The sequence below is a fragment of the Corynebacterium sp. HMSC034H07 genome, assembly GCF_001815175.1.
Classification (GTDB): Bacteria; Actinomycetota; Actinomycetes; order Mycobacteriales; family Mycobacteriaceae; genus Corynebacterium; species Corynebacterium hiratae.
In genome coordinates this window covers 1-56,205 of the sequence record NZ_KV819545.1, presented here as the reverse complement: position 1 = coordinate 56,205, position 56,205 = coordinate 1, and the positions used below count along the sequence as shown (strand labels likewise).

The 56,205-nt window shown below is 62.9% G+C and carries 53 protein-coding genes (1 of these 53 only partly in view); 17 read left to right on the top strand and 36 right to left on the bottom strand.

Annotated features, from left to right (window positions below; genetic code table 11):
- The 13 genes from HMPREF3009_RS12330 to glf form a co-directional block, all read right to left on the bottom strand.
- A protein-coding gene (locus tag HMPREF3009_RS12330) for a type I polyketide synthase (RefSeq protein ID WP_070682261.1) crosses the window boundary here: on the bottom strand, positions 1-1,141 show its 5' portion. Its footprint begins 3,659 nt before the window's first position; 1,141 of the gene's 4,800 nt are visible here — the first part of the coding sequence; its start codon is at positions 1,139-1,141; its stop codon lies beyond the left edge, outside the window.
- A 213-nt stretch (positions 1,142-1,354) separates the two neighbouring features.
- Entirely contained in the window at positions 1,355-3,214 is a 1,860-nt protein-coding gene (locus HMPREF3009_RS12325) for a FadD32-like long-chain-fatty-acid--AMP ligase (protein ID WP_070682258.1), read from the bottom strand.
- Positions 3,215-3,339: 125 nt separating this feature from the next.
- A complete protein-coding gene (locus HMPREF3009_RS12320) occupies positions 3,340-4,272 on the bottom strand; it encodes a cutinase family protein (RefSeq protein ID WP_049156975.1) in 933 nt (310 codons plus the stop codon).
- A 66-nt stretch (positions 4,273-4,338) separates the two neighbouring features.
- Positions 4,339-4,857 (bottom strand): hypothetical protein, encoded by a 519-nt coding sequence (locus HMPREF3009_RS12315; protein ID WP_070682255.1) that lies wholly within the window; start codon positions 4,855-4,857, stop codon positions 4,339-4,341.
- A gap of 8 nt (positions 4,858-4,865) precedes the next feature.
- Positions 4,866-6,779, bottom strand: coding sequence for an alpha/beta hydrolase-fold protein (locus HMPREF3009_RS12310; RefSeq protein ID WP_369816124.1), 1,914 nt, complete (start codon positions 6,777-6,779; stop codon positions 4,866-4,868).
- A 295-nt stretch (positions 6,780-7,074) separates the two neighbouring features.
- Positions 7,075-8,106, bottom strand: a complete 1,032-nt coding sequence (locus tag HMPREF3009_RS12305; protein WP_175973789.1) for an alpha/beta hydrolase — start codon at positions 8,104-8,106, stop codon at positions 7,075-7,077.
- A gap of 144 nt (positions 8,107-8,250) precedes the next feature.
- Positions 8,251-9,996, bottom strand: coding sequence for an arabinofuranosyltransferase AftB family protein (locus HMPREF3009_RS12300; protein ID WP_070682249.1), 1,746 nt, complete (start codon positions 9,994-9,996; stop codon positions 8,251-8,253).
- Positions 9,997-10,007: 11 nt separating this feature from the next.
- Positions 10,008-11,015 carry a decaprenyl-phosphate phosphoribosyltransferase gene (locus HMPREF3009_RS12295; protein WP_070682247.1) on the bottom strand — a complete coding sequence of 336 codons (1,008 nt, stop codon included), beginning with the start codon at positions 11,013-11,015 and terminating at the stop codon, positions 10,008-10,010.
- Positions 11,012-11,539, bottom strand: a complete 528-nt coding sequence (locus tag HMPREF3009_RS12290; protein ID WP_046647596.1) for a phosphatase PAP2 family protein — start codon at positions 11,537-11,539, stop codon at positions 11,012-11,014. The genes HMPREF3009_RS12295 and HMPREF3009_RS12290 overlap by 4 nt, the downstream gene beginning before the upstream one ends.
- Positions 11,529-13,481 (bottom strand): glycosyltransferase, encoded by a 1,953-nt coding sequence (locus HMPREF3009_RS12285; RefSeq protein WP_070682244.1) that lies wholly within the window; start codon positions 13,479-13,481, stop codon positions 11,529-11,531. The genes HMPREF3009_RS12290 and HMPREF3009_RS12285 overlap by 11 nt, the downstream gene beginning before the upstream one ends.
- Before the next feature lie 94 nt (positions 13,482-13,575).
- Complete coding sequence (locus HMPREF3009_RS12280; protein WP_070682241.1) at positions 13,576-14,184, bottom strand: three-helix bundle dimerization domain-containing protein; 609 nt, start codon at positions 14,182-14,184, stop codon at positions 13,576-13,578.
- An 89-nt stretch (positions 14,185-14,273) separates the two neighbouring features.
- A complete protein-coding gene (locus HMPREF3009_RS12275; RefSeq protein ID WP_070682238.1) occupies positions 14,274-14,471 on the bottom strand; it encodes a hypothetical protein in 198 nt (65 codons plus the stop codon).
- Between the two features lie 81 nt (positions 14,472-14,552).
- Complete coding sequence (glf, locus tag HMPREF3009_RS12270; RefSeq protein ID WP_070682235.1) at positions 14,553-15,749, bottom strand: UDP-galactopyranose mutase; 1,197 nt, start codon at positions 15,747-15,749, stop codon at positions 14,553-14,555.
- Between the two features lie 170 nt (positions 15,750-15,919).
- Between glf and HMPREF3009_RS12265 the strand changes: the two genes are divergently transcribed.
- On the top strand, positions 15,920-17,860 hold the full coding sequence (locus HMPREF3009_RS12265; protein ID WP_070682231.1) for an N-acetylmuramoyl-L-alanine amidase: 1,941 nt from the start codon (positions 15,920-15,922) through the stop codon (positions 17,858-17,860).
- A gap of 109 nt (positions 17,861-17,969) precedes the next feature.
- Here HMPREF3009_RS12265 and HMPREF3009_RS12260 read toward each other — a convergent pair whose 3' ends face one another.
- From HMPREF3009_RS12260 to serS, 7 genes are all read right to left on the bottom strand, one after another.
- Positions 17,970-19,070, bottom strand: a complete 1,101-nt coding sequence (locus tag HMPREF3009_RS12260) for an HNH endonuclease signature motif containing protein (RefSeq protein WP_070682228.1) — start codon at positions 19,068-19,070, stop codon at positions 17,970-17,972.
- Positions 19,071-19,193: 123 nt separating this feature from the next.
- Entirely contained in the window at positions 19,194-20,039 is an 846-nt protein-coding gene (locus HMPREF3009_RS12255) for a Cof-type HAD-IIB family hydrolase (protein ID WP_070510901.1), read from the bottom strand.
- A gap of 189 nt (positions 20,040-20,228) precedes the next feature.
- Positions 20,229-21,776: a glycerol kinase GlpK gene (gene glpK, locus HMPREF3009_RS12250; RefSeq protein WP_070510899.1), complete on the bottom strand. Its 1,548-nt coding sequence runs from the start codon at positions 21,774-21,776 to the stop codon at positions 20,229-20,231.
- Positions 21,777-21,812: 36 nt separating this feature from the next.
- Positions 21,813-22,550: an MIP/aquaporin family protein gene (locus HMPREF3009_RS12245; protein ID WP_070510896.1), complete on the bottom strand. Its 738-nt coding sequence runs from the start codon at positions 22,548-22,550 to the stop codon at positions 21,813-21,815.
- A 74-nt stretch (positions 22,551-22,624) separates the two neighbouring features.
- Positions 22,625-24,349 (bottom strand): glycerol-3-phosphate dehydrogenase/oxidase, encoded by a 1,725-nt coding sequence (locus tag HMPREF3009_RS12240; protein ID WP_070510894.1) that lies wholly within the window; start codon positions 24,347-24,349, stop codon positions 22,625-22,627.
- Positions 24,350-24,680: 331 nt separating this feature from the next.
- Entirely contained in the window at positions 24,681-26,375 is a 1,695-nt protein-coding gene (locus HMPREF3009_RS12235; protein ID WP_070682225.1) for a lysophospholipid acyltransferase family protein, read from the bottom strand.
- Between the two features lie 82 nt (positions 26,376-26,457).
- Positions 26,458-27,720, bottom strand: coding sequence for a serine--tRNA ligase (gene serS / locus HMPREF3009_RS12230; RefSeq protein ID WP_070682222.1), 1,263 nt, complete (start codon positions 27,718-27,720; stop codon positions 26,458-26,460).
- 66 nt (positions 27,721-27,786) lie between these two features.
- On the opposite strand from serS, the gene HMPREF3009_RS12225 reads away from it, so the two are divergent.
- From HMPREF3009_RS12225 to HMPREF3009_RS12215, 3 genes are all read left to right on the top strand, one after another.
- Entirely contained in the window at positions 27,787-28,518 is a 732-nt protein-coding gene (locus tag HMPREF3009_RS12225; RefSeq protein ID WP_118783649.1) for a GntR family transcriptional regulator, read from the top strand.
- A 73-nt stretch (positions 28,519-28,591) separates the two neighbouring features.
- A complete protein-coding gene (locus HMPREF3009_RS12220) occupies positions 28,592-29,701 on the top strand; it encodes a septum formation family protein (RefSeq protein WP_070682216.1) in 1,110 nt (369 codons plus the stop codon).
- Positions 29,702-29,730: 29 nt separating this feature from the next.
- A complete protein-coding gene (locus HMPREF3009_RS12215; protein WP_070682213.1) occupies positions 29,731-30,078 on the top strand; it encodes a metallopeptidase family protein in 348 nt (115 codons plus the stop codon).
- Between the two features lie 68 nt (positions 30,079-30,146).
- Here the strand turns inward: HMPREF3009_RS12215 and HMPREF3009_RS12210 are convergent, their stop codons facing one another.
- Together HMPREF3009_RS12210 and pheA are read right to left on the bottom strand one after the other, a co-directional pair.
- A complete protein-coding gene (locus HMPREF3009_RS12210) occupies positions 30,147-30,794 on the bottom strand; it encodes a histidine phosphatase family protein (RefSeq protein ID WP_070682210.1) in 648 nt (215 codons plus the stop codon).
- A gap of 11 nt (positions 30,795-30,805) precedes the next feature.
- A complete protein-coding gene (pheA, locus tag HMPREF3009_RS12205) occupies positions 30,806-31,717 on the bottom strand; it encodes a prephenate dehydratase (protein WP_049156889.1) in 912 nt (303 codons plus the stop codon).
- Positions 31,718-31,758: 41 nt separating this feature from the next.
- Between pheA and HMPREF3009_RS12200 the strand changes: the two genes are divergently transcribed.
- From HMPREF3009_RS12200 to HMPREF3009_RS12190, 3 genes are all read left to right on the top strand, one after another.
- Positions 31,759-32,904, top strand: a complete 1,146-nt coding sequence (locus HMPREF3009_RS12200) for an amidase (protein ID WP_070682208.1) — start codon at positions 31,759-31,761, stop codon at positions 32,902-32,904.
- Positions 32,901-33,599 carry a CPBP family intramembrane glutamic endopeptidase gene (locus HMPREF3009_RS12195; protein WP_046647622.1) on the top strand — a complete coding sequence of 233 codons (699 nt, stop codon included), beginning with the start codon at positions 32,901-32,903 and terminating at the stop codon, positions 33,597-33,599. The genes HMPREF3009_RS12200 and HMPREF3009_RS12195 overlap by 4 nt, the downstream gene beginning before the upstream one ends.
- A 92-nt stretch (positions 33,600-33,691) precedes the next feature.
- Positions 33,692-35,086, top strand: a complete 1,395-nt coding sequence (locus HMPREF3009_RS12190; RefSeq protein ID WP_082254424.1) for an LCP family protein — start codon at positions 33,692-33,694, stop codon at positions 35,084-35,086.
- A 105-nt stretch (positions 35,087-35,191) separates the two neighbouring features.
- Here HMPREF3009_RS12190 and HMPREF3009_RS12185 read toward each other — a convergent pair whose 3' ends face one another.
- Genes HMPREF3009_RS12185 through HMPREF3009_RS12175 form a run of 3 tightly spaced genes read right to left on the bottom strand, consistent with a single transcriptional unit; the run spans position 35,192 to position 37,794 of the window.
- Positions 35,192-36,121: a DUF5926 family protein gene (locus tag HMPREF3009_RS12185; protein WP_070682204.1), complete on the bottom strand. Its 930-nt coding sequence runs from the start codon at positions 36,119-36,121 to the stop codon at positions 35,192-35,194.
- Positions 36,122-36,142: 21 nt separating this feature from the next.
- Positions 36,143-36,847 (bottom strand): glycerophosphodiester phosphodiesterase family protein, encoded by a 705-nt coding sequence (locus HMPREF3009_RS12180; RefSeq protein ID WP_070682201.1) that lies wholly within the window; start codon positions 36,845-36,847, stop codon positions 36,143-36,145.
- Positions 36,847-37,794, bottom strand: a complete 948-nt coding sequence (locus HMPREF3009_RS12175; RefSeq protein WP_070517759.1) for an L-lactate dehydrogenase — start codon at positions 37,792-37,794, stop codon at positions 36,847-36,849. Before HMPREF3009_RS12175 ends, HMPREF3009_RS12180 begins: the two co-directional genes overlap by 1 nt.
- A 140-nt stretch (positions 37,795-37,934) precedes the next feature.
- Here HMPREF3009_RS12175 and HMPREF3009_RS12170 point away from each other — a divergent pair, with 140 nt between their 5' ends.
- Complete coding sequence (locus tag HMPREF3009_RS12170) at positions 37,935-39,776, top strand: alpha/beta-hydrolase family protein (RefSeq protein WP_070682198.1); 1,842 nt, start codon at positions 37,935-37,937, stop codon at positions 39,774-39,776.
- A 24-nt stretch (positions 39,777-39,800) separates the two neighbouring features.
- Here HMPREF3009_RS12170 and msrA read toward each other — a convergent pair whose 3' ends face one another.
- Positions 39,801-40,451 (bottom strand): peptide-methionine (S)-S-oxide reductase MsrA, encoded by a 651-nt coding sequence (gene msrA, locus HMPREF3009_RS12165; protein ID WP_070682194.1) that lies wholly within the window; start codon positions 40,449-40,451, stop codon positions 39,801-39,803.
- A 163-nt stretch (positions 40,452-40,614) separates the two neighbouring features.
- On the opposite strand from msrA, the gene HMPREF3009_RS12160 reads away from it, so the two are divergent.
- Positions 40,615-41,217, top strand: a complete 603-nt coding sequence (locus HMPREF3009_RS12160; protein WP_046647628.1) for a superoxide dismutase — start codon at positions 40,615-40,617, stop codon at positions 41,215-41,217.
- A 318-nt stretch (positions 41,218-41,535) separates the two neighbouring features.
- Here HMPREF3009_RS12160 and HMPREF3009_RS12155 read toward each other — a convergent pair whose 3' ends face one another.
- Positions 41,536-42,432 (bottom strand): LysR family transcriptional regulator, encoded by an 897-nt coding sequence (locus tag HMPREF3009_RS12155; RefSeq protein ID WP_070682191.1) that lies wholly within the window; start codon positions 42,430-42,432, stop codon positions 41,536-41,538.
- Between the two features lie 70 nt (positions 42,433-42,502).
- Between HMPREF3009_RS12155 and HMPREF3009_RS12150 the strand changes: the two genes are divergently transcribed.
- Both HMPREF3009_RS12150 and HMPREF3009_RS12145 read left to right on the top strand, forming a co-directional pair.
- On the top strand, positions 42,503-43,654 hold the full coding sequence (locus tag HMPREF3009_RS12150; protein ID WP_070682188.1) for an MFS transporter: 1,152 nt from the start codon (positions 42,503-42,505) through the stop codon (positions 43,652-43,654).
- An 11-nt stretch (positions 43,655-43,665) separates the two neighbouring features.
- A complete protein-coding gene (locus HMPREF3009_RS12145; RefSeq protein WP_070682184.1) occupies positions 43,666-44,958 on the top strand; it encodes a copper oxidase in 1,293 nt (430 codons plus the stop codon).
- A 124-nt stretch (positions 44,959-45,082) separates the two neighbouring features.
- Here the strand turns inward: HMPREF3009_RS12145 and HMPREF3009_RS12140 are convergent, their stop codons facing one another.
- Entirely contained in the window at positions 45,083-46,519 is a 1,437-nt protein-coding gene (locus HMPREF3009_RS12140) for a TM0106 family RecB-like putative nuclease (RefSeq protein ID WP_198531142.1), read from the bottom strand.
- Positions 46,520-46,594: 75 nt separating this feature from the next.
- On the opposite strand from HMPREF3009_RS12140, the gene HMPREF3009_RS12135 reads away from it, so the two are divergent.
- Together HMPREF3009_RS12135 and HMPREF3009_RS12130 are read left to right on the top strand one after the other, a co-directional pair.
- Entirely contained in the window at positions 46,595-47,227 is a 633-nt protein-coding gene (locus HMPREF3009_RS12135; protein WP_070682181.1) for a DUF6474 family protein, read from the top strand.
- Between the two features lie 315 nt (positions 47,228-47,542).
- Positions 47,543-47,860, top strand: coding sequence for a histone-like nucleoid-structuring protein Lsr2 (locus HMPREF3009_RS12130; protein ID WP_070517764.1), 318 nt, complete (start codon positions 47,543-47,545; stop codon positions 47,858-47,860).
- Here the strand turns inward: HMPREF3009_RS12130 and HMPREF3009_RS12125 are convergent.
- Positions 47,857-48,495 carry a LuxR C-terminal-related transcriptional regulator gene (locus HMPREF3009_RS12125; protein ID WP_046647640.1) on the bottom strand — a complete coding sequence of 213 codons (639 nt, stop codon included), beginning with the start codon at positions 48,493-48,495 and terminating at the stop codon, positions 47,857-47,859. The genes HMPREF3009_RS12130 and HMPREF3009_RS12125 overlap by 4 nt on opposite strands.
- A 36-nt stretch (positions 48,496-48,531) precedes the next feature.
- A complete protein-coding gene (locus tag HMPREF3009_RS12120; protein ID WP_070510858.1) occupies positions 48,532-49,704 on the bottom strand; it encodes a sensor histidine kinase in 1,173 nt (390 codons plus the stop codon).
- On the opposite strand from HMPREF3009_RS12120, the gene HMPREF3009_RS12115 reads away from it, so the two are divergent.
- The gene (locus HMPREF3009_RS12115; protein WP_070682179.1) at positions 49,703-50,257 is read left to right on the top strand and encodes a DUF2020 domain-containing protein; all 555 of its coding nucleotides are present in this window, start codon (positions 49,703-49,705) and stop codon (positions 50,255-50,257) included. The two genes, HMPREF3009_RS12120 and HMPREF3009_RS12115, sit on opposite strands and share 2 nt — an antisense overlap.
- Positions 50,258-50,276: 19 nt before the next feature.
- Here HMPREF3009_RS12115 and HMPREF3009_RS13600 read toward each other — a convergent pair whose 3' ends face one another.
- Both HMPREF3009_RS13600 and HMPREF3009_RS12110 read right to left on the bottom strand, forming a co-directional pair.
- A complete protein-coding gene (locus HMPREF3009_RS13600; protein WP_168166775.1) occupies positions 50,277-50,429 on the bottom strand; it encodes a hypothetical protein in 153 nt (50 codons plus the stop codon).
- Complete coding sequence (locus tag HMPREF3009_RS12110; protein WP_070682176.1) at positions 50,429-51,187, bottom strand: class E sortase; 759 nt, start codon at positions 51,185-51,187, stop codon at positions 50,429-50,431. Before HMPREF3009_RS12110 ends, HMPREF3009_RS13600 begins: the two co-directional genes overlap by 1 nt.
- 66 nt (positions 51,188-51,253) lie before the next feature.
- On the opposite strand from HMPREF3009_RS12110, the gene yidC reads away from it, so the two are divergent.
- A complete protein-coding gene (gene yidC, locus HMPREF3009_RS12105) occupies positions 51,254-52,240 on the top strand; it encodes a membrane protein insertase YidC (RefSeq protein WP_049154627.1) in 987 nt (328 codons plus the stop codon).
- On the opposite strand, the gene HMPREF3009_RS12100 is transcribed toward yidC, so the two are convergent.
- The 4 genes from HMPREF3009_RS12100 to HMPREF3009_RS13595 form a co-directional block, all read right to left on the bottom strand.
- On the bottom strand, positions 52,197-52,805 hold the full coding sequence (locus HMPREF3009_RS12100) for a TetR/AcrR family transcriptional regulator (protein WP_049154626.1): 609 nt from the start codon (positions 52,803-52,805) through the stop codon (positions 52,197-52,199). The genes yidC and HMPREF3009_RS12100 overlap by 44 nt on opposite strands.
- A gap of 68 nt (positions 52,806-52,873) precedes the next feature.
- The gene (locus tag HMPREF3009_RS12095; protein ID WP_010188457.1) at positions 52,874-53,134 is read right to left on the bottom strand and encodes a GlsB/YeaQ/YmgE family stress response membrane protein; all 261 of its coding nucleotides are present in this window, start codon (positions 53,132-53,134) and stop codon (positions 52,874-52,876) included.
- Between the two features lie 139 nt (positions 53,135-53,273).
- Positions 53,274-54,170 carry a universal stress protein gene (locus HMPREF3009_RS12090; RefSeq protein ID WP_046647652.1) on the bottom strand — a complete coding sequence of 299 codons (897 nt, stop codon included), beginning with the start codon at positions 54,168-54,170 and terminating at the stop codon, positions 53,274-53,276.
- Between the two features lie 46 nt (positions 54,171-54,216).
- The gene (locus tag HMPREF3009_RS13595; protein WP_175973861.1) at positions 54,217-54,357 is read right to left on the bottom strand and encodes a hypothetical protein; all 141 of its coding nucleotides are present in this window, start codon (positions 54,355-54,357) and stop codon (positions 54,217-54,219) included.
- Between HMPREF3009_RS13595 and HMPREF3009_RS12085 the strand changes: the two genes are divergently transcribed.
- Both HMPREF3009_RS12085 and HMPREF3009_RS13870 read left to right on the top strand, forming a co-directional pair.
- Positions 54,293-55,345, top strand: a complete 1,053-nt coding sequence (locus HMPREF3009_RS12085) for a pseudouridine synthase (RefSeq protein WP_083312749.1) — start codon at positions 54,293-54,295, stop codon at positions 55,343-55,345. The two genes, HMPREF3009_RS13595 and HMPREF3009_RS12085, sit on opposite strands and share 65 nt — an antisense overlap.
- A gap of 271 nt (positions 55,346-55,616) precedes the next feature.
- Entirely contained in the window at positions 55,617-55,766 is a 150-nt protein-coding gene (locus tag HMPREF3009_RS13870) for a hypothetical protein (protein ID WP_232761136.1), read from the top strand.
- The last annotated feature ends 439 nt before the right edge of the window (positions 55,767-56,205 follow it).

The window sequence follows — 56,205 nt, the reverse complement described above, 5'->3', positions numbered from 1 at the left end:
CCTGCGCGTCTGGGTTGGGGGCGGCCAGGCCGTTGGAGTGGCCGTCGGAGTTGACTGCGGAGCCCTTGATGACGGCGTGGATGGTGTCGCCGTCGCGTTCAGCGTCTTCGAGGCGCTTGAGCACGAGCACACCGGCAGCGTCCGCGCGGACGATACCGTCGGCGTCGTCGGAGAAGGCGTGGATGGCGCTGGTGGGCGAGGTGACACCCAGCTCGCTGAAACCGATGGAGGCGTGCGGCGAAGCGAGGATGTTCACGCCGCCGGCCAGAGCCGTATCAGCTGCACCTACGCGCAGGTCCTTGACCGCCTGGTTGACCGCCACGAGGGAGGCGGAGCAGGCGGTGTCCACGTTGAGGGAAGGCCCGCGCAGATCGAAGGCATAGGACAGGCGGTTGGCAACGATCGCCGAGGACGTGCCCGTCATGGCATAAGGGTGCATCTCGGCGGGGGCGGCGGTAATCAGCATGCCGTAGTCATTGTTGGTGGAGCCCATGTAGACACCGGTGGCGGTGCCGCGCAGCTGGTTGGCGGGCAGGCCGGCGTCTTCGAGGGCCTCCCACGCCACCTCCAGGAGAATGCGCTGCTGCGGGTCCATGTTGGCCGCCTCCAGCGGGGAGAGGCCGAAAAACTCGGCGTCGAAGGAAGCGATGTCCTCGATGTAGCCGCCGTCGGTGTTCTGCTGCTCCATCTTCTCGCTGGTAATCGGGTCAGAGGAGTACTCCGACCAGCGGCCAACGGGCAGCGGGCCGGTGCCGGCGCGGCCCTCGACGAGCATGTTCCAGAACTCGTCGACATTCTTGGCGCCCGGGAAGCGGCCGGCATAGCCGATGACGGCGATGTCCCCGCCCGCGATGGCGGCCGAGCGTGGTGCCGCCGCTCCCGGCGCGCTGTCTGCCGGGGCGCCGGCGGCGCCGTTGACGAGACGCTCGGCCAGCTGCGCGATGGTGGGGTACTCGTAGGCCACGGTGGGCTCGAGCTTAATACCGAGGAGGTTTTCTAATTCGCCGGAGAGGACTACTGCGTCACGCGAGGACAGCCCGAAATTCTCCAGTGGCTTGGTGTCCGTGATTTCCTCTGCCGACAGGCCGGTGGTCTGCGCAACCCAGGTGCGCAGCCAGCCACGAAGCTCTTCAACGGTCATAAATCTCTAGCTTTCTTACGCGGACTAAAATTTTCTATCTATGCGGTCGATTTTGCGCAGCACAAAAGCGCGCACATCGATGCGTCTATAGGGGTTATCGGACGATTATCTCACTTTGTTAACTTAGGTCTCATAACCGACATACCCACAGGCAGCGGCAACCCCCGCCCCCACGGCTCACGCGGGGAACGGGGGTTGAATGGTGCGGGGCCTTTAAGAGGCGAGGTAGCTCTTCTTGGCCACGCGGCGGGCAATCTTGCCCGAGGAGGTGCGCTTGATCTCGTTAGCGCCGAACCACTGGATGACGGCCGGGGTCACGCCGTGGTTCGCGGAGACCGCGGAGCGGATGACCTCGGATGCGGCGGCGTCATCGGCCGGGTTGGCGTCGTCGGCGCGCTCGATGAGCAGCACGAGCTCCTCGGTGCTGCCGCCTTCCACGGAGAAGGCCGCGATGGAGTCCGCGCGCACGTGGTCCGAGGCCTCCTGCACGGTGCCTTCGATGTCCTGTGGGTAGTGGTTGCGGCCAGCCACCACGATGAGGTCCTTGAGACGACCGGTGATGTACACCTGGTTATCCACGATGGCCGCCAGGTCCCCCGTGGCCAGCCAGTTGTTGTCCTCCGGCGCGTTCGGCACGCGGGTGCCCTCCGCCAGGCGCTCCCCCAGCGTGTTGTGGAAGGTAGAGGCAGTTTCTTCCGCGCGGTCCAAGTAGCCGGCGGCACGGTTCTCTCCATGCAGCCAGATCTCGCCCACACGGCCATCCGGCAGCTCGACCTTGGTCTCCGGGTCCACGATGGTCAGGTGCTGGGCCACGACGCTCTGACCACAGGAGGCGTAGGCCACGGAGTCCGCGGACTTCTCCACGATGACTGCTTCGCCCTCGGCCAGACGCTCGCGGTCGAAGTGGGAAATGATCGGGCGCTCCAGAGTCTGCGGGGTGGTGACGATCAGCGAGGCCTCCGCCATGCCGTAGGAGGGGCGCAGGGTCTCACGGCGCAGGCCGTACTCCTCCTTGCCAAAGACCTCCCAGAAGGAATTCACCGCGGACTCCGTGACCGGCTCCGAGCCGATCACGATGCCATCGACGTTGCTGAAGTCCAGCGTCTCCCCCGCCGCCGGAGCACCGTAGCGCGCGGCAAGCTCGAGGGCGAAGTTGGGAACCACGGCGTAGGTTCCCTGCAGCTGCTCATCGATGGGCTGACGCTTGAGCTGGTCAATCCAGCGCTTAGGTTGCTGGACGAAGTCACGCGGCGTCATGATCTCCAGGTTGACGCCCAGGATGGTCACGAAAACCGCCAGGATGATGCCCATGTCGTGGTGCATCGGCAGCCAAGAAACCACGCGGGCCGGCAGCTTAATCTGTACCGCGGTGAAGATCTGCAGCACGTTGGTCATGATGTTGCGGTTGGTCAGCAGCACGCCGGCCGGGGTGCGGGTGGAACCGGAGGTGTACTGCAGGAAGGCCGGCTGGTCCAGCGGCGCGGTCTGTAGCGCGGCAAGCGCGGCCTTGCCTTCCTCCGTCTCCAGCGGGTTGACCCAGCTCTGTGCCAGCGAATCCGGCAGGGAGTCGATGGAGATGATGCGCGGGCGCTCGGCTGCTGGGCGGTCCGAGAAGTACGCGCGGTTGGCGGCAGCGGACGTGTTGTTGGTCAGCACGATCGACGGGTTGGCATCGCCGAAGACCGCCCGCAGGTGATCGGTGTGGCCGGGCTCGTTCGGATCATAGAGCGGGATCGGGGTCATACCGGCGTACATCGCGCCCAGGAAGCCGAAGATGTACTCGGGGGAGTTGCCCGCCAGGATGGCCACGCGATCCCCCATCTTGCCCACCTGCTGCAGGCGCGCTGCTACCGCCTTGATGCGGGTATTGACCTGGGAGCGGGTGATATCGCGCGGGGTGCCCTCCGGATTATCGGTATAGACCCACTGGCGCATGACCGGGCGATCCGGGATTCCCGCCTGCTGCTCCGCGGCATAGACGTGTTCGGCGAGCCCCGCCAACGTGAGGTGAGGCGGCAGGGCGATGTTGCCCTTGTCGTCGAAGAACTGGCCGATCAAGGCTTTCAGGTCCATGTGGGAAAGCTCCTTCGTAGGGTAGAGAGGGGCGCGCACCCCTGCTTCACGTACTTTTGACATTGAAAATATCAGAAGGAGTGTGCCGAACGTTACATGGCGCGCGGGCGGGACGTCGTCAAGCGCTACTGCGCGTCGATGGTGTCCTTAGCCCACTGCGTGACCCACTGGTTGGTGGTGACCCCTTCGATAACGTCCGGATTGTAGGCATACAGTGCATGAACGCCGTTGGCGTCGATGAGGTCACGCGCTCGTTCGAGCCCGTTGCTCACGTCCAGGGGCGCATCACAAATAGAGTCATTCGGCGCACAGATTTGGAAAGTGCGGTCCGCCAACTCCCCAAAGCCATTGGCGCGCGCACCGCGCATGGTGGCGCCCGGGACGATGCCCTGAATCAAGGTCGACACCGGCTGCAGGGCAATCTCCGCGCCCACGCCGCCGACGTGCGCACCCGGGTTAATGCCCACGCCGTCCTGGCGCCGGCCGTCCGCAATGAGGGCCACACCCGCCACGCTCTCCGCGGGGATGGGTCCATTGCCGCCGCCGATGCGGTCCGCCACATCACCCGCGATGACCGCTCCCTGCGAAAATCCGCTCAGGATGAACTTCGTGTCCGGGCAGGTCTCGTGCATGTAGGTCAGCTCGCCCTCGAGGCGCGAGGTGCCTTCGTTGCGGGAATCGTCGTAGCTCATCTCGTGCTGCGCGTTGATGTTCTTAAACTGCGCGGTGTACGGCAGCGTCCACACCTTAACGTCCTCGGGGACGTAGGCCTCCTTCAGGGGATTCGTGATCGAGAGCATGAAGGAGTTCGGGTTCGCGCCCGGGTTGATCGGATCATCGTCCGCGGCGGATTCCCACGTTCCCGGCGCGGAGATGAATTCCACGCGCGGGCACCAGTCCGGCTGCTCGGGGGCCGTGTTGTCCTCCTCCTGGGAAGGGGCAGGCTCCGCAAGGTTTCCTTGTTCCCCTTCCTCACGGGTGTTGAGGAAGTGAACCGCTCCCCCGCCAATCAGGGCGAGGAGGACGACCACGGCAAGGACGGTCAGTGTGTTACGCATGGTTTTACGCATGAAGAAATTTCTACCTTGGAAAGGTGCGGGATTCCCTGGGGAATCCCTGCCACATTACTGAGCGCAGAGCGCGCGGCCCTGCTCGGTGATGAGCTGGACGAGTTCTTCGTGGCTGAGCTCGCTGCGGCCCTGCTCGATGAGCTGCCCGGCCACCGCGGGCACGGTGACGGTATCGCCCTGGCAGGAGGCTTGCGCGGCACCCACCAGCTGGTCCTCCACACCGTCAATGTTCACGCCCTTCTCAGCCACTGTGGCCAGGAAGTCCTGGTCCGGGCCCTGTTCAGGCGCGGGCGCGGGAATTTCGGAGATCTCGCGCGCGCCGCGGTCCTCCGGCTCGTCGCCTTGCGCTCGCTCACTCTGCTCGGAGGGCGACGCCGACGCTGAGCTGGCTGACGCTGAGCTTGACGACGATTCACCGCTCGCCCCCGAGGAGCGCTCCAGCGGCGCCACCGACGTTTCGGTGGCCTCACCTTCCTCGACGGTGGCGGAACCGCAGCCGGTCAACAGCGCGCCGGCGGCCAGCAAGACGGCCGCGCCGGCTGCCGCAGCGGGACGGGCGGAGAAAAATCGCATGGCCGTCCCTACTTCTTATCCGCCTGGATCTGGCCCATGACCTTGCGGATAACACCGTGCTGGAAGGTCTGGGTCAGCCCGCCGGCCGGGATCGTCGCATAATCCTCGGTGGGCCAGCCGAACTCGCCCTGCTCGTAGCCGTGCTTGCCCCACTCATCAAAGATCTCGCCCTTGAGGATGTAGTGCGCGCCGGAGTCCATGGACCAGTAGATGTTGCCGTGCTCGAACTCCTGGAAGAAGCCGCCGTTGACGGCCTTCTCCTCACCCACCGGGAAGCCCAGCTCGGAGTCAGCAGCCTTCAGCTCCTTGTACTTCGCGCCGATAGCACCGTGCACGATGTGGAAGGAACCGTCCGGGTTGCGGGTCAGTACGCCGTCCTCGAACTCCTGGACCTCGCCGTCGCCGACCTTGTTCGGCTCGGCTACCGGGTACTTGAGGTCGCCGCCCTCGAAGCCGTTCTTGCCCCAGGCGTCGAAGAAGTCCTTCGAGATAGGCCAGGCGCCGGTCTCCGGGGTCCAGTAGATGGAGCCATGCTCGAAGTGGACGTAGCGTCCGCGACCGTCGGGGGTCTTCTCCTCACCGGTCTTCGGGAAGCCCAACCAGGAGGTCGGGCCACCGAGCTCGGAGTAGCGTGCGCCGATGCGGCCGATAACGGCGTGCGCACCGGTCTCCGGGGACCAGTAGGCGGTACCGGCCTGGAAGTCCTGGGCCTTGCCGCGCTCGGCGACGTCATACTCGTTGTTCACGCAGGAGCCGATGATGCCGGACTTGGTGGCCTCAGCGATGGCGCCAACCGGGGTGCAGTCCGCGCCACGGTCGCTCTTGTCCAAGCCGAGAGAATCGGCGATGTAGGGCCATGCCTCGGTCATCTCGAACTGCCAGTATTCCCAGCTGTGAACGCCGGTCGGGCGGAACTTGACGACCGGCTCAACGCCGGCGCGCTTGGCGTAGTCAACGAAGGTCTGGGTGGACATGCGCGAGATTGCTTCCAGGCCCACGCCGGCCATGTTGGCCTGGCCCTTCGCCACGGAGCCGAGTTGGCCGTAGTCGTCCTTGCCGTTGCCGGCGGAGACATAGACCTTCATGTCCTTGAGGTTTTCAATACCCAGCTTCGGATCGTGGTCGATCCAGTCCTGGGAGTAGAGATCGCCCCACATGTTGGTGGAGGTGAATCCGCCGGCATCGGCCTGCGCGGCGGTAATGGCCTCCGGCATACCGGTGGTGGTGGTGTCGAGGTAACCCGAGAAAGAGCCAACATACTTGAAGGCCCAGGGGTTGCGCTCGGCCAGGTTCATGGCGGCGGTACCACCCATGGAGATACCGGTCACGGCGCGCTTGCCGTTGGAGCGGTAGCCCTTCTCCAAGATCGGGATGAGCTCCTTCATCAGGAAGGTCTCCCACATGTAGTGGGTGCCGTTGTCTTCCTTCTGCCAGTCGGAGTAGAAAGAGGACTCGCCGCCCACCGGCATGATGAGGTTGACGTTGCGGTCGGCGTACTGGGACAGGATGTTGGTCTCGATGGTCCAACCGGACTCATCGTCACGCGCGCGCAGGCCGTCGAGTGCCCAGACCTCCGGGAAGGTCTTGTCCGGGCTGGAGTACCAATCGCGCGCGAGCTGAATCTGCACGACCTGCTCCTTGTCCGGCATCGCAGCGGACTTGATGTAGACCTTGAGGTGGCGGTTGGTCAGATATTCCACGCGGGAGACGGACACGCCCTCCGGCAGGCCCTCAATCTTCGGGTACTCCGTCTCCACCGGAGTACGCTGCGGCGGGTTGGACGGCGCGAAGGAATCGGAGAAGTTAGAGCTTCCCAGCAGGTCGGTAATGCCCTCGCTCGAGGAGCTTGAGGACTGCGCGTTTGCGATAGGCAGCAACGCAAAGCCCACTGCCACGGCGGTGGGCAGCGCAGCGATGGTCAGGCCCTTGCGGGCTGCGGACGGGGAACGCAGGCCGGAATCCTTAGCGGACCGGCGAGGCTGAGATGACGCAGTGTTCGGCATTGAAGAGTCCTTTTAAGGGGTATATCGAGATAAGGGCACGCGGTACCGCGAGCGAGCTCCGCAGGTTCCCCTCCTGCGGAACTCGCCGCCGCACGCGTGGTGAGCGGTCTAGTGTGTTCTCAAGTTTAAGTTTAACTTGAGACTTTCGGTAGGGGGACACGCCCAGCGGTGGGATGAAAAAGCCGCCACACCCAAGGGCACGGCGGCTAGCTAGTTACCAGGCGTTCATAACGTTGAGCACCTGCGGCTTGGAGCGTTCCAGCTGGTAACCGAACTGCTCCCAGTTGTGCAGGCCCTGGGCCGGGTAATCCGTCTGCAGGCGAACACCCATCGCCCGAGCCTTGAGCTCCCACAGGCGGGTGGTGCCGTTGGCGAAAGCTTCCAACGCCATGCCGGACGCGATGTGCTGCGGCAGGTAGCGTTGCTGATCCAGCGGCCCCGGGACACCCGAGGCAGCAGACACGTAAACATCCGTTCCGTTTGCAGCCAGATCCGGGATCAGGTTGAAGGGATCATTGCTGAAGCGCTTCGGGTTGATGACGGAGCCGTACATGGCGTTGATGTTGAAGCCGCCGGCGTCGAGAAGCGCCAGGCGCATAAAGGTCTGGGCTCCCGGCAACGTCGTGGTGAGGTAGCCGGAGTAGGACAGCGCCTGACGGAACTGCTCGGGGTGCTTGCCAGCGAGGGTAATCGCTGCGGTAGCGCCCATGGACAGACCAGCAATGGAGTTATTGTTGCGGGCCACGCCGAAGTTGCCCTCAAGGTAAGCCGGCAACTCCTGCGTCAGGAAGGTCTCCCACTGGTAGTTGACCGGCTTGACCAGATCGTACGTAGCCGGACCGTTCCAGTCTGCATAGAAGGAGCCAGCGCCGCCCACCGGCATCACCAGGGTGATGTTGTGATCCACGTAGGTGCGCGCGGCGTTGACGTCATGGATCCACGCGTTGGTGGAATCGGTCGCGCGCAGACCATCGAGCAGGTAGAGGCCCGCGTTGCCGCCGTTCTTGGCAGGCTGGATCTGCACCGGGATGTTTCGGCCCATCGCCTGGGACCACACATCGCAGCGCTGCACCCAGAAGCCAACGCGATCCCACTCGCAGGTGCCGGTGGCGTCCGCGCGCAGCCAGTCACGGTGAGCCGCGGATGCTTCCTGGGTGCCGGCGGTCACGACCAGGCCCAAGGCCACGGCGATAGCGGCCACCACTGAGAGGACCCGAGTCCGCAGGCCAGAGCTTAGTGAACTCATGTTTCTCCTTAACATTTTTACTGCCATTACTACATCGCCAACACGCCAGCGATAGTTACGGATTAATAACGAGAATCTTTTGTAGCGTAACGCACCCTGGCAATTTTTGCCTCCCCGTGGGGGTATTTGCCAGCCCGCCCCAAGCTAGTGGGCAGGGTAATCGGCCGGATCGGCAGAAAACATGAGGGTGCGCCCCGTGGTCAAAGAGAAGGCCAGGTTCGCGCGGAAGCGCTCCCACGTCAGGGGCTCGCTGTAGGAAGCAACAAGCTCCTGCACCTCTGGCGTCGCCAGCGCCGCCCGCGCCTGCCGAGTCTTGTCCTTGTCATACCACGGCGGGAGGTACTCAATGTCCGCGCCGGTCAGCGCCGCCTGCCACTCCAGTTCGAGGTGCTTGTCGTGGCCCACGCGTCCGCCTTCCTCGCGGGGCATCCGTGCGGCCAGCGGCGTGGCCAGACCAATGGTGTCGAGCACCCGCACGTTGAGCGGCGCGTTCATTGAGGTCATTCCCAGGTTGACCAGGTAGACCGTCGGCGGCTCCTCCGCGCCCGGCTCGCGCGGGACGGTGAGCCAATTGAGCTGGTCCTTCTCCTTGTCCTCTACGTAGATGACACCCAGCGCATCGCCGTGCGCCAACTTTTCGGTGGCTTCCCCGTATCCGCGCATGAACTTCATCGTCATGTAGTCCCGTGCCGAACGCGGCGGGTAACCCGCCTCGCGGTTCGTAGCGTAGGTCCAGAAGTCGCGCTCATCCACGATGGACAGCGGCTGCTCGTAGGCCTCCCAGTCCGTCGGGTGCCCGCGCAGCACGACCACCACGGCCCACACCGCGCAGAAGGCCGCCGCGAGCACAGACACCAGGCCTCTCAGCGGCAGCACGAAGACCGGCAGGAGGGCGGCAAACAGCGGCAGCAGCAGCATGCGGCCGTGCATGAAGTCACCGCCGACGCGCAGCACGTACACCACATGCACCACCGCTGCACCGACCAGCAGGTAAGTGACGGTCGTGGAGCTTCGCAGGGCCGCCGGGCGCAGATGGGCACGGAAGGTCCACAGCGCAGCACCCGCCAACACGAGAACGGGCAGGTACAGGGCATACGGCCCAACGAAGTCACCGGCATAGTCCAGGCCGCTGCCCCACGCGCTTGACGACGCCGACTTGGCCACCGCCGTGTGCGGCGTCAACAGGCCGTAATATCCCATGCGGAAGAATTGGTAACCCGCCGGGATGGGCAGGGCCGCGCCGAGGATACCGAGCCAGACTTTCCAGTTGCGGTGTGCCGCCAAGAGGAGCAGGCCAGCCAGCCCGCCGTAGAGCGCGAATTCCGGACGTACGAGCCAGGACAACCCCGCCCACAGTGCCAGCCAGTAGGCGCTGGCGTTATCGCGAGATTGCGCCCAGTGCTGGAGCAACGCCCACAGGGCGGCGAGGTAAAAGATGGACAGGCCCCACTCGAGTCCGGAGGTAAAGAAATCACGGGCAGGCGGCAGCGCGAGGTAGACCAGCGCGCCCGCGGGCGCCAGAAGCGGAGTGGCGAGTTGGCCCGAGCGGAAGAAGGCCCGGGCTGTGGCCCACGCCCCCAACATCATGGCCGCGACCGCCAGAAGCAATCCCAGGTTGACGGCGATGGACTCCAGCGGGGCGTTGGTGACCCAACGGGCAAGCAGGATGAGGTACTGCCACAGCGTCGAGGTATTGGCCTCCACGCGCTCGCCCGCGTTGAAAACGGGGCCGTTGCCCTCCTCCAGGTTGCGCACGGTGCGCAGGACGATGAGGCCGTCGTCGGAAATCCAGCGGCGCGCGAAGCCGCCCCAAAACGAGAAAACTCCGATCACGATGACCGAGGCCAGCGCGCTGAGCGCCGCCGCGGTACGTGATTCGGATTTTCGCATGAGGAGAGAGTCTAGCCCATCATGACCGGCATGATGTACACCGCCATGGCAATACAGGCCAGCCACAGCAGGGCCAGGATCTGCAGGACGCGGTCCTCCAGGGCAATCTCATCCGGGGCACCGCCGTTGCCACGGTCCACGTCGGCGGCATAGCGCAGGATGGCGATGGTAAACGGCACCATGGACACCTGGTACCACACGCTGGCCGGGCCATCAGACTCGTTGGAGAGCTGGAAACCCCACAGGGAGTAGGACATGACCACGGCGGTGGCGGCCAGGGTCCACACGAAGCGCAGGTAGGTAGGCGTATAGCCCTCCAGGGATTTACGGATCTTGGCGCCCGTGCGCTCCGCCAGAAGGATCTCCGAGTAGCGCTTGCCCGAGGCCATGAACAGGGAGCCAAACGCGGCCACCAGCAGGAACCATTGGGAGAGCACGATGCCCGCGGCCACACCGCCAGCCATGGTGCGCAGCATGAATCCGGAGGACACCAGGGCGATATCGATCACCGGCATGTGCTTCCATCCGAAGCAATAGCCCAGCTGCAGGCCGATGTAGATGGCCATGACGATGGCGAGCTGCAGACCAGCCGTGGCCAAGAAAGACAGACCAATCGAACCGATGATGAGCACCGCCGCCATGGCATAAGCCAAGTTCACTGGAAGCACGCCCGCCGCGATGGGGCGGAAGCGCTTCGTCGGGTGCGCGCGGTCAGCCTCCACGTCGCGGGCATCATTGATGAGGTAGATGGAGGACGCGCCCATGCAGAAGACGATGAAGGCGAGGAGGACGTCGAGAAGCACGCGCGTGTGGAACAGCGAATCCGCGCCCGCGGCCGCAGGGGCGGCGAGAACGAGGACGTTCTTGACCCACTGCTTGGGGCGCAGGGCCTTCACCATGCCGTCGGCGAGGTTCTTCGGCGGCTTGCGCTTGCGGCCGGTATCGATACCGGAGGGGTGCGGCTCAGAGTGGAAGACTCTCTGCTCACCGTCGTCGACGCGGTTAGGACGTTCGCTCATGCGGTCTTCCTTTCATAGCGATGGCATGCTTCCGCGGTGGCGGCTCCCAGCAGGGCGCCGATCGCCGTATCGGATGGGTAATGTACCCCGAGCACCATACGCGAGGCCATCATGACCGGCACACCAACGAGCGGTGCCGGGGTTCCCAGAACGTGCGCAGCACCCACGAGGAACGCGCTTGTCGACGTCGCGTGCGAAGAAGGAAAGGACAGCTTAGAAGGGGTTTTCACACCGACTTTGACGTAGTCATAGTCCGGGCGCTTGCGCCGCACAATGCGCTTGATCACAACGCTGGCCGCGTGCGCCGTGAAAGCACCCGCACCGACGGCTACCCACTGGCGGCGGCGCGCCGGCTTCTGGTAATTCACGGCGGCGCCTAAGCCGGAGAGCGCCAGCCAGCCCAGAGCGTGCTCGCCGAAGTGGCTTAAACCCCGCGCGGTGGGCAGAACGCCGGGCGCATCGAAGGCCGCATTCTGGATCTTCTCGAGGACACGGGATTCGGCGACAGAAAGCTTATTGGGCATCGAAGACCTTTCGCCAGGACTCGCGGGAGGTCAGCTCCGGCAGAGCCGCGCGGTACTCGGCGCGCAGGTCATCGAAGTTATCCTCAATTTCCTTGAGCAGCTCGCGGGTGGACTTCACCAGCTCGAGGGCCAGCTCGCGGTCGCGCTTGCGGAAGGCCACGCCGGTGCCGCCCGCGGTGGAGACGGTGGCGGAATCGACGCGAGAGAGCGTGAACCAGCGGGCCTCCTCCGGGGTGAGGTTGAGCTGCGGTGCCTCGTGATGGGCCGGGTCTTCCTTGGTAACCAGGTGCTTGGCGGACTTGATGAGCCACGGAATTTTCTTGATCTTGCCCAGGCGGCCACCGACATTGCGGGTGGGCACGCCCGGCGCGCCGGTGGGCGCGGGCAGCTGATCCGCCGAATCGATGATGACGGCGTCCGGGAACTCCTTGCGGATTGCGGCGATGCGCGGCAGCGAGGACTCCAGGATGTCGAAGAGCTGGTCCGGTCCGGCCAGGAAGTCCTTCATGGCTTCCAGCTGGATGGCAATGGTGGAGTACTCCATGCACATGGTGTGCTTGAGGGTGGACTTGAAGATGGACTTGGTAATCCCGCGCGCATCGCCCTCGTGGTAGAGGGCCGCCACGATGAGGCGGTTGCGCAGGTGGAAGTAGGCCTGCCAGTCGATGGCATCGTCCTTATCCGCCCACGCCATGTGCCAGATGGCAGCGCCCGGCCAAGTCACCGTGGGGAAGCCGTGGGCGGCGGCGCGCAGGGAGTATTCGGTGTCATCCCACTTGATGAACAGCGGCAGCGGCTGCCCGATGCTTTCCGCCACGACGCGCGGGAAGAGGCACATCCACCAGCCGTTGTATTCCACGTCGACGCGGCGGTGCAGCGCGCGGGAGTCGTACTTCTTCGGGTCAAGGTGGGACTGCGCGTCACCGATGGCGCGCAGCGGGTACTTGGCAAAGTCGTGGTCATAGACGGCGTGCTCGGCCGCACCCCACATGAAGTCAGCGCGGTTCACACGCTCGCCAGTCGTGCGCAGCTGGGAGCGCTCCTGCAGGTTGAGCATCTGGCCGCCGACGATGAAGGGCTTGGCGGCGTAACGCGCTGCTTGGACCGCACGAAGGATGGAATCCGGCTCGATGGCGATGTCATCATCCATGTAGAGGATGTAGGGCGAGTCGGTATTCTCCAGCGCCTCGAACATGATGCGGGAGTAGCCGCCCGAGCCGCCCAGGTTGCCCTGGCGGAACTCGCGGAAGCGCTCACCAAAGTGGGCCACGGCCTCGTCATAGCCCGGCTCGTCCGCCGGGTGCTGGTTGCCCTGGTCCGGCATGAGAACGTAGTCGATGATGCCGTCCACCACCGGGTCCTCCGCCAGTGCCTGCAGCGCCGCGACGGCGTCGGTGGGGCGGTTGAAGGTCGGAATACCCACGGCGACGCGCTTCTCCTGCGCCGGGTACTCGCTGCCGTCCGGCAGGAGCTGCGGGTTCGGGGCGTGCGGGGCGCACCAGGCGGCGTCGCTAAGCACGGTGTCTTCAACGGCTGAGGCATCGAACCACAGCAGGCCGCCGTCCTCGAAGTTCTTCAACGGCAGTTCAAACTCGTGGTGGCCGGTGGTCACCACGTGGTTGGCCACGGCGATGCGCTGGCCGTCCTGCTTGGAGCGGTACAGGGAGATGTTGGCCTCGCCCTCGACGTCCATCGCCAGCACGATGGACTTCAGCTGGGACCAACGGCGCCAGTAGGCGGCCGGGAAGGCGTTGAAGTAGGTCTCGAAGGAGGCCTCCTCGCCGGCCGGGATGGTCACGGAGGTGCGGCCGCTCCAGCTGAGTCGCTCGCGGTTCTGCTCGGACTCGATGAGGTAGAGCATGCGGACGTCGACCGGCTCGCCACGCTTGGGCAGCAGGATGCGCTGTACGGGTTCGTACGCAGCAGAATTGTTGGCAGTCACGATATCTTCGGTTCTCCACACAGATTTCGACAGTATTCAGAACCCCAGATTAGTGGTTAAGTACTGCTGCGCTGAGTTCCCACGCGGCTGAGGGCTAAGCCGTGACGGCCGCATCCTCCGAGATGGGCTCGATGCCCAGGCGGTTGAGCATGTAGAGCACGCGGGCGCCGAGGTCATCGGCCAGCTCGCGGGTCTCCTCTACGGTTTCAGCCGTCGCAATGTCCCAAATCTTGACGTCCTTGCCGGCCTCATCGCGCGGGACCTCGCGGCCCAGGTACACGATGTAATCCGGGATCGTCACCAAGCGCAGGTCCTCGACGTAGCGGTCCGGGTGCTCCGCCATGCCGCGCTCCTGCAGCACGTGGGCCATGTGGGAGTCCGGGTCGTTTTCGGGGTGGGCTACGGCGGCGTCGACAAGCAGGGCGTCGCCGGCGTACTTCTTCGTCAGCGCCACGGCAGCCTGCGCCAGGGCGTGGTCGGTGCCCGCGGAGAAACGCACGTGGATGCGGTGGGTGCCGAAGTGCTCGCGCACCTCACGCTCCACCATCACGGGAACGAATTCATCTAAGGTCGCACCAGCTTCGTGACGCTCAATGGTGGCATCGAGGAAGGAGTCAATCTCCTGCGCGGTGTACTCGTGGCCGTAATTTGCGTGTAAATCCTGGCGCAACGTATCGAAACGGCGGGCGTTAGGGGAAGTCATCTCTAAACTCACTTTCTGTTCGCCTATTGTTAACCTACTGTTAACCTTAAGCGATTGTTGGACAGGCCACAAGTTTTATTTTCTTTGGTCTAGTTCCATACGCTGGCACAACCTCCCCATAAACGGCCAAAGGCCCGCCGGGTGTTCCGGCAGGCCTTCTTGGATTGCTCCTTCTTCTTATCGGGAATGCGCGTTGCGCGACTGCGCAGCTTGAGGTGTTCCTCGAGCCGCTCCGGGGACATCTTCCACATGCTGCGGTCCGCACGCTTCTTCTTGCGCTGGGCCATGCCGTCACCTCCTTCCATCGAGGTGTTTCAGCATAGCGCGCCACGCTACGCTACCGGGAGCGGCCGGGCCAGCGCCGTGGCCTAGTGGCCGCGCTCCTGCGTGATGGCTTGGCCATCACGGAAATAGGGAGCCAGCTTGTTATCGAACATGCTCAGCGCGGAGGCAATAGCCATGTGCATGTCCAGATACTGGTAGGTGCCCAGGCGGCCGCCGAAGAGGACCTGGTTCTCGCGGGCCTCAGCGGCAGCGAGCTTGCGGTAAGCCTCCAGCTTGGAGCGGTCCTCCGGGGTGTTAATCGGGTAGTACGGCTCATCGCCCTTCTCGGCAAAGCGCGAGTACTCCTTCATGATCACCGTCTTGTCCTTGGGGTACTTATCGGCGCGCTCCGGGTGGAAGTGGCGGAACTCGTGGATGCGGGTGTAGTCCACGTCCGCATCGTTGTAGTTCATCACCGGGGTGCCCTGGAAGTCACCGGTTTCGAGCACCTCCAGGTCGAAGTCCAACGTGCGCCAGCCCAGCTCACCCTCGGCGAAATCGAAGTAGCGATCCAGTGGGCCGGTGTAGACCACCGGCGCGCTTGGCGACGCCCCCCGCACCTCCTCGCGCACGTCAAACCAGTCGGTGTTGAGACGGACGTCGATAAGCTCGTGCTCCGCCATCTTCTCTAGCCAGGCCGCGTAGCCGTCAACGGGTAGGCCCTCGTAGGTGTCGTTGAAGTAGCGGTTGTTGAAGGTGTAGCGCACCGGAAGGCGCGTGATGTTGCCGGCCGGTAGCTCCTTCGGGTCGGTCTGCCACTGCTTGGCGGTGTAGTCGCGAATGAAGGCCTCGTAGAGCGGGCGGCCAATGAGCGCGATGGCCTTTTCCTCTAGGTTCTTCGCCTCATCCACGGCGAACTCGCCGGCCTGCTCCTTGATGAGCTGGCGCGCCTCATCCGGCGAGTAGTAGCGGCCAAAGAACTGGTTAATTAGACCCAAGCCCATCGGGAACTGGTAGGCCGTGCCATCGTGCATGGCGAAGACGCGGTGCTGGTAGTCGGTGAACTCCGTGAACTGGTTGCAGTACTCCCACACGCGCTTATTCGAGGTGTGGAAGAGGTGCGCGCCGTACTTGTGGACCTCGATGCCGGTCTCCGGCTCGGCCTCCGAGTAGGCGTTTCCGCCCAGGTGCTCGCGGCGCTCGACGATGAGCACCTTCTTGCCCAGCTGGGAGGCCGCGCGTTCGGCCACGGTCAGGCCAAAGAATCCGGATCCAACAACGATGAGGTCATATGCAGTCATGGCCATCAGCTTAAAGCAGTAACACGCACAGAACGGCTGGTGACACCCAAGCGAGAAAACTCGCGTGTCACACCTTCTTTCACTCCAACACCTGGCGTAACATTTGTCCCGTTAGTTAACTTTTTGCGCTCCTCTTAACCTCGTGGCGCACACCATCCTAGGGAGTAATAGTGCACCTCAAACGTCGTCTTGTTCCCGCGAAATCGACGTGGTCGACGCCGGTTATCGCTACGGTCACCTCGATCGCTGTGGTCGCTGCCGCAGCCGTGGGCGGCCAAACCCTTATCCAAACGCAGGAAGCGGGCAGCGGCCCCATCGAAGTGAGCTCGGCCTCCGAATCCTTCGGATCTGGCGAAACGGTCGTGGTGGATGACCCGGCCATCGCCGCCCAAGGCGAGGGCGAAGGCCCGCGCGCCGTCAAGCAATTCCACCGCGATGAGACCTTCTCCTCTTTTGCCGTGACTTGGAAGGGCGCGCGCGATGTCGCTGCCTTCGTCCGCGCCAAGCAGCCAGACGGGTCCTGGTCCGAGTGGTACGACATGGACTCAATGTCCTACAACAACGATGATCCGAACGCCACGAACGGCACCGAGCTCATCTTCGTGGGCGATACCAACGACGTGCAGGTCTCCATCAACAATGTGGATCTGGTAACCGGGTCGAATCTGGACGAAGAGTTCACCGAAACCCCCGTTGAGGACACCGCGCTTGACGACGCCTCCTTCAACGTCGGCGACATCGCCCCCGTCGCCGAGACCGAAGAACTTCCCGCCAATAGCGACGTGGAAGGCCTGGAGGCTGTCTTCATGGACGGCAACGCCCAGGAGGGCGAGGTCATTGAGCCGACCGCCGAGACCGACGGTATGCCGCGCGTGGTCTCGCGCGCAGGTTGGGGCGCGGATGAGAGCATCCGCTGCTCGAGTCCCACCTATGACGATGGTGTGGAGGCCATTGCGCTGCACCACACCGCGGGCTCCAATAACTACACCCGCGCGCAGGCGGCCGCGCAGGTGCGCGCCGCGTACAAGTACCACGCCCAGAACCTGGGATGGTGCGATATTGGATACAACGCGCTGGTGGATAAGTACGGCACTATCTATGAGGGCCGCTACGGCGGGCTCGCTAAAGCTGTGCAAGGCGCCCACATCGGTGGCTTCAACCGGAACACGTGGGGCATTTCCATGATTGGTAACTACGAGACTGCGCAGCCGACGGAAGCCCTCTTGGAATCTGTCACCGACCTCGCCGGCTGGAAGGGCGCCATTTCCGGTGTCGATCCGACCTCCCGCGTCTCCCTTCGCTCGGAAGGCTTCGGTGGTTCGCGCTACCCAGCAGGCGCCTCTGCCCCGGTTTATGGCCTTTTCGGTCACAGCGACGTTCACTTCACTGCCTGCCCGGGTAAATACACCATTGCCCAGTGGCCGACTATCCGCCAGGCAGCGCACAAGAAGTACCTCGCCATTAAGTCGGGCGCGTCTGGTTCGACGTCGACAGACTGGGGCAGCGGAAATACCTCTACCCCAGACTCCTCTGGCTCCACGCCGAACGGAAACGCGCCGTCTGCTCCCGCACCGGCTGCCCCGGCACAGGAGGCAACGTCCTCGCTGGGCGATACTGAAATCCCGATGAGCACCATCACCGCGCTAGTCGGTCTGGCTGGCACCCTCTTCGCCATCATGTATGCCCGCTCGGACCAGCAGATTGACACGGACCAAACCGTCAATGGGCTGCCGGTGGAGCAGATCCCGGGCATCGTGACCAAGGTGTTGGCCCTGAGCAAGAACGAGGGCCTGAAGCAAACGTGGACGGCAGTTCTCAATGCCTTCGGCCCAGCACTTGGCCTGGCAGTTGGCGGTCCGGATGAGTCGGCAGGCATCATCTACCAGCTCTTCCAAAACGGCATCGTGCTCAGTTCCGAAGACACCGGTACGCACGCGCTGGTGGGACGCATCGCAAAGGAATGGGCCTCCGGCAACAACTCGGCAACGCTCGGCTTGCCGACGTCCGACGAAGTCCCCACCGGCCTCGGCAAGGAAGTCCGCGTGCAGTTCCAGGGCGGTTCCATTGTCTACAACCCGGAGACTGAGCAGATTCAGGTCTTCACGAACTAATCCCAGCCGCACCGCGTGTGCGCAAAACTCACGCGCACAGCCCTGTGGGATCGCCGATATTGCGGGAGCCACCTCGGTGGCTTCCGCTTCGGCATGTTATCTATTGGATTTAGGTATCCGGCGGGGATCCGCCCACTAAGCCCCCGTTGGCCTGCTGCTTCAACGCTGCTTGTGCTGCCTGGTACGCCGCCTGGGAAGTAATCGGCTCCGCCCAGGGTGGCACATAATCCACCCCGCCCCGCAACCGGAAGACATAGCCAGCACCAGTCGGCTTATCCGGATCATCATCATTAATGCCATTGTGATAAGCACACAACATCGTCAAATTCGGCGGATCCGTCGCCCCACCAGCTTTCCACGGCACCAAATGATGCACCTGACAATAATCAGCCGGCTTATTACACCCTTCACGCGCGCACGTCGGATGCTCCGCACTGGCCATTAACCGCTGCTCAAACCCAGCTAAACGCCGCACCCGATGCAACCACACCGGCCCAATCGTCGGATGCACCAACGTCACATACCCAACCTCGGCAAACTTATAGGTGACAAACTCCCGCCCTGTCATCCGCCCACCATTAGTCAGCACAAGCTCAATATCATCGCCCTCACCGCGCACAATCTGGTCCAACTCATCCAAGGTGACCACCACATTGGTCGCCACCGCAGGCTTAGAACCCCCATGCGCTTGGTTGAAAAACACCTGACCTGCCGCATCCAATAAATCAGCCGAATTAATCGACTCCAAGGTTCCGCGCATCTCACTAATGCGCAAGGCTGAATCAGTAATCGTCAGCGAATGCGGACCCACCTTCCGATACGTCAAGCGCACCCCCGGTTCAGGCACTCGCCGCGGCCGCAACTGCTTCAACCGTTCCTTCGCCACTTTCGGGATACGGTGTGCCGGAGTCGCCGCAAGCCGAACGCGCAGATTCCACGCATCCAACTCCTTTTTCACCCTGCCGGTATACGACTCAATCAAGCTCAACGTCGCCAGATCATGCCTTTGAGAAACCGCGGCCGCACGCGCCTGGCGCTGCTTGCCGCTAAAACGCGTCGGCCCGAAATACACCGCATGCAGCCCAGTCAACTCCGCAGCATCAGCCACAGAAGCACCACGCGCGCGTAAATCATCCACACTGCCTACCGCAAGCCCCACAAGATCCAACCCCGAACTGCGATAGGAGAAATAAGTCTCCAAATCCCCCATGCCCACGAGACTAAAACACCACCACACACCCCGCAACCGGAGGCAGAAAACTCTCAGAATCTGCTAGAAAAAGGGCAGGTAGCGCTGGGCTTCACGGCTACAGCGCGGCGGGGTACAGCAGCACTAGAACCATCGCTCAAGCACCTTTGCCACACCTGCCTGGTGATGCGCTACCGTCACCGCATCTGCCGCCTCCATGACCTCTGGGTGAGCGTTCTCCATGGCAACCCCGCAACCTGCCCACTCGAGCATCTCGATATCGTTGGGCATATCGCCAAAGGCGATTATGTCTTCGCGGGCGATACCGTGATGCTCGGCCAGCCACTTAATTCCGCGCCGCTTCGTCACGTTGGGGGCCGCCACCTCGAGGATCCCCTCGGACATTGAGTAGGTCACGTGGGCCAGCTCGGAATCGATGTGCGGAGCAATAAGCTCGTAGAGTTCCGGTGCGGAGAACGCGGTGTTGCGGATCAGCAGCTTCACCGCCGGTCGGGACACCAATTCGCCGACGCTCACGAGGCCGAAGCCTTCAAAAAGCGCGTTCTCCGAATAGTGCGATTCCACCACGAAGAGTTCCTCCACCGGATCCAAGACCGAGCCTCCCGTGCGCTCCGCGCCGAAGCCAACACCGCCATGGGGCTCGAGTACCTTCGTGGCCACCTCCACGATTTCCGCGAGGGCTTCAGGCGAGAGCTCGTGGGCGGAGAGCACGCGGTCTTCTGCCGAGTCATAAATCACCGCGCCATTTGATGTCACGCACACCGGGCGCACGGTCAGCTGCTCCAGTACGGGCATGATCCAGCGGAAGGGCCGGCCGGTCGCCAGCGCAAACTCGCTGCCCGCGGCAACTGCTCGGGCCACTGCCTCGCGGTTTCGCCTGGGAACTCGGTGGTTCCGGTCCAACAAGGTACCATCGATGTCACTGATGATGAGGCGCGGAGCGCGGTCCGAAAATACGTCACTGGCCATAGCCCTGAGTCTACGTCAGAGCGATGCACACAAGAGCGCACCCGCAACGCTGGTGGCCACAACAACGTCCACTGCAGCGTTGGCTCCCCACCACCGTGCCGCAGCCCGCCACTCGCACAACGACGAAGGCGGCCGCCACGAGAATGCTCGTGACAGCCGCGCTTGCCTGCAAAGACTGCTACTTAGCCCTTAAGCGATAACGTCGTCATCGTCCACGTCTTCCCAGTTCAGGGAACGCTTGATGGCGCGCTTCCAGTCGCGGTAGAGAGCCTCGACTTCGTCCTTCTCGCGCTGCGGCTTCCAGACCTTGAAGTCGCCCTGCTGGGAGCCCAGTACGCTGAGGTCATCCCAGAAACCGGAATCGAGACCCGCAGCGAAGGCCGCACCGGTAGCGGTGGTCTCCACGTTCTTCGGGCGGTGGACCTCCACGCCAAGCATGTCCGCCTGGAACTGCATGAGCAGCTCGTTCATGGTCATGCCGCCGTCGACGCGCAGCTCGGTGATCTCCACGCCGGAGTCCGCCACCATGGCATCGGCGACGTCGCGAGTCTGGTACGCGGTGGACTCGAGCACGGCGCGGGCCAGGTGCTTGCGGTTGGCGTAGCGGGTCAGACCAACGATGACACCGCGGGCATCCGGGCGCCAGTACGGAGCGAAAAGTCCCGAGAAAGCCGGCACGATGTAGACGCCGCCGTTGTCCTTGACCTCGCGAGCCAGGTTCTCAATGGACGCGGAGTTCGGGATGAGCTGCAGGTTATCGCGCAGCCACTGCACCAGGGAACCACCCATGGAGACGGAACCCTCGAGCGCGTACACCGGGCGCTCGCCCTCGCGCTGGAAGCACACGGTAGTCAACAGACCGTTCTCGGAGAACTTCGGGGTGGTACCGGTGTTGAGCAGGAGGAACAGACCGGTCCCGTAGGTGTTCTTAGCAGAACCCGGGCGGAAGCAGCCCTGGCCAAACATGGCGGCCTGCTGGTCGCCCAGGATGGCGCGAATCGGCACACCGGACAGCGAGCCGCGCTCGCGGACGGTGCGGAAGTCGCCCAGGGACGGGCGGATCTCCGGCAGCATGGAGGTGGGAATCCCCATCTCCTTGCACAGTTCCTCATCCCACTCGAGCTTCTCGATGTCCATGAGGAGGGTACGGGAAGCGTTGGTGACATCGGTGGCGTGCAGGGCTTCCTGGCCGTTGTCGCCGTCGGCGCCACCGGTGAGGTTCCACAGGAGCCAGGTATCGATGGTGCCGAAGAGCAGCTCGCCCTTCTCCGCGCGCTCGCGGGCGCCCTCGACGTTATCGAGGATCCACTTCACCTTCGGGCCGGCTGGGTAGGAGTTGATGATGAGGCCGGTGCGGCGACGCCACTTGTCCGCACCTTCATCACCAGCGAGTTCCTTACAAATCTCGGTGGTGCGGGTGTCCTGCCACACGATGGCGTTGTATACCGGCTTACCCGTGTTCTTGTCCCACACGACGGTGGTCTCACGCTGATTGGTAATGCCAAGTGCTGCGATATCTTCGACATTGATGTCGCCGTTGGCCAAAGCTTCACCCACAGCGCGGCGGGTGTTGCTCCAGATTTCCTCCGGGTCATGCTCGACCCAGCCCTTCTCCGGGAAAATCTGCTCGTGCTCGAGCTGGCCGACGGACACCTGCTCGCCGTCGTGGTTGAAAATGATGCAGCGGGTGGACGTAGTTCCTTGGTCAATCGCTGCAACGTAGCGCTTGGTAGACATTGTGTTCTCCGTTTCTGAGTAGTGAAGGTCTGATTTTTAGAGAGCCATGGACAGCAGGCCGACAGCGACGGCCGCCAAGGTCGGTGCAACCACCGGAACCCAGGCATAACCCCAGTTGGCGCTGCCCTTGTCCTTGATGGGGAGGACGAAGGCGTACATGATGCGGGGTCCGAGGTCACGGACCGGGTTGATCGCGTAGCCGGTAGCGGTGCCGAGGGACAGGCCCACAGACACGACGACGAAGGCAACGGCGAAGTACTTCAGCGGACCCAACTCGCCGCCGGCCGGGCCAAAGGCGATGAACATGAGCAGTACGCAGGTAGCGATGAACTCGGTGGCTGCGTTCCAGCCGTTGTTCGGGTGCGCCGGGGCGGTAAAGAAAATCCCCCCAGTGTTCTTGTTGGCGCCGGTGACGTTGCCGGCTTCATCGAGGTTGTTGGCGTCGAAAAGCTGCTTAAACGTAGCCCAGGCAAGGAATGCACCAAGCATGGCGCCGAGAATTTGCCCCAGCAGGTAGTAGGGAACGAGGCCCCATTCAAGGGAACCGTTCACCGCCAGCATGATGGTGACCGCCGGGTTGAGGTGACCGCCGGAGGGGTCGGCGACACTAGCGCCGATGAAAACCGCGAGGCCCCAGCCCATAGCGATGACGATCCAGTCCGAACCGCGCGCGCCAGAAGTTCGGAGGTTCACAACGGCGCACACGCCGTTGCCGAGCAGGAGCAGCAGTGCAGTGCCGATGAACTCCCACAGGAATGCATCCATTCCGGTCATAAGATGTCCTTTCTTATCTGCCTAGGCCAAGGGCCCAGCGAGGGATATCCACCGCTCGCTAGGCCCCGTGACTTTTAGGCTTCTTCCTTGGTGGCTCGTGCGCTTCCTGCGCGCTCGAGGATGTCGTTTGCTTCACGGTCGGTCAGCGCTGCCTCAGCGGCGAGCTCTGCCTCAGTGTGCTTGGTGAAGTGGGAGACTTCCCGCTCGATATCGGTCTGATCCCAGCCCAGCAGCGGGGCGACGAACTCAGCGATCGGCTGTGCGGCAGCGACGCCGCGGTCGGCGAACTCGATGGCCACGCGCAGGCGGCGGGAGACGATGTCGTCGATGTGCAGGGCACCCTCGTGGGTCACGGCGTAGCGCACCTCTGCCCAGATGTAGCTCTCGGCACCCAGAACCGACTCGAGCAGCGTGGCGTCGTCAGCAGCCGGGGCGAGGACCTCACCGATCAGCGAGCCGTAGCGGCCGAGCAGGTGCTCGATGCGGTCCTCGTCGAGGTTGTAGCGGCGGGCCAGTGCCGGAACCTGGTTAGCCAGTGCGTGGTAGCCGTCCGCACCCAGAATCGGGGTGCGCTCGGTCACGGACTCAGCCACCTTGGTCCCCAGCTCCTTCGCGGCCAGATCCACCGCGTCCTTGCCGATGACGCGGTAGGTCGTGTACTTACCACCGGCGACGGACACCATGCCCGGTGCGACGCGGGCAACGGCGTGGTTGCGCGACAGGTTAGTGGTGGAATCGGACTTGCCGGACAGCAACGGGCGCAGACCGGAGTACACGCCGACGATGTCATCGCGGGTGATCTTGTCGCGCACGCGCTGGTTGACCTCATCCAGGATGTAGTCGATATCCGCCTTGGTCGGCGCCGGATCCGGCAGGGACAGGCCCTTCTCCCAATCGGTGTCGGTGGTGCCGATGATCCAGTACTCACCCCACGGGATGACGAAGAGCACGGACTTTTCGGTGACGAAGCACAGCGCGGCGTCGGCGTCGAGGGCATCCTTCGGGACCACGATGTGAACGCCCTTGGAAGCGTGGACGGTGAACTTGCCTTCAGCGCCCGCCATCTCCTGAATCTTGTCGTTCCACACACCGGTCGCGTTAATGAAGGCCTTGCCCTTCACGGTGGTCTCGCGGCCTGTTTCCAGGTCCCGGACCTTCGCGGCAGTGATGCGGCCGCGGCCGTCCTTCTCAAAGCCAATCACCTCAGTGCCGGTGCGCACGCTAGCGCCATACTCGGCGGCAGTGCGCAGGACGGTCATGGTGTGGCGGGCGTCGTCGACAAGCGTGTCATAGTAGCGCACGCCACCGACGACGGCGTCCTCCTTGAGGCCCGGGGTCACCTTCAGCACGCCCTTGCGGGTGAGGTGCTTCTGCATCGGGACGCTCTTGGCTCCGCCCATCAGGTCATAGAGGGTAAAGCCACCGAACATCATGACGCGCTCCCAGCCGCGGTGGGTCAGCGGGAAGATGAACTTCAGCGGCTTGACCAGGTGCGGCGCTAGGGTCGACATGTTGAGCTCGCGCTCCTTGAGGGACTCCGCAACGAGGCGGAAGTCGAACATTGCCAGGTAGCGCAGGCCACCGTGGAACATCTTGGAGGAACGCGAAGACGTGCCCGCCGCAAAGTCTTGGGATTCCAGCACAGCCGTCTTCAGGCCACGGGTGGCCGCATCCAGTGCAGCACCGGCGCCTACGGAACCTCCGCCGATGATGACGACGTCATAGTCCTCGGTGGAGTAGTCGTTCCACGTCTTTTCAAAATACTCAGGGTTGAAGCTGTTAATACTCGTCGTGGTCATTGTTGACCGAGTCTCCTCTCTCGCTGCACGGCGTCAGAAAGTCCTGTCCAGTTGACGGTGTGCGCAGCATGTTGCACTCATCCACCACGCGCGCCCTGTGCACCGACACCTCGGCCACCTGCCCGAAAGGCGAATGAAGAAGAAGTTTTCTCCCACGGCCAATGCTATAGGTCACGCCAAATTCTCTCTGGAGACGCTACTCACACGTAAGTTCCGCATCCGTAAGCTGGAGTTTCCAAGGCATTCCATAGGTGAACAAAATAAAATAACACCCCCTTCCGGGGGTGTTAACGGGCGTTGCGAACGCTTCTTAAGTCCAGGGTGTCAAGACTTATTTCTTCTCTTGGTGCAAGCGCGCCATGGCCTCCAGCACCTCGGCCATTCCGTAGCGCTCGGTGGAATACGTCACCGCCTGCGCAGCCTTAATCACCTCAATGGGTGCAGTCTCAAGCGCCACCATGCGCACGGCGACGCCATCCCCGCCCTCCGCAAAGGTTTCATCCCCCGGCTCATTGGCAAAGAACAGGAGGTCCTTGGGCTCAGCCCCAATCTTCTTCACCACGGCCGCCAGCCCCTCCGCGGGGGAAGAGGCCGTCACGACCTCTCCCCCGGGGGCATCGTTGAACTGCACCCCTTCGGCACCGTCCGAGCAGGCGACGCGCCAACACGATTGCGGAAGGTCCCCAAAGGCGGCGGCGTCCAGTACCTCGCCCTGCGGCGAGAGCACGACAAACTCCTCAACCTGCGGGTGGAGCTGCATCAGCGCTTCTTGGAGCCGCGTCGAGATTTCCCCGTTTTCCATGCTCAGCGCGCTCTGATCCGCCACGACCACGCGCGGCGCTTCGGAATACTGCGCCTTCACGCGGTGCGGCAGGCGCGAGACAATGAGCCGAGATTGCGTCGCCGCGGAGAGCAACCCCTGTTCCACCACGGAGCCAGCGAAGATTTCCTTACTGCTCGCAGCCATGGAAGCTTGGGCCTCCATGACATCAGACTTCAGTTGCGCCATCACCCCCGTGACCTTGTCGCGGCCCTCCTCGACACCGCGCATGGCCTCTTCCACCACCGAGTTGAGGTTTTCCTTGATCCACTCAAGGGTTTCCGGCGCGGTACGCGGGCGGTCCTTCTCGGCGGCGTCGGCTCCAGCTTCTGCGGTACCGGTTTCCTCGTTACTACCCGGCTTCATCAACGCCATCCGGTCGCGCATGAGCTCCACGGTGGCCTCGGACACGTGCTCCTTGAGATTGGTCAGATCATCGCGCAGCCGGCGCACACGGTAGCGCTCAGTCTCCACCTCGGAGTCCTGGGCCTCGGCCTCCTCCAGCGTCGGCGCACCCCCACCCTTACGGGCCGGTACCCAGTATTCGCCGGCCGGCATCGGGCCGAATTCCTCCTCGTACTGAGCCCACAGCCCCTCCAGGGCTGCCTGCATCCGGCGGCGCACCTCCGTGATATCCGCATCGAAATCGCCCGTGGTGTAGTAGGGCTCAAGAGCCGTGATCAGCACTGGGGTCTTGGTGCGGCCTAAGTGCTTCTTCTGGCCCTTCGTCCAAATACGCTGGGAGCCGAAGATGACCTGCGGGATGATCGGCACACCCGCGCCGTGGGCGATACGCGCCGCACCGTTGCGCATGCTGCGAATCTCGAAGCTGCGGGAAATCGTGCCCTCAGCGAAGACCCCCACGAGCTCGCCATTCTTGGCCAGCTCGATGCCTTTGACAATCGACGCCCCGCCATCGATGCGATCCACCGGAACATGCCCCATCACCTGAAAAAGCTGACCGGCCACCGGCGTCTGGAAGATGGAGGCTTTAGCCAAGTAGCGCACCAAACGCCGCTTGCGATAAGCCAAGAAGGCCCCGAAGAGGAAATCCATGTAGCCGGTGTGATTGCACACGATGACGGCCCCGCCCTTATCCGGGATATTCTCCTCGCCGGACAGGCGCATCTTCAGCCCCTGGGCCAAGGTCACCCCGCGGCCAATGTGCGTAATCTGCCGGTAGAGGAAATTAGTCACAACGCTCATGATGCTCCAGGGAGGATTTAGGGCCTTAAGAGGGCACAACCGGTGATCGGAGGGGGCGCCTGCGGCGCCTCCTGTCATTCTTCTAGGAGTTTACGGGGTAAAGAACGTCCTTACCCACGAATGGGCGCAATGCCTCCGGAACCACGACGGACCCATCTGCCTGCTGGTGGTTCTCCAGGATGGCCACGAGCCAGCGGGTGGTAGCCAGGGTGCCGTTGAGCGTGGCGGCGTACTGGGTCTTGCCGTTCTCGTCGCGGTAGCGCGTGGAGAGGCGGCGCGCCTGGAAGGTGGTGCAGTTCGAGGTCGAAGTGAGCTCGCGGTACGTGCCCTGGGTGGGCACCCACGCCTCGTTATCGAACTTGCGGGCTGCAGAAGAACCGAGGTCTCCGCCCGCGATGTCGATGGTGCGGTAGGGCAGCTCCATCGCCGCGAGCATGTCCTTTTCCATGTTCAGCAGCTTCTGGTGCATCTCCTCGGCGTCTTCCGGCTTGCAGTAGACAAACATCTCCAGCTTGTCGAACTGGTGCACGCGCAGAATGCCGCGGGTGTCCTTGCCGTGCGAACCCGCCTCGCGGCGGAAGCAGGAGGACCAGCCTGCATATTGCAGCGGGCCCTTGGACAGGTCGATGATCTCTTCCTTGTGGTAGCCGGCCAGGGCCACCTCAGAGGTGCCAACCAGATAAAGATCATCCGCCGGCAGGTAGTAGACCTCATCCGCATGCTGGCCCAAGAAACCCGTGCCCTGCATGACGTCCGGGCGCACGAGCACCGGCGGGATCATGAGGCTAAAGCCGGCCTCACGGGCCTTCTGCGCAGCCAGCATAAGCATGCCCAGCTGCAGGAAGGCGCCATCACCGGTGAGGTAGTAAAAACGTGCGCCGCCGACCTTGGCGCCCCGCTTGACGTCGATAAGCCCCAGCGTCTCACCCAACTCCAGGTGATCCTTCGGCTCAAAGTCGAACTGCGGCTTCTCGCCGACCTCCTCGAGCACGATGAAATCATCCTCGCCACCAGCCGGGGCCCCCTCCACCACGTTGGAGAGCTGGTACTGCAGCTCCTCCACCTTGGCCTCGGCCGCGGCCGCTTCCTCGCCGGCCGCCTTGACCTTTTCCTTCAGCTCATTGGAGCCCTCCAGCAGCGCGGGGCGCTCCTCCGGGGAGGCCTGGCCAATCTTCTTGCCAAAGGCCTTCTGCTCCGAGCGCAGCTGGTCAGCCTTCACAATTGCCGCGCGGCGCTGCTCATCGGCGGCGAGCAGCTGGTCCACCAGGGCGGGGTCCTCCCCACGGTTTGCCTGAGAGGCGCGGACGACATCGGGATTTTCGCGAAGAAATTTGAGATCAATCACGCCGGATAGTCTAGCGCACGGCCACACCTTTGCGCTGGTCATAACCAGCTGGCTATCATGGATAACATGGCAGCTCACATTATTACCGACGGCCCCGTGCCCAAGCACGCTCAGCTGCGGGATATTCTCTCCGAGCTCTGCCGCACCACCCTCAAACCTGGTGACATCCTCCCGGGCGAGCGCATTCTCGAGGAAACTTACGGCGTCTCCCGCATCACCGTGCGCCGCGCCATTGGTGACTTGGTGGCGGAGGGCCGCCTGCGCCGCGTGCGCGGTAAAGGTACCTTCGTGGCTCCGAATCCACTGGTCTCCCGGCTCCACCTGGCGTCCTTTTCCGATGAGATGGGCTACCAAAAGGTACAGGCTTCCTCGCGGATCCTGCTGGGCGAGCGCAGCACCGCCCCCAGTGAGGTCTGCGAGTTTTTCGGCACGGAAACCACCGTGGCCCATACCCACCTGCGGCGCCTGCGCTTAGGCGATGGCGAGCCCTATTCCATCGACGATGGCTGGTACAACTCCACCTTTGCGCCGTCGCTGCTGGAGAATGACATCTACAATTCCGTCTACGCGATTTTGGATAGCACCTTCGAGGTTCCCATCACCGAGGCCGAGCAGACGGTCACGGCCGTCGCGGCAGAGGAGGACATCGCCGAGCTTCTCGACGTCTCACCGGGCACCCCACTGCTGCACATCACCCGCCTCGCCCGCTCGGGGGACCGACCGGTTGAATGGTGCTCCTCGGTCTACCGCACAGACCGCTACCGGCTCACAACGCACGTCTCCCGCGCACGTATCTAGCGGCGCCGTGCTCCCGCACGGCGCCGGGCGGGCTAGAAGCCAGGGACGCTAAGGGAGTAGTATGAAGAGTTCTATGAGCACTTCATCTGCGTGGCGCTCCGCCTCCGCCATCCGCGTCGTCCTCGTTGCAGCCGTGGCCGCGGCCGCCTTCATGGCGTCCTACGGCCTCTTTAGCGGCGAGCCAACCGGTACCGATTCGGCCGCACAAGGCTCCGCTGCCCCCAGCGCCGACGGCAGTCAGGCCGCCGATCCCTCCGAAGGAGAGATCGCATCCTTTACTACCGCCTCCGCTGGTTCGTGCGTGACGTGGGACATCGCCCCAGACGGCACTGCCACCGGCTTCGAGCAGACCAGCTGCGATAAGCCGCACCGCTTCGAGGTCTCCTCCCGCGAGGACCTCAGCGCCTACCCCACCAGCGAGTTCGGCCCCAATGCCAAGCGCCCCGACATCACACGGCAAAACGCCCTGCGCGACGAGCTGTGCGAAGCCCCCACGGTGAGCTACCTCAACGGCAAGTGGGATCCCAACGGCCGCTACGACATCGCCTCCATCCTGCCGCCGGCCGCCTCCTGGGAGCAGGGCGACCGCACCTTGCTGTGCGGCCTGCAAACCACCGACGCCAATGGGGTCCCCCAGGAATCCACTGGCAAGGTCAGTGAGGTGGACCAGGCGGTCGTCGCCAAGCCAGGCGAATGCCGCAAGGTGGACGAAAACCAAGTGCTCAGCACCGTTCCGTGTAGCGAGCCGCACCAGATGGAGACCGTATCCGTCATTAACCTGGCCGAGAAATTCCCCGATGGTTACCCCAACGACGAGGACATGGATAAGTTCCTCTCCGAAACGTGTACTCAGGACGCCATGGACTACCTAGGCGGCGAGGAAAACCTCTACCAATCCACGCTGCAGCCTTTCTGGGGCGCAATGAACCGCGAGTCCTGGGAAGCCGGCTCCCGTTCGGTGAACTGCTCCCTCATCCACGTCAACGACGGCCTGTTTTCCACCATTACCGGCTCCGCTGCGGAGGGACGAGATTCTCTGAACATCAACGGTGCCCCACCCACCGAGCAGCCGAAGCGCAACCCGCTGCGTGACCAGAACGCCCAGCCGGGCGGCGAGAACGCACAGCCGGCTGGCGACAGTGCCGCTCCTGCCGCCACGACTGCGCCGACACCGGCCCAATAAACCCCGACTATTTCACAGGGAGTACGCACGTGTACGAGGTCAGCGAGGAACGCTTCGAAGAGCTAGTCGGTGAGGCCCTGGATAAGATTCCGGATCGCTTCGTCGACCAGATGCGCAATCTCGTCATCCTCGTCGAGGAGGAACACCCGGATAACCCGGATCTGTTGGGGCTTTATGAGGGCGTGATGCTCACGCACCGCACCGCCTCACACACCGGCTACCTGCCGGATACCATTTCCATTTACCGGCAACCTTTGCAGGCCATGAGCAACTCGGAAGAGGAGCTGGCCCACGAGGTCATGGTGACCGTCTTCCACGAGGTCGGACACTACTTCGGTTTCGAGGAGGACCGCCTCCACGAGCTCGGCTGGGGGTAGGCGCCCAGCGGGGCGCCCAGCGGGGCGCCTACCGCGGCCACAACGAAACCTACCGTGGCCGCAGCGGGTTAGACTTCGGTATCCGCCCAGCGCTTGAGTGTCCACTGGCCAAAAGACTGCCCCTGCGGCTCCATGAGGGTAAAGCGGCAGTTCGGCATGTAGCCGGTATAGGCAAAGTCTGGGTCCACGCCGCAGGCATGTCTCGTCACTACGCGAATGGCGGCGCCGTGGCTGACGACGACTATATCCTCATCATCCTCCAGCTCCGCAGCGAGATCCTCCAACACCGGTTGGTAGCGCTCGAGCACATCCACGTAGCTCTCACCGCCAGGCATCCGGGCAGCTTCATCGCCGTCGAGCCAGCCGCGCAGCGCCACCATGTATTCGCGGTGGGTATCCTCGCTGCCACTCATTTCATGCTCACCGGCAAAGACCTCGTGCAGGCCCACGCGAACCTCCACCGGAACACCGCGCTCATCGGCGGCCTCGCCGTATGTGCGGGCGGCCAGCATCGCGGTCTGCTGGGCGCGCAGGGCAATAGAGCACACAAAGCGCACGCGGCGCCCCGCGCACAGCTCAGCCAACTCGCGGCCAACATCTTCCGCCTGGCCGCGGCCGCGCTCGGTGAGCTCGGCGCCCGGCGGGCGGGTGTCCATGATGCGGTCAATATTGGAAAAGGTCTGGCCGTGGCGCAGCAGGATGATTCTTCCGGTCATGCTTCACCACACTATTGGCCGGTGCGCGCCTGCGCTACCCATTCATCGGCCTCTTTCAACCGCGCCAAATCCCGTGGGGCCTCCCCTAGCGCCACCACGGAAGGCCAGGAACCCACGAAAACGACATCCTCCGCGCGCAACCACAGCGCCCGCAGCGCCTCCGCGACCGGCTGGTCCTCGATGTGTCCGATGAGGTCGGCATGGAAACGGTAGTTACCGAAGACGGTGCGCAGCGGACGCGATTCGATGCGGGAGAGGTCCACCCCGCGGTGCGCGAATTCCTGCAGGGCCCCAACCAGGGAGCCGGGCTCATTGGGAAGGGTGAAGATGACGGACGTCCTGTCCTTGCCGGTCCGCGCGGTGGGCTTTCCGGCCGGCCCCACGAGGACGAACCGCGTCGTGGCCCCCGCGACATCCGCCACGTTCTCCGCAAGAGACTCCAGCCCGAAGACCTCCGCTGCCCGTGCCGGGGCAGCCGCGGCATCCACCTCCCCTCGCGCCACGGCCTGCGCCGCCGCGCCATTCGACGCCGCCGGAACATAGTCCACGCCCGGCAGGTTCTGCTCCAACCAACCGCGCACCTGCTGGTAGGCCACAGGATGCGTGGAGAAGGTGCGAAGAGTCTCCGCGGAAGTGCCGGGGCGCACCAGAATGGAGAAGGACACCGGCAGGTCTACTTCGCGGTAGATCTGGACCCGGGAGCCGTCGGCAAGCGCGTCAAAGGTGGCAGTCACCGGACCGTCCACGGAGTTTTCGATAGCCACGCAGGCATAGTCCGCCGCACCTGAGCGCACCGCTGCCAACGCCTCGGCCGGCGAGTTCACCGGCAGCCCCTCGGGGGAAGCAAAGTCTGCGGCGAAGTGCTGCATCGCCGCTTCCGTGAAGGTTCCGGCGGGCCCGAGGAATGCGATGGTGGTGCTCATGACAGCAACTTTATCTCACGTAACTACTAAACTGAGCCGCCATGGACAGCACCGAGTTCACTCTGGACAAGCTGCGCGAGGATCTATCTGGTCTGGACCCCGCGGAACACGGCTTCACGTACCTCGACCTCGAGCGCCGGCCGCAGGCGCACGGGCGCTTGAGCGGCTGGATTCTCTCGGTCAAGGACCTCAATGACGTCGCCGGCATGCCCACTACGCTCGGTCATGCCGAGCGCGCCTACGTGGCGGAGGAGACCGATCCTTTCGTGCAGGAGCTTATCGACGCCGGCGCGCTCGTCGTCGGCAAATCCGCCGCGCCCGAGCTGGGCCTGCGCGTGGACACCGAACCTGTAGGCCTGGCGCACCCGGATAATCCGCTCTACCCGGGCCATACGCCGGGCGGTTCCTCCGGCGGAGCGGCGGTCCAGGTGGCGCGGGGTCTGCTGCGCGCTGCGCATGCCTCCGACGGCGGAGGCTCCATCCGCGTGCCGGCTGCCGCCTGTGGCGTCGTCGGGTTCAAGCCCGGCGGTGAGGACCTCTCGGTGCAGGGGTTCATCACGCGCAGCATCGCCGATACCGCAACGCTGCACGGCCTTCGTCCGCGCGCCCGGCGCGCCCGCATCGGAGTGCTGACGGATCCCCTCTTCGCTAACACCGAGGTGGCCCCGCACATGCTGCGCGCGGTCGCAGAGGCCACCGCCACCTTTGAAGGCGCGGGATTTGAAACCGTGGCCATTTCCCCTTACCCCCAGGCCGCGACTACCTTTGAGGCCTTTCAACACATCTTTAGCCGCCGGCTGGCCGGCCTTGACTTCGCGGAGGGTTACGCGGAGTGGATCCGTGCGAAGGGCCGGCGCGTCACGGATTCCGAATTCGCCTCAGCCCGCGCGCACGCCGCGCAGCTGCCGGAGCTGCTGGCACAAGAGTGGGAAGTCGATGCCATCTTGAGCCCCATGCTGGCCTTCGATCCGCCCCGGCGTGGGCACTTCCTGGCGCTGGAGCACCAGGCCAACTTTGATGAGCAAACGCGGTGGTCACCGTGGGGTTCGTTGTTCAACGTGGCGCAGCTGCCTGCCATCTCCGTGCCGTGGCCGGTGCGCGATCACCCGCCCGTGGGCGTGCAGTTGGGTTCAATCACGCTTGACGACGCCTCCCTTCTCGGCCTCGCCCAGGTACTTCACCCATGACCGCGCGCTCACGCCTGCGCGCGGAAATCCTCATCGTCCTCACCATCACGTTTGGTATCTCGGGCGTGCGCGCCGCGCTGCGGCTGACTGATGCCTTGCTTAACCCGGCCCCGCTCAACGAGCAATCGGTCACCATCAACGCCTCCCAATCGGCGACCACGCTGCTCGACCTCGCCTTCCAACTCTGCAGCGCCGCGGTGCTTTTCGCGTGGGGAGCGCTTGCGCTCTATCTGATCTCTTTCCCGCCCCGCCCGCGGTGGCGCGATGGTGTGCACGGCGCGGCGTTGGCGGCAGTCATTGGTCTGCCGGGGTTGGTGCTGTATTACGTGGCGCTGCACTTCGGTTGGACCAAGGAGGTGGTGCCGGGGGCTTTTGACAGTTGGATTGAGATCCCGGTGCTGCTCATCAAGTCCTTCGCCAACGCGTGGGCGGAGGAGCTGGTGGTGGTGTACTGGTTCATGACCAGGCTCAAGCAGTCTGGGTGGGCCCTGCCCGCAACGCTGGCTGCTTCCTCCATCCTGCGCGGCTCCTATCACCTCTACCAGGGTGTTTCCGCAGGCTTCGGCAATATCATCATGGGCGTGCTCTATGGCTGGTACTTCCACCGCACGGGGAAGGTGTGGCCTCTGGTCATCGCGCATTTTCTGATCGACGCCATCGCTTTCGTGGGCTACACATTGCTCTTCGGTGCTTAAGCGCGGGCCGAGGGCTCGTGGCACCGAAAAGACCACGACCGCGCCCTGTGTGAAAGGTGGGGCGGAAGTGATTTCGCGGTACAGTGTTCCCCATGACCTACCAAGGACACGATCCAGAGCGCGATTCCCGCCGCGCTGGCGATCCCCACGGCGATTCCCGCCGCGCGGGTGCCACTGGCCCGGCCCACCCCCACGGCCCGGATGGCCCGCGCGGTGCGCATGCTGCCGGGCAGGATGCCGGTGAGTTCGTCCTTGGCGCTGACGGGCAGCCCCTGCGGGATCGTTATGGACGCCCGGTGCGTCGCCGCCCCTCCGGGCAGCGAGCTAATCCCACGCACTCTTCTTCTCGCGCTCAGCGCCCCAGTGCGCAGCGCTCGCGTCCGGAGGAAACCCGCTTCGACGTCGATGCTTATATGGCTCAGCACGCATCGCCGCGCCCGGCGCCCCAGCAGAACATGCCCGCCCGGGAACCTGCCGCCGGCGCATACCGGCGAAGCCCCGACGCACCGCCGCGCAGCTACTCCCCACAGACTGCGTCCCGCGGGCGTCCTGCTCGGCGCCCGCATAGCCGCCGCAAGAAGGTCAACCCGGCCAAGCAGGTCTTCGGCTGCTTAGGCTGGCTCATCGTCATCGCCCTCGTCTTCATGGTGGCCTTCACCTTGTGGACGGATTCGCGCCTGACCCGTATCGATGCCTTGCCCTCCGAGCAGGTGACGCCGACCTCCGGGACGAACTGGCTGTTGGTGGGCTCGGACTCGCGCCAGGGCCTCACCGAGGAACAACAGGCCGAGCTGGGCACCGGCGGTGACGTAGGAGTTGGCCGCACCGACACCATCATGCTTCTGCACATTCCCGCATCCGGAAAGGCCCAGCTGGTCTCCATTCCGCGCGATAGCTACGTCGATGTGCCCGGCTTCGGCATGGACAAGGTCAACGCCGCCTTCACCTACGGTGGGCCGCAGCTGCTGACCCAAACCGTGGAACAAGCCACCGGCCTCCACATCGATCACTATGCGGAGATCGGCATGGGCGGCTTAGCCAACGTCGTGGATTCCGTGGGCGGCGTGGAGATTTGTGTCAAGGAACCCATCAACGATCCGCTCGCCGGCATCGACCTCCAAGCGGGATGCCAGAAGCTCCGCGGCCCGGATGCCCTCGGCTACGTGCGCACCCGCGCCACCGCGATGGGTGACTTGGACCGCGTCGAGCGCCAGCGCGAGTTCTTCGCCGCGCTGCTGGATAAGGCAACGTCCTTCTCCACCATCGGCAACCCCTTCAAGGCCATCTCCTTGGTCAACCACACCGCAGATTCCTTCATCGTCAACGAGAAGGACCACGTCTGGCACCTTGCCCGCGTGGCACTGTCGATGGCCTCGGGCGTGGAGACGAAGACTGTGCCGATCGGCGGCTTCCAGGACACGGTCGTGGGTAATGTCGTCCTCTGGGATGACGCCGAGGCCCAAGCACTTTGGGACTCCATGCGCTAAGGCTTCGACCGGTCGTTTCGATCAAATAGGGCTCCAAAACCTCGTGGTTTTGGAGCCCTATTTGATCGATATGTACCTAAGCCTCGGGGCGAAGGCGCCGAGGAATTAGCGCAGCGTCACCTGACGGGACTTGATGTTCTGCAGCTGCTTGCGCTCATCGGCGTCGAGGTTGGCGTCGTTGGAGATCTCCTCCTCCAACGCCTTGTTCACGCGAGACAGCTCGGCCTCGTAGGAGTCGTGCGCGACCTCTGGGTCGAGGTCAAAGACCGGGGCGATCAGACCGTGGGTGCGGAAGACACCGGCGAACTTGGTGTCCTCGCCCAAGTTGAGCTCGCCGCGAGCAGCCACGCGCGCCAGCGCGTTGAGGAAAGCATTCTCGTCATCACAGGGGCGAACCCAGCGGATGTGGGCCTTGCCGCCCCCGGCGTTAGCCCAGAAGGCGGTGCCGACAAAGCCCTCAGCCTCCTGGCCCACCTGGTAGGACTCGATGACGGAATCGTTGGCGCGCTGCAGAGCCTGCGCCATCTGCGGCGGAACCTGTGCACCCTCCGGCATCCACCACGCGAAGTCCTGGTAGACGTTGATCTCCAGTTCGGCGTCCTCTTCCAGCAGCTCCTTGAGCTCCGGCTGGGAGCCATCAGCAGCGGTGGACTCGAGGGTGGAGCCCGGCGCGTTGTTTTTCACCCAGTTCAGGGCGAAAGCCAGGTCGCGGCCCGGGTTGTGCGTGTGAGACTGCACCTGCAGTCCCACGAAGGCCTCACCACCGGATTCCTCATCACGGATGAGCGCCGCGGTAGCACCGGGCAGCACGGTAGCGACGTAAACGTCCTTGTCAAAGCCCTTGACGGACAGCTTCGCCGTTGCGGAAGGAACAAATTCCTGCAGAGCGACGAGGCTAGCCTCAGCGGCGAGCCCGCCGAAGGGGCGAGGGTCCTTTTCTAGGGCAGCGCGCTCGGCGGCGCGGGCAGCGAGCTTAGCTTGGCGGCGGGACATGCCCTCCGGCAGCTGTTCGTTCTTCTTTTTCTTCTTGGCCATACTGAACAACTTACCTGTTCATTACAGCTCAATGGCATGCAGGGCCACTTCCGGTTGGTTCGTGGCGAGAATATCCACTCCGTTGGCCCATGCCCACTTCATGTCCTCGGGTTTATCGATGGTCCACATGTACGTGGGTAGGCCGTGCGCGCCAATCGCGTCGGGCTGCAGCTTGCCGCGCAACAGCGACATGCCCAGGCCAGTGGGCTGCGACAACAGGATGTCGGGGCGGTTGAAATGGCGCTCCCAATCGCGGCGCAGGTAGATGCGGTCGACGTGCGGGGCAAGCGCCGCCATTCGACGAATAGCCCGGTGGGAAAAGGAAATCATGTGGATCCGGGGGTCGTCGAGAAGCCCTGCGTAGCGCAACCGCAGCACCATTTGTTCTTCGAGGATGTCGCCCTGCCCCGAGGGATGCTTGGTCTCAATGTAGAGGTGATGCTTCTTGTCACCGAGCATCTCAAGGAGCTCGTCGAGAAGCAGCATGCGCTGGCCGCCGCCAATCTTCAGGCGGCGCAGCTCCTCCCAGGTCAGGCGAGACACTCGGCCCGAGCCGTTCGTGGTGCGGTCCAGGGTGGGATCGTGGTGAACCACCACCTTGCCATCACTGCTCAGGCGGATATCGCACTCGATACCGTGAATGGGAAGCGCGAGCGCTTTCTCAAAGGCAAGAGGGGATAGCTCCGGATATTTCCCGGAGTATCCCCTGTGGGCGACGATCTTCACTAGCCGAAGATTTCTTCCTTGATGGTGTTGAGCGTGTTGAAGGAGTTCTCAAAGCGCTCCTTCTCGTGGTCATCGAGGGCCAGCTCGATAACGCGGTTGACGCCGGAGCGATCAACGATGGCCGGAGTGCCGATGAAGACATCCTCGTGGCCGTACTCGCCCTGGAGGTAGGCAGAGACCGGCAGCGCAACGGCCTGGTTCTGGATGACCGCGCGGGTGATGCGGGCCAGGGCCATGCCGATACCGTAGGAGGTGGAGCCCTTAGCATCGATGATGTGGTAGGCAGCGTCGCGGGTGTCCTCGAAGATCTTCTCGATGCGCTCGTTGTAGCCCGGGTCCTTCTCAGAACGGTGGGACAGAGAGACACCTGCGATGTTGGCGGAGGAGACGACCGGCAGCTCGGAGTCACCGTGCTCACCGATGATGTAGGCGTGGACGGAGGTCGGAGCCACGTCATCCATCTCAGAGAGCATGTAGCGGTAGCGGGCCGAGTCCAGAACGGTGCCGGAACCGATGACGCGCTCGTGCGGGAAGCCCGAGGCCTTCCACACTGCATAGGTCAGCAAGTCCACCGGGTTGGAGGCAACCAGGAAGATGCCGTCGAAGTCATTCTTCATGACGTCCGCCACGATGGAGTTCATGATATTGACGTTCTTGTCCACGAGCTGCAGGCGGGTCTCACCAGGCTTCTGCGCAGCACCGGCACAGATGACGACCATGGAGGCGTCCTTGCAGTCTTCGTAGGTGCCCTTGGTCACGCGGGTACGGGACGGGGCCCAAACGACGCCATGGTTGAGGTCCATGACGTTGCCTTCGAGCTTCTTTTCGTCGATGTCGATGATGGCCAGGTGGTCAACAGTGCCCTGGTTGACCAGAGCGTAGGCGTAAGCAACTCCAACGTCGCCAGCGCCGATGAGTACTACTTTGTTTCCAACATGATTTCCCATGTCTCCTATTGTGCCCCCAATGTCCGAATTTTGCTCGTTATGCGCCCGAATTCACAGGATAAGTAGTCCGATCTCACATTTTCATGTCCGATTGGGTCTGATTAGTGGCATCACTGCACGTACGGCCCAAAGCTGGTTCAATGGCCAGCATGCGTCAACTTGCGCGCCGCATCGCCCTCAAAACCGCCCGCACAGGCCTTCAGGCTGCCATCTTTTCCCTGGAGCTCATCAGCGATCTCACACCCGGCATGCGCATGACCGGCCGGCGGCGCCTGCCGCAAAATATGTGGCCCGGGATCTTCGGCGCGGAGGTAGCAACCTGGGCCGCCGTCTCCCCGTCGCTATTGCCACGCCCCTGGTGGGTCACCGCCGCCAACGTAGCCATCGGCCAAGGCGCTGGCCACCTCGCCGCCACCACCGCAGCCTTCGCCGCCAAGCGCGGGCTCCGCCTCGCTGGGCGACGCCCCCAGGACCACGTAGGCCCCACCACTCGACGTTATTCCTACTACCTGCTTGGGATCGGAACATTCATCGCGGGCATACGCTCCCTGCGCAACCAATCAGAACAAGCCCGCCTCGTGAGCAAACTTAATGACCGCGGCCCCCAATCCGCAGCGCTGGGCATGGTGGTGGGCACCGCGGGCTACGGCGCCTTGCTCATCGTCGGGGAAGCAGCGCAGATCGCCGTTACCCAGCTATCCCGCCAGGTGCAGCGCTGGCTGCCCAGGTGGATAGCGTGGCCGCTCGCCGGCGGCGTGGTTGGCTTCGCTGCGGCCGTGGTCAGCGACCGCATGGTCTGGCGCCGGCTGCTCCGCAGGGCCTCCATCCAAGGTCTGGCCCTCAATAAGTTGGTGTACCCAGGCTCCGCGATGCCCTGGGAGCCGGAACGCTCGGGAAGCCCCTGGTCCCACGAGCCGTGGACGGCCGTCGGCTCCCAAGGCAGGGCCTTCCTCGACCGCGGCCCACGCGCCCAGGACATCAAAGCGGTCATGCACTTCGAACGCGCCCACGAGCCGATCCGTATTTACATCGGTCTCATCCGCGGCCGTGGTCCGCACGCCGCCGCTCGCCACGCGGTGGCGGAGATGGAGCGTACAGGCGCCTTCCACCGAGACACCATCGTGCTGCAGATGCCCTCCGGCTCAGGCTGGATCAACAATTATTCAGTCAGCGGCTATGAATTCCTCACGCGCGGCAACTGCGCCACCGTGGCCCTGCAATTCGATTACCTGCCCTCCATGTTTTCCTACCTGGTGGACAAGAACCTCTCCCGCACTTTTGCGCGCGAGCTCATCGCCGCCGTTCATGCCCGCCTCGCGCTCTTGCCCGAGGACAACCGCCCCAAGCTGTACTTAAGCGGCGAGTCCTTAGGCTGTTATGCCATCGTGGAAAACTACGAGACGCTCGAGGAACTGCTCGACGCCTGCGATGGTGCGGTGTTCACTGGGCCGCCTCGGATGACCAGCTTCATGCGGCGCCTTCACCGCGAACGCGGTTCCTTGGAACGCCTGCCGCTTATCGACGGCGGCCGGCACCTCCGCTTTGCCGCCGTTCCGGCCCACATGGAACACGATGCCTTCGGCGAACCCTATGGCCCCTGGGAGCGCCCGCGCGTGGCGGTGGGACAGCATGCTTCCGATGCCATCGTGTGGTGGGACAGCAAGCTCATCTATGCCCGCCCGAACTGGATCCACGAGCCGACCCCGCAGACCTTGTACGCAGATACCTTTAAGAACCTGCGCTGGCACCCGTTCATCACCTTCTGGCAGGTAGCACTGGACCAGATCAACTCGCTCAACGTGCCGGGCGGCCACGGCCACAACTACTTTGAGGAAACCTTTTGGTACTGGGATTCCGTCCTCGGATCCCAAACGCGCACCCAGCTCACTCCGGAGCTCGCTGAGCGCATGCGGGACTTTGTGGAGCGCGACCAGCTCAACAAACCTTCCGACTTCCGCACGCACGTGCGCAAGCAGCTCTAGCTGCGCGCCAGTGCGCTCACTGCGCTAGCCACACTTGACGCCGGTGCTGTGATGCGGGCAGTAACCGTTGGGCACCTTGTGTAGGTACTGCTGGTGCTCATCCTCGGCCAGGTAATACTCCCCCGAGTCCGTCTCACCGAGGAGGGTGACCTCGGTGGTGGTGGCGCCGAAGCCGGCGTCGGCAAGCTTGCCCGCGTAGGAATCCACGAGCTGCTGGATCTCCGCGCGTTCCTCCTCGGTCTCTGGATAGAACGCCGAGCGGTACTGTGCACCGACGTCATTGCCCTGTCGGAAGCCCTGGGTCGGATCGTGCGCCTCCAGAGCCTTGACCACTAGGTCGCGCAGGCTCACGCGCTGCGGGTCGTAGGTAATCTGCACTGCCTCCGCGTGGTTGGTCAGCCCGCGGCAGACCTCGTAGTACGTCGGGTTAGGAGTGGTGCCGCCCGCATAGCCCACGGACGTCGACTCCACGCCCTCGGTTTCCCAGAACATCTTCTCCGCGCCCCAGAAACAGCCGATGGCAATGATGAGGGACTTCTGCCCTTCCTTCCACGGACCGGTGATAGGAGTCCCCAGGACCGCATGGGGCTGCGGGTTGTCCAAGACGGGCTCGGATCGCCCGGGAAGGGCGTCCTCCGCTGCCACCAGCTTGGGTTCTGGCTTGAAAAGAAACATGCAGGATTCTCCTTCGCGTAGTGTTGTCCTCCCCTTATACTCCGCTACGCCGCTTGCAATCCAGGTTTTCGTTCACGGCGGTTCCCATTAAAAAATTATTGTGGCCAAATCCTCATCCGCGCCCTACGATGGGGCCTCGTACCCCAAAGAAAGGATGACACAAATGGCTGTTTACGAACTTCCTGAACTCGACTACGCATACGACGCTCTGGAGCCGCACATCTCCGCTGAGATCATGGAGCTGCACCACTCCAAGCACCACGCTGGCTACGTTGCTGGCGCTAACGCTGCGCTCGAGGCTCTGGAGGAGCAGCGCAACGGCGAGGCTAACGCTGACGCTATCCGCGCTCTGTCCAAGAACCTTGCCTTCAACCTGGGTGGCCACACCAACCACTCCATCTTCTGGAAGAACCTCTCGCCGAACGGTGGCGGCGAGCCGACCGGCGAGCTGGCTGAGGCTATTAACCGCGACTTCGGTTCCTTCGAGAAGTTCAAGGCTCACTTCTCCGCTGTTGCGACCGGCCTGCAGGGCTCCGGTTGGGCAGTTCTGGGCTACGACCACGTTGCTGGTCGCCTGATTATTGAGCAGCTCACTGATCAGCAGGGCAACATCTCGGTGAACTTCACCCCGCTGCTGATGCTGGATATGTGGGAGCACGCCTTCTACCTCCAGTACAAGAACGTCAAGGCTGACTACGTCAAGGCTGTCTGGAACGTCTTCAACTGGGATGACGTTGCTGAGCGTTACGCTGCTGCTACCAAGTAAGCACTCCGGCCTCCTTTAAGGCCATATTGCTTCGACCGCGCTGGGTCCTCTTCATTGAGGCTCAGCGCGGTTTCGCGTTGTGACTCCCTCTACAGGCTTTGCGGAGGACCACCCAACCCCGATATCCAGACCACAACTGCCCGATCCGCCAAAGTTATGCGCCGTCATTGCAGATCCGAGAGGGATCTTCGTCATGTTGGGCAGTTGGCCTATCCGTTAAGACACTCTGCCGCCTGGGAGCACCAGTGCCAGGCTGCCACACGAGGTCTCCACCCCGGAGGCGCTCGCCGCCCTGGCCGCCGAACTCCCCTTCGGCAGCTAGTCGGCCTCGACCAAGCTACTGCCCTCAGCGGTGCGTGCCACGACGAAATCCTTGAAGTGCTCGACCGGCGGGGCATCATCGCCCTCGCGCCACACCAAACCCAGCTCGCGGTAAGCCTCCGGCTCTATGGGAATGAGGTTGCTGGCTTTCAGATACGGGTCATCAAGCGGCAGCAGGGCCGATCCCAGGCCAGCAGCCACGAGGCCGGCCACGGTGGTCAGCTCCATGGATTCGAAGACGAGGCGCGGGGTGAATCCGGCTTCGCTCGCCAGGGAATCCAGCAGCATACGCGTTCCATAACCCGGCAGCATGCCGATGAAGGGCTCGTCGCGGAAATCTTCCATGCGCACGCTGTCTTGTCCTGCCGCCCAATGCCCTTCCGGAACCGCGAGCCCGAGGCGCTGCAATTTGAGCTGGTGCCAGCCCACGGCCCCCGGGGTGGTGGGACGGGGGCCAACGAGCGCGAGATCTGACTCCCCGGCCGCTACTCTCTCCACGAGCTCGCGCGCCGCGCCCTGGTGCAGGCGGATGTCCACGTGAGGGTGTTCAGCGCGATAGGCCTTGAGCAGTTCCGGGACCATCCACGTGCCCAAAGAATGCATGAAATCAAGGCGCACGGTACCGCGCTCCGGATCCATGAGGCGGGAAACGGCATCGCGCGCGGCGGTCTCCGCCATGAGCATCCGCCGGGCATGCTCCACGAATGCCTGGCCGCGGGCATTGAGCCGCAGGCGCCGGCCGCTGCGCTCGAAGAGGCTGGCCCCCACCTCCGCCTCAATGCGCTGCACGCGGCGGGTTAGCGCGGATTGGGAGAGCCCGAGGGCGTCGGCAGCCGCGCCGACGAGGCCATGGTCGGCCACGGCGACGACGCCGCGCACATCCTCCAGATTCATGCACACCTCGCATGTTTTATGTAACTTTTAGACATTTTACACATAACCCGCGCTAGGCCATGCTTGATGCATGACCAGAACGCGGCGCGCCACCATTGCCATGCTCTTCGTGGGCTTGGCAATTTTTTCTTGCCTCTACCCCACCCAAGCCATGCTGCCCACCCTGGTGGAGGACATGGGCATGTCCCCCACGGAAGCCGCCATGACCATCTCCGCGGCCACAGGCGCGCTGGCTATCTGCGTGATCCCCGTGTCCATCATCTCCGAGCGCATCGGCCGTGGAAAACTGTTGCTCGTTTCCACCATCGCGGCCACGCTCATCGGCATGCTCGTGCCGCTGGCGCCCAATCCGGAGATCCTTATCGCCACCCGCGCGCTCCAGGGCGCTGTCATCGCCGGCGCACCCGCTACCGCCATGGCCTGGATCTCGGAGGAGCTGGAAAGCTCCTACGTTGCCCGTGCCATGGGGTTGTACATCGCCGGCACCACCATCGGTGGGCTGACCGGCCGCCTCATTCCCACCGGGCTGCTCGAGCTCACGTCCTGGCGCTGGGCGCTGGCGGGCTCTAGCCTGGTCACGCTGATTTTGGCCATCATCGCGGCGATCTTGCTGCCCTACCAACAGAACTTCACCCCGAAGGCGATTCACTTCCGCTCGGAGCTGCGCGCCATCTTTCGCCATGCCCGGGATACCCGCCTGATTCCCTTGTTCATCGTGGCCTTCGTGGCGATGGGAACCTTCGTGTCCCTCTATAACTTCCTGGCATTTAGGCTCATCGACCACTTCCACCTCGCGCCTGGTTTGGCCGGCTTGGTCTTCCTCTTCTACCTCACCGGCACGTGGTCCTCGGCGCGCGCCGGCCGGCTGGTCACACAAGTGGGCCACGCCAACACCTTGCTGCTGTCCTGCCTGCTTTTTGCCGTGGGCATCGCGCTCTGTATGGGGTCACTGATCCCCACCCTGCTCGGCATCGTGCTCTTCACCATCGGCTTCTTCGCAGCGCACTCCACGGCCTCGGGGTGGGTGGGGCATATCGCCACTCACGACCGCGCTGAGGCCTCCAGCCTCTATGTTTTCTTCTACTACCTGGGCAGTTCCATCCTGGGCGCACTGGCCGGCGTGCTCTTTGATTCCCTGTCGTGGACCGGCTTCATCGCCGTCTACACCGCCCTCGCCGCGGGCATCGCGGTGTTGAGTTGGGTGGTGAGAAAAACCGGATAAAATCGTGTTTTATGGACAAATGGTCACCGCGCACATGGCACAGGAAAGCATCCCGCCCTGTCAGCCTGTGGATGATGGTCTTTCTTCTCGCGGGCGCAATCCATACCTTTATCCCGAATTACCGGTGGGTCCTCATCCACCTCTTCACGCTAGGCATTCTCAGCAACAGCATCGTGGTATGGTCCCAGCACCTCACCGAAAAGTTCGTGCAGCTCAAAGTTCCGATGTCGGCCCGCCCTCGCCAGCTCGCGCGGATTTATCTGCAGAATGCCGGCGTTATCCTCACCCTCGTGGGCCAAATCCTCAGTGAATATTGGGGCCACCACTGGGTGCTTACACAGATAGGTGCCACGCTTGTCGCTCTTGCGGTGTCTTGGCATGGGTTGGTCCTCTTTGCTTTGTGGCGCCGCGCGGAATCCAAAAGGTTCCGCCCCGTCGTCGCAGCTTATGTGGCCTCGGCCTTCTTCCTTGCCGTGGGCGCTACTCTTGGCGCATTCCTCGCCACGCACCCTTCCCATCCGCGCCTGCTCATTGCACACGTTGCCGCCAATATCGGCGGTTTCGTCGGCCTCGCAGCCGCCGGTTCACTCACCATCTTGTTCCCATCTATCTGGCGCACCAAGGGAATCAACCCACACATGAGCCTGAGCTTCACGCTGTTGGCGCTGGGCGTGGTGACCACCGTGATCGGCAGCGCGTGGAATGTACCGCACGCGGGCCTGATCGTCTACTGCGTCGGCTGGGCGCTCAGCCTGCAGAGCTGGCTGCTCAATACCCTTAGCGTGTTCCGGGAACCACGCGGGCGCATCACCTTCCCGGCGCTTTCTGTGCTCTTTTCCTGCTTCTGGCTGCTCGGCGGTCTGGTGTATTACACCACCCAGCATTTCTTCTCCAGCGAGCCCCAGATTCCCATGCTCGCGCTCGTCGTGGGGTTTGGCGCCCAACTGCTCATCGGCGTCATGGGCTATATGCTGCCCACCACGATGGGCGGCGGCCCTTCAGCGGTGCGGGCTGGCCTGCGCGAATATAACCGCTGGGGGCTGGGGCGCTCGGTCTTTATCAACGGCGGACTTGCCCTCTGGCTGGCCACCTCCAGTTCCCTCACCATGGTTGCCGCCTCGCTGCTCTGCCTCGGTTCCATGGCCGTCCTCCCCATCCTCACCGCCCGCGCGGTCAAGGCCCAGAAAGCCGTGCTTCTCAAGAAGGCCGAAGGCCCAGCCCCAACGAGCACAACGGACTGGGACCAGGTGTGGGTGGCGCTTGCGGTGCTCATCATCCTCGGCGGACTCAGCCTCATCCTGTAGATCCCCAGACCTCGATCCCGCAACCTCCTGGTGGGCAGTGGGGCGTCGGCAAGCGCTTGGCGACGCCCACCTGCAGGTTGCGGGTTTGAGGTCTGGGGACTTGCAAACGGGAAGGCAGAAGAAGCTAGGGCTCGAGGGGAGGCACGCCCGGCGCGCCGTGAGACATCCACTCGCGGACGGCATGGGTAGCGCGCACATCGCCGGCGTTATAGCGCAGAATCTGCGCACGCGCGTCCGTGTCACCGGCGAGGGCGGCGCGGCGGGCGTTAACGGATTCTTCGCCGTCAAACTCTTCCGGCCATTCAAAGCCCGCGACCGGGGCCACGGTCTTCAGACCCAACCCCGCGGTGCCGGCGAAACTACGCTTGACGTGGACAAACATATCCACCCACTCCTCCGAGGAGATGAACTCTTCCACTTCCTGGAGGTTGGGGGTAGAAAAACGCTGCGCGGACCTGCGCATCCAATGGTTCTCCCCGTGGGCGGAGTAGCAATACGCCGCAAAGGTCTTTCCCGCCGCATGTGCGTCAGCGCGCACTCCCATGAGCCACTCCCAAAACTCGGCGAAATTCTCTGCTTCCGCCCGGCCGCCGAGCGGCTCCCACGTGGCAAAAGAGTGATACTCACCGTCCAGGAGTGCACCCCACAGGTAGGCGCCTTGATCCAGGTAGGCCTCCATATCGACGTCGACTTCCACATCCGCGCGAGGAACGCTGACCTGCCCGCGGCGCAGCAGGGGAATACCTTCGCGCCAGGCGGCGGCGAGGGCGGAGGGGGCGCCGAGGGAGGCGTCGATAAGCCCTTGCACCGTTGTGATACCGCGCTCGCGGTAGGGGTTGGCGCGGTCGCCCGGCAGGAAAAGGGAAATGTCATCGCGGGCTTCCAGCTCTTCCCGGCACAAGGGCCAAAAGCGGCAGGAGGCGCACTCCTTAACGCGGCGCGGGCCCGCGGGCAGCGGTTGCGCCAGTGCCTCATCGATGGCAAAACGCGAGGTATCCGTGACAAAAGCCTGGCTGCGGTCCTGCCCAATCGCCGCGCCCCTGCCAGAATTCAGCCCCACTTCTTCCAAGCCCCGGGCTGCCAGCGCCAAACGGTAGCCGTCGATGGCGTGATGCCGAATCTTGTATTTTGCCGGCAAGGGCTCGCTCAACCCCAAGCGGTGGGTCGGCACGACGAGCGCACACGAGGCCTCATGCCGGCGCGCCACGCGGTGATCGGAGACGATGACAGGGCTATACATTTCGCCGTCCCGAACGAGGAGCTCCACGCGCACCATCCACTCTTCGGTGGAAAAGACGGCGTTGGTGATGTGCGTATACCCACGAGCTAGAGCCTCCAACGTGGCCAGGGCCCGCTCGAAGTCGCTACCCTCCAGGTCAATGCGGCGAAAACGGCCCGGCCCCTTTGCGGGAAGGCGGCTCAAGGCAGCATCGATAGCCGCCGCGTGGCGTTCCGCGCGGGCCTGACTTACCGCGGTACGTGGGATCTCGGGATGCGCGCGGCGCTGCACCAAGCGATAACGGCAGCCCACAAGATCCGTGGCGACGAGCACATCCTTCACAGCAGGTGAGCTTAGTAGACCACCTTGCTAGAGTTGTAGCGAGACCCTAAGGAAAGATAATTTAAGGACGTTTCAATGGGCATTATGAAGAAGATCCGCAAGGCCCGCCGTGAGGCCCGTGCTGAGGTTAAGGCCGCCAAGACCCGTGTAAAGGCAGAGGTCAAGGCTGCTGATAAGGCCAAGCACCGCCAGCAAAAGCTGTTGGCTAAGCAGGAGAAGGCGCTTATCAAGTCTGAGGAAAAGGGCCTGAAGAATCGCCGCAAGCACGAATACAAAATGGCCAAGAAGGAACTCGAACGCATTAAAGAAGGCCGTTTAAATAAGGGCAACGTCAAGCGTTATGCCGGCGCCCTGCGCACCGCCGCACCTCTTCTTTTGCCCCTGATTTACCGCGGCATCACCGTTGCCCAGCGCGAGGTTGAGAAGAAGCGCGCGCACAAGGCTGGCGTCAGCGCTGAGCAGCTGGCCTCCTTCTCCGGCCACGGCGCACCGCTAAAGGCGCGCACCGCCGGCATCCGCAACTCCCTGAAGGACGCCCAGCTGCCCGCCGGCTTTAAGCGCGACGTCAAGGAGCGGCTCAACGAGCTCGATTCCGCAATCGACAATGCGGAATACATGACTGAGCAGCAGCGCCAGCGCGCACACCGCTCCATCTCCGGCGAGATTGATTCTCTCAACGACGAGATCCAGTCCAAGCTGGGCGCATAACCCTTCGCACCACAGCTTCCAGCCTTCGATCCCCACATTCCCCGCCTCCTAACAAGGGCGGGAAAGCGGATCGGAGGCTTTTTCTTTCGGGTTTAAAATCAGCCTTTGTTACCGGCCAGAATACTGCTTCTCCTAGCGCCCCTTAACTGTGTCGCAGACGTGGTTTTGCTCTATAGTCAATAACAAGAGAAGGTTCTTTTAATGCCTTTCTCTTTAATCCGTTAAGTTACTTAAAGTTTAGGCTTCCGCTCTTGTGGTGAACGATGAGGGAAGCCCAAGCACAGCGCGATCAGATTACAGATCGAATGGAGAATCATGGCACGCCGCGAAATCACCCAGTTTTTTGACGACATTGATAACAAGCCCCTCAGCGAGGAAGAACTGATTGTCATCCGCTTCAGCGTTGACGGTAAAGACTATCTCCTCGATGTTTCCCAGGAGAACGCCGATAAGTTCCACGCCGCAATGGAACCTTTTGTCAAGGCCGCCCGTCACCCGGTGAAGAAGGACACCCGCCGCTACAAGCCGGCCGATGTCCGCGCCTGGGCCGCCCAGCACGGCTACCAGGTGGCCGAGCGCGGCAAGATCCCCAACGACGTCATCCTGGCCTACCGCGACGCCAACAACCTCTAAAGAACGCCCTGCTCGCGGGCGGCCGCCACGGCCGACGTGCGCGAGCGCACCCCTAATTTGTCGTAGATGTGGACGAGGTGGGACTTCACCGTCGCCTCCGAAAGCATCAGCTCCACACCGATCTCCCTGTTGGAGGATCCCGCCGCGACTAGCTTCAGTACTTCCAGCTCGCGCGGGGTAAGGGAGGTGCGCGGCGTGCGCACGCGGGTCATCAGCTTATCGGCCACTACCGGCGAAAGCGCCGAATCACCGTCGGCCGCCGAGCGCACCGCCGCGAGCAGCTCGACCGGCGGCGCATCCTTCAGCAAGTAGCCTACCGCTCCGGCCTCAATCGCCCCGAGAATGTCCGCGTCAGTGTCGTAATTGGTCACCACGAGCACCTTGGGCGGGTTCTCCATGGAGTAGCGGATGGCGGCAGTCGCCTCCGCGCCGCCCATGACGCGGGTGCCTTCAATACCCGCTCCAAACCGCAGATCCATGAGGAGGACGTCAATGCCACCTGCCTGCGCTGCGGAGACGGCGGCTTCGGCGGTCGCTACCTCACCCACCACCTCGATATCCTCAGCCCCCTCGAGCACCGAGCGTAGACCTAGGCGTACGATCTCGTGGTCGTCGGCAAGCAAGACCCTAATCACGGGCTTCCTCCTCATTGGTACGGTGTGGACAAATTCCTAATCTACATCGTTATCTAAGGGCACACTAACTGAGACCGCCGTGCCGCTGCCTGGGGTGGATTCAATCACGACCTCTCCGCCGAGCTCCTCGGCACGCCTGCGCATCGCCGATAGACCAATATGCCCCAACCCCGCCGGCTTATTCTCCACTGCCTCGACATCAAAGCCGTCTCCATTGTCCACCACGTCCACGCGCACCTCATCCGGCGCATAGGTTACCGTCACCCGTGCCTTGCTGGCGTGGGCATGCTTGACGACGTTCCCCATCGCCCCCTGCGCAATCCGCAACAGTGCTGCTTCCACCTTCATGGGAAGTTGCTGGACATCGCCCTCAACGTCCACGGAAACATCAACCCCACCGGTTGCCGCGAAGTTATCCGCCATCCTGGTCATAGCTGACTCCAGGGAGGTTTCTGATAACGCCGCCGGCTGGAGTGCTGCGATCATGGCACGCGCCTCGTGGAGGTTATCCGCCGCGGTGCGCCGGGCGAGCTCAATGCGCTCCTGCGCCTTAGGGATATTCTCCTGGGCCAGGTCGCGGTCAGCGGCGTGCAGAAGCATCTGGATGGAGGACAGGCCCTGTGCCAGAGTGTCGTGGATTTCGTGGGCGATGCGCTGGCGCTCGGCTGTCATACCGGCCGTGCGCTCGGACTCCACCAGCTGGGACCGGGTTTTCACCAACTCTTGGTTCATCCGGCTCAGCGCCCGGAAGGCATAGGTAATAGCGATCGTCACCAAGGCCGATACCGCCGGGCCCATGACGCCGCCGAAGGACAGCCCGCCCGGTACCTGCACCAGCACGGTCATCACCGTGGCCGCGATAACGCAGATGACACCAGGGATCATCTCCAGTACGTAGAGGTACACAAAGTACAGGGAAAACACCAGGTAGATGGCCGCGGGCGCCACTGCCAAGTCGGCAAGCCACAACACCGTGAGGATGACTATCCAGCCATAACGCGCGATGCGCGGCAGCGTCTCCAAGTAGGCTGAGCCCCCGAAGTACACCACGGCGAAAGAAACCAAGAGCAGCAGGTTGAGCACGCCCTGCCACAGAGGTAGGCGCACCGTGGTAAAAATCGCCACCACCAGCAGCGTCGCCGTCAGGACGTGGATACCGTTGCGCAGGGCATCCGATTCAACCGAGCGCTGGTCTAGTGTGGACGTCATGCGCCACAGCCTACTTCCCCCGCTTGCCGCCTGCCTGATCGGCATCGGCTTCGCCGCCGCGGGGTGCTCGGATGCAGACGACCCCACCCCCAGCACCCCGGCCGCAAGCCCTGCGACACCCACCGACGCAGGCGATGGCCTGCCCATCGACGCCACGGCGGAGGTCAGCGACTGGGAAGACTGCCCCTATCTGGATACCCAATGGGTGGCCGATACGAACGGGCAGAGGATGACCCGGTGGGGCGTCGACAAGCGCTTTGGCACCCCCGCCTGCGTGTTCTGGTCCTACCCCGAGGACCCACAAGCCACCGTCCTCATCCGCCAGATGCCCAGCGTGGAGGAAGCGCGCGCGGTCGTGGACTGGGCCGCCCCTGTCAAGGACACGGAGCTTGCCGAATTCGATGGCTGGTCGGGCGGGCGCGGCGTCTTTGAGGATCACTCGGTCTTCGCCGTGCAGAAGGACAACCACGCCGTGGTGGTGTGGTCGAACCAGCTGCAAACGCTCAAGCCCCAGCTCATAGCGCAGGAAGCGATCAAGCGTTTAGGCCTATAAGGCCTAAGCATTTAATGGTCTAAACAGCGACGTCGTTATAGGGCATCTGCGCTGCTACCCAGGGGAACACAACCTCCATGAGCAGGAAGAAGACCCCCACGGCAAGAGCCAACGCCAGCACGGCTTTTACCGCGGTGGGGCCGGGCAACAGGTTCCACAGTGCGCGATACATTAGTTCTCCTCCAAGACGGCGGGGCGGTCATTGTCATCTGAGCCGGGCTTCTTAGCCTCCCGGTCGGTCTCCATCGCGTGAATAATCATGCGCTCCGCATTTGAGAACTGCGGATGACACGTCGTGAGCGTAAGCAAGGATTCGCTCGGCTCAACGCCCTCCGCCCCGGGAACAGGTTGGAGCACGCTCACATCACCCGGCAGCGTGATGTGGCGGCCTTGAATGGGCTGGTACTCCGGCTTGGCTTGCTGCTCTGGGCTGAAGCACTCCCCCGGGGAACCGTCGATAGGCAGCACGCGGTAGGTGATCCACTCCGTCGCAGTTTCGATGACGATGGCGTCGCAGGTGTGCAGGTTACCCAGATCATTAAAGGGCGCGCCCTTGCCCACGCGGTGTCCGGCCACCGCAAAGTTGCCCGGCTCACCGGGCATCTGCGTGTCGGTGTAGCGCCCCGGTCCGCGCAGCAAATCATCCTCGTTGGTGCCTTCGAGGACCGCGAAGGCGAAGTCCGAGCCGAAGGCAGGGATATAGAGGCGTGCAAATGCCTCACCGAGCTGCGGGGCATGGCCAGCGCCGCGCGGATTGTGCCACTCCTCCTGTAGCGTCTCGTTGGCTTCGTCCTGTAGCTTGCCGGAGGCGATGTTGGTCCAGTAGGACTCATAAAAAGCAAAGAGCAGCAGCAGCACGCCGGCCGTCAGCATCAGCTCACCGATGACGGAGCCGACGGTCGTTCGCGTGCGTGCGGTGGGGTGGGGCATACTCACTACCCTAGCCTCCCTGTAACGTGTAAGTGCCCCACCACCCTGCAGAAAGAGGAGTAGGCGATGATCGAAATTTTCATGTATCCGGTCTCCGGAATCATGAAACTCTGGCACCTCCTGTTAGGTGCTTTCTTCTCCGGCTCCATGTCATGGATCCTCACCATCGTCTTCCTGGTGCTGACGGTCCGCGGGCTCATTGCTCCGCTGAACTGGCTTTCCGTGAAGCAAGGCCGCATCGGAGCCCTCATGCGCCCAGAGATGACTGAGCTCAACGCGCAGCTCGCTCGGGCCGACACCGTCGATGAAGCCGTCGCCGTCCTTACGCAGCAGCGCGATCTCAAGAAGCGCTTTCAGCACAATCCATTAGTGGGTTGCTTCCCAGCCTTCCTCATCATTCCCGCCTTTATTGGCCTCTACCAGGTGGTGCTCCGGGTTTCTGGCTCCACGCATGAGCCGGTGGGAATGCTCACGCTTGACGACGTCTCCTCTTTCCGCGCCTCCACCGTCTTCGGCGTTCCCCTCACCGATTTCGCCCGCGAGCACCGTGATTTGGTCCTGCCCATGCTCATCGCGGCACTCGTGTTTACCTCCCTCAACACGCTCATTACGCTCTACCGCGGCTACCTCACCACGCTTTTCGACGAAAAGATCCCTCGCCGCTTGCTGTGGTTTATGGCCCTCATGGTGGTTCTTATCCCGTGGATGTTGTGGATGGTGGCCTGGCACGGCCCCATCCCCGTGACCATCATCTTCTACTGGGGTTGTTCCTACCTCTTCACCCTGCTACAGACGGGCGTGTACGAAATCATTCTGCGCAAGCGCTACCCGCTGCCGGAGGCCGTCCACGAGCAGCGCCGCGCTAGCATCCAGCGCTGGCGCACCAAGGAGAAGAAGCGGGAAAAGAAAGCGGCCAAGCAGCGGCTCAAAGAGGAGCCGGGGCACAAGGAAGAGCTCGCCGCTAACCGCAAGCGCCACTCGGAGATCGTGGCGGAGGCACGAAAGATTGTTAAATCGAATAGTCGGCAGGAGGGGCCGACAGAAGCCGAATAGCCAGCTGCTTGGCTGTTACGAGCGGGGCGACGTCGCGGGTAAGGCGCGCGCCGGCAAGCCCGCCATCAAGGAAGATGAGAATTTCGCTCGCCTGCTCCTCTGAGGGGTAGCCATTCTTAGCGTTGAGGAGTGCTGTGACCGTGGAATGCATCCACGTGCGGTGCTCGACGCAGGCGGCCACGATGTCGCGCTCGGCATCAGTTTCTGGCCGCGGATACTCGCCCGCAGCGTTGAGGAAGTGCGAGCCCCTGAATTCCATGGAGGGCTGCTCCTCGATGGCCTTGTCGAAGAAGGCCAGAATCTTGCTTTCCGGGTCTGTCGCGTCCTCGGTGCGCTTTTGCCAATCGGCGCGATATTCCTCATCAAGGGCCTCAACGTACGCGATAACGAGGGCGTCCTTAGAGCCGAAGAGGGAGTACAGCGATGCCTTAGCGACGTCCGCCTCACGCAGGATGCGGTCGATGCCGATCACGCGGATTCCTTCGGTGGTAAAGAGCCGCGTGGCGGATTCGAGCAGTCGGCTGCGCGGACTCGGACGATTGCGTCGCGACTTCTTTTCGGCCATTTCTTCTCCTCACATGACAAAACCGGTTCATCTACACAATATAGACAAACCGGTATGTATGCGAATTATTATTTCTTGCGGCCCGTAATGGCTCCCACAATCCACAGCAGGATACAGGCGCCGACCGTTGCCGTAATAATCATCAAGAACCAGCTATCACCAACACTCTTATTAAAGAGCGCAAGCAAGCCGCCACCAATCAAGCCGCCGATAACACCAACAATGAGGTTAGTGAACAGCCCCTGATCGCGCTTCATAATCTTCTCAGCGAGCCAACCCGCAATGATGCCAACAACAATCGAACCAAAGAAACCGAGACCAAGTCCCATGTCACTCTCTCCTTCTAATAACAGTAAATAGCTTTTATTTACGTGCTCCCCACCGTACGCGTTAAAACACCAAAACGACTCGGGCTTACCACTTATCCAATAAATAGGCCCGAATCGTTATAGCGGGGTTATGCGAAGGTTACTCGGAGTCCGGACGTACCACCATCATCGGGCACGGAGCGGACTGCAGTAGCGCGCGGGAGGTGGAGCCAAGCAGCATGCCCTTGAAGCCACCACGGCCGTGGGAACCGACAACCAGCAGCTGAGCACCCTCGGAAGCCTCAGCCAACGCACGGACCGGACGGTCGCGGGCAATAACCTTCTTGACCTGTACCTCCGGGTACTTTTCTTGGAATTCAGCGAGGCGCTCGGTCAGCAGCTCTGCCTGCTCCTTCTCCACCTCAGCCCACTCGGCCTGCGCAGCGGAGAGGCCGGCCAGAGAAGCCTGCACCTGCATATCCATCCAGGTGTGAACGGCAATGAGCTCCGCGCCGCGGGCATCGGCTTCCTTGAAGGCGTAATCGGTTGCCTTCTGGGAAACCTCGGAACCATCGACGCCGATGACAACCGGACCGTACTTGGTGGACTCAGTGACGTGGTTATCCTCACGGACTACGACCACCGGGCAGGAGGCGTGGGAAACCACGGAGGCAGAAACCGAACCCATGACCATTCCGGAAAGACCGCCCATACCGCGGGAGCCCATGACAATCATGGTGACGTCCTTGGACATCTCCAACAGCATGTCGATCGGGGAACCTTCAGCCACGGTGTGGCCAATCTTCAGATCCGGGGCAACCTTGTGGGCCTCGGCGCGGGCATCCTCGATCTTCTCTAGGGTTTCCGCCTGGAGGTCATCAAAAAGCTCCTTCGGCGGAACCATGCCTTCGGCGTAGAGGAACTGCGGCATCGTATAGCTCGATGCAATACGCAGCGGGATACCCCGCTTTACCGCGGTATTAGCAGCCCAGCGGACGGCGTTCTTCGACGCTTCCGAACCATCAACGGCTACGACGACAATGTCTTCCTTTGCCATGACCTTTCCTTTCGAAGTGCTTACACTTCCAGTCTAATACCTATTACTAGACCTGTGGGGCGGTAGCAGCGTCCGCGTTCGCAGGGAAGAGGATGTTGTAGGCGGCCACGACAATGTCACGAATGACGGCACCGATACCATTAGAGAAGAAATCGATGACGGGTGCGAGAATAGAGTTAAAATCCATGGGTCAAAGAATATCGCAAAAAAGGCGTGGCGCAACACCACTTCCTATCCGTGATGGGCTAAACCCCACCCACGCCCGCGTGCCTGAAGGTCCGATTACCGCGTGGAACTTCGTTCACCACCTCATCGTCACTCAGCGCCACCGTCACCCCGACGACAACGAGGCTGCGCTACAGGCCCGCTTCGACGCAGACGAAGTTGTGCGCCAAGATGGTTCCCCTCTTCGCCCTGATAGTATTCTCGCCACCAACGCAATGGTGTACTTCTACCGCATGCCGGCTCCCGAAACTCCCGTCCCATACGACATACCAATCCTCTTTGAGGACGAGCACCTCCTGGTCGTCGACAAACCGCCCTTTATGGCCACCATGCCCCGCGCCCGGCACATCACAGAGACTGCAACCGTTCGCCTGCGCCGGATGACCGGAAACAACGAGCTATCTCCCGCGCATCGTCTCGACCGGCTTACCTCCGGCATCCTCGTCTTCACGAAGGACCGCTCCGTCCGAGGTGCCTACCAAACGTTGTTTGCCGAGCGCCGCGTAAACAAGACCTACGAGGCCATCGCGCCGCTTGCCGACGTCTCCCCAGGCACCATTTGGCGCTCCCGTATGGAGAAGACCCCGGGGGAATTGCAAGGCCGCATCGTCAAGGGGGAAGTCAATGCCATCACCGAGGTCGCCGGCGTGGAACCGGTAGATAATGCCCCCTACGAGTCCATACACGGTTCACTACCAGAGCTCGCGAAGTACACCCTGAAGCCACAGACCGGAAAGACGCATCAACTCCGATTGCACATGCTTCAGGCTGGCATACCCATTATTGGGGACCCCATCTACCCCGTCATCTACCCGGCAGAAGCCGAAGACATGCGAATTCCCATGCACTTGACGGCGACGCACATTTCTTTTACCGACCCCGTAACCGGCTATACCCGTGAGTTTCACTCGCAATTACCCCTGCATACCCATAATCTTCTTCGCCCGTAGTTTTGGCTCCAAACCCCATGACGGCTGAGCCAGGCAATACTGCTGCCAAAGAATGGGGACGGAATTAGAACGGTACCAAACCATTGCCATTGACATCTTGGTCCGATAGCCTAGGACACCCCTATACTTCCCTATCCGAAAGGAACTGACACGATGAAGAAGCCCCTAGCTATCATCGGTGCCGCTGCACTTATGCTCACGGCAACCCCCACAGCGACCGCTGAGGACGGGCTAGTGAACAACGCTCGACAAGGATCGTCTACTGATCTCAATGAACTCGTCGTCTCTCAATGAACTCGTCGTCGACTCCCCCTTCTACGACATTATCGCTATTCCAGTCACGCTCTCATCGCTCGCTCTTTCGTTCCTGGGCGTCCCTCAGTGCGGTTTGCACGACACCCGCGGTTGCGAGAAGGGCTAAGTACCACCGTCACCAAAGACAGCGCCTGTTCCTGTTTCCTGTAGATTTGGCCTTCGGCCCGCTTTTGCTGCGGCTGGGGGCTATTTTTGTTGTTCTCTACGAGGCAAACCCATCACTTGGGCGATGCGCCTAGGTTCAAGAATGCTGTAGCCTGCAAATGGTCCGGGGATGAGTGTCCTCAGCCGGCAAAGCTGTGTTGCTTGTTTGGGCGGCGGTGGATTCTTTGTGCTTGAGATAATTAGCGCGTATGACTCGTGCTCGGATCCGTTGCGGTCTATAAGCGCAGACGTGGAGACGTGGATGTGCAGCACGCAGGTCTGTGTTTTCGGGTTTGTGCTTTTGGGTTTTCTAGATGTCGCTTCCGGCTGCCGGATATGGCAGCACTGCTGTGCGACTGGCTTAGGTTGCCTGGGCCTGACCCCCGGAAAGTAGACACGTC

What these genes read in the sequence shown, in the direction of transcription:
- HMPREF3009_RS12255 (WP_070510901.1), bottom strand. Translation starts at nt 20,039, where the DNA reads ATGGCCAGTGACGTATTTTCGGACCGCGCTCCGCGCCTCATCATCAGT.
- HMPREF3009_RS12235 (WP_070682225.1), bottom strand. Translation starts at nt 26,375, where the DNA reads ATGAGCGTTGTGACTAATTTCCTCTACCGGCAGATTACGCACATTGGC.
- HMPREF3009_RS12295 (WP_070682247.1), bottom strand. Translation starts at nt 11,015, where the DNA reads ATGAGCGAACGTCCTAACCGCGTCGACGACGGTGAGCAGAGAGTCTTC.
- HMPREF3009_RS13600 (WP_168166775.1), bottom strand. Translation starts at nt 50,429, where the DNA reads ATGTATCGCGCACTGTGGAACCTGTTGCCCGGCCCCACCGCGGTAAAA.
- HMPREF3009_RS12190 (WP_082254424.1), top strand. Translation starts at nt 33,692, where the DNA reads ATGACCTACCAAGGACACGATCCAGAGCGCGATTCCCGCCGCGCTGGC.
- HMPREF3009_RS12085 (WP_083312749.1), top strand. Translation starts at nt 54,293, where the DNA reads ATGACGGCACCGATACCATTAGAGAAGAAATCGATGACGGGTGCGAGA.
- HMPREF3009_RS12280 (WP_070682241.1), bottom strand. Translation starts at nt 14,184, where the DNA reads ATGACTTCCCCTAACGCCCGCCGTTTCGATACGTTGCGCCAGGATTTA.
- HMPREF3009_RS12210 (WP_070682210.1), bottom strand. Translation starts at nt 30,794, where the DNA reads ATGACCGGAAGAATCATCCTGCTGCGCCACGGCCAGACCTTTTCCAAT.
- HMPREF3009_RS12120 (WP_070510858.1), bottom strand. Translation starts at nt 49,704, where the DNA reads ATGACGTCCACACTAGACCAGCGCTCGGTTGAATCGGATGCCCTGCGC.
- HMPREF3009_RS12195 (WP_046647622.1), top strand. Translation starts at nt 32,901, where the DNA reads ATGACCGCGCGCTCACGCCTGCGCGCGGAAATCCTCATCGTCCTCACC.
- HMPREF3009_RS12115 (WP_070682179.1), top strand. Translation starts at nt 49,703, where the DNA reads ATGCGCCACAGCCTACTTCCCCCGCTTGCCGCCTGCCTGATCGGCATC.
- HMPREF3009_RS12290 (WP_046647596.1), bottom strand. Translation starts at nt 11,539, where the DNA reads ATGCCCAATAAGCTTTCTGTCGCCGAATCCCGTGTCCTCGAGAAGATC.
- HMPREF3009_RS12245 (WP_070510896.1), bottom strand. Translation starts at nt 22,550, where the DNA reads ATGACCGGAATGGATGCATTCCTGTGGGAGTTCATCGGCACTGCACTG.
- HMPREF3009_RS12200 (WP_070682208.1), top strand. Translation starts at nt 31,759, where the DNA reads ATGGACAGCACCGAGTTCACTCTGGACAAGCTGCGCGAGGATCTATCT.
- glpK (WP_070510899.1), bottom strand. Translation starts at nt 21,776, where the DNA reads ATGTCTACCAAGCGCTACGTTGCAGCGATTGACCAAGGAACTACGTCC.
- HMPREF3009_RS12305 (WP_175973789.1), bottom strand. Translation starts at nt 8,106, where the DNA reads ATGAGTTCACTAAGCTCTGGCCTGCGGACTCGGGTCCTCTCAGTGGTG.
- HMPREF3009_RS12155 (WP_070682191.1), bottom strand. Translation starts at nt 42,432, where the DNA reads ATGAATCTGGAGGATGTGCGCGGCGTCGTCGCCGTGGCCGACCATGGC.
- HMPREF3009_RS12275 (WP_070682238.1), bottom strand. Translation starts at nt 14,471, where the DNA reads ATGGCCCAGCGCAAGAAGAAGCGTGCGGACCGCAGCATGTGGAAGATG.
- pheA (WP_049156889.1), bottom strand. Translation starts at nt 31,717, where the DNA reads ATGAGCACCACCATCGCATTCCTCGGGCCCGCCGGAACCTTCACGGAA.
- glf (WP_070682235.1), bottom strand. Translation starts at nt 15,749, where the DNA reads ATGACTGCATATGACCTCATCGTTGTTGGATCCGGATTCTTTGGCCTG.
- HMPREF3009_RS12220 (WP_070682216.1), top strand. Translation starts at nt 28,592, where the DNA reads ATGAGCACTTCATCTGCGTGGCGCTCCGCCTCCGCCATCCGCGTCGTC.
- HMPREF3009_RS12315 (WP_070682255.1), bottom strand. Translation starts at nt 4,857, where the DNA reads ATGCGATTTTTCTCCGCCCGTCCCGCTGCGGCAGCCGGCGCGGCCGTC.
- HMPREF3009_RS12090 (WP_046647652.1), bottom strand. Translation starts at nt 54,170, where the DNA reads ATGGCAAAGGAAGACATTGTCGTCGTAGCCGTTGATGGTTCGGAAGCG.
- HMPREF3009_RS12185 (WP_070682204.1), bottom strand. Translation starts at nt 36,121, where the DNA reads ATGGCCAAGAAGAAAAAGAAGAACGAACAGCTGCCGGAGGGCATGTCC.
- HMPREF3009_RS12135 (WP_070682181.1), top strand. Translation starts at nt 46,595, where the DNA reads ATGGGCATTATGAAGAAGATCCGCAAGGCCCGCCGTGAGGCCCGTGCT.
- HMPREF3009_RS12100 (WP_049154626.1), bottom strand. Translation starts at nt 52,805, where the DNA reads ATGGCCGAAAAGAAGTCGCGACGCAATCGTCCGAGTCCGCGCAGCCGA.
- HMPREF3009_RS12170 (WP_070682198.1), top strand. Translation starts at nt 37,935, where the DNA reads ATGGCCAGCATGCGTCAACTTGCGCGCCGCATCGCCCTCAAAACCGCC.
- msrA (WP_070682194.1), bottom strand. Translation starts at nt 40,451, where the DNA reads ATGTTTCTTTTCAAGCCAGAACCCAAGCTGGTGGCAGCGGAGGACGCC.
- HMPREF3009_RS12095 (WP_010188457.1), bottom strand. Translation starts at nt 53,134, where the DNA reads ATGGGACTTGGTCTCGGTTTCTTTGGTTCGATTGTTGTTGGCATCATT.
- HMPREF3009_RS12110 (WP_070682176.1), bottom strand. Translation starts at nt 51,187, where the DNA reads ATGCCCCACCCCACCGCACGCACGCGAACGACCGTCGGCTCCGTCATC.
- HMPREF3009_RS12150 (WP_070682188.1), top strand. Translation starts at nt 42,503, where the DNA reads ATGACCAGAACGCGGCGCGCCACCATTGCCATGCTCTTCGTGGGCTTG.
- HMPREF3009_RS12175 (WP_070517759.1), bottom strand. Translation starts at nt 37,794, where the DNA reads ATGGGAAATCATGTTGGAAACAAAGTAGTACTCATCGGCGCTGGCGAC.
- HMPREF3009_RS12240 (WP_070510894.1), bottom strand. Translation starts at nt 24,349, where the DNA reads ATGACCACGACGAGTATTAACAGCTTCAACCCTGAGTATTTTGAAAAG.
- HMPREF3009_RS12320 (WP_049156975.1), bottom strand. Translation starts at nt 4,272, where the DNA reads ATGCGTAACACACTGACCGTCCTTGCCGTGGTCGTCCTCCTCGCCCTG.
- HMPREF3009_RS13870 (WP_232761136.1), top strand. Translation starts at nt 55,617, where the DNA reads ATGAACTCGTCGTCTCTCAATGAACTCGTCGTCGACTCCCCCTTCTAC.
- HMPREF3009_RS12145 (WP_070682184.1), top strand. Translation starts at nt 43,666, where the DNA reads ATGGACAAATGGTCACCGCGCACATGGCACAGGAAAGCATCCCGCCCT.
- HMPREF3009_RS12325 (WP_070682258.1), bottom strand. Translation starts at nt 3,214, where the DNA reads ATGGACCTGAAAGCCTTGATCGGCCAGTTCTTCGACGACAAGGGCAAC.
- HMPREF3009_RS13595 (WP_175973861.1), bottom strand. Translation starts at nt 54,357, where the DNA reads ATGGATTTTAACTCTATTCTCGCACCCGTCATCGATTTCTTCTCTAAT.
- HMPREF3009_RS12300 (WP_070682249.1), bottom strand. Translation starts at nt 9,996, where the DNA reads ATGCGAAAATCCGAATCACGTACCGCGGCGGCGCTCAGCGCGCTGGCC.
- HMPREF3009_RS12260 (WP_070682228.1), bottom strand. Translation starts at nt 19,070, where the DNA reads ATGGGGGATTTGGAGACTTATTTCTCCTATCGCAGTTCGGGGTTGGAT.
- HMPREF3009_RS12225 (WP_118783649.1), top strand. Translation starts at nt 27,787, where the DNA reads ATGGCAGCTCACATTATTACCGACGGCCCCGTGCCCAAGCACGCTCAG.
- yidC (WP_049154627.1), top strand. Translation starts at nt 51,254, where the DNA reads ATGATCGAAATTTTCATGTATCCGGTCTCCGGAATCATGAAACTCTGG.
- HMPREF3009_RS12160 (WP_046647628.1), top strand. Translation starts at nt 40,615, where the DNA reads ATGGCTGTTTACGAACTTCCTGAACTCGACTACGCATACGACGCTCTG.
- HMPREF3009_RS12130 (WP_070517764.1), top strand. Translation starts at nt 47,543, where the DNA reads ATGGCACGCCGCGAAATCACCCAGTTTTTTGACGACATTGATAACAAG.